Source organism: Brevundimonas sp. 374, from assembly GCF_900102995.1.
Taxonomy (GTDB): Bacteria; Pseudomonadota; Alphaproteobacteria; order Caulobacterales; family Caulobacteraceae; genus Brevundimonas; species Brevundimonas vesicularis_C.
In genome coordinates this window covers 617,849-672,912 of record NZ_FNKT01000001.1, presented here as the reverse complement: position 1 = coordinate 672,912, position 55,064 = coordinate 617,849, and the positions used below count along the sequence as shown (strand labels likewise).

Below are 55,064 nucleotides of genomic sequence, written 5' to 3'. Positions count from 1 at the left end.
GGCATGGTCGTGGTGACGCTGAACTATCGGCTGGGGCGGCTGGGCTTCTTCGATCATCCGGCGCTGGCGGCCGAGCGGCCGGCGGGCGAGGCGGCTGGCAACTACGGTCTGATGGACGTGACGGCGGCGCTGAAATGGGTGCGCGCTAATATCGCGGCCTTTGGCGGCGACCCCAAGAACGTGACCATCTTCGGCGAATCGGCGGGCGGGGCGATCGTCACGCGGCTGATGATTTCTCCGCCGGCGCGCGGTCTGTTCGATCGGGCGATCGTTCAGTCCGGCCTGGGGCGGGAGTTGCAGACGCCGCTGGACCGCAAGGGCGCCTATGGCGCGCCTTCAGCGCGGGAGCGCGGCGAAGTCTGGGCCTACGGCGCGGGACTGCGAACGGCGGCGGATTTGCGCGCGGCGCCGGCCGATCTGTTCCTGACGCCGCCTCCGGTCTTCGCCAACGGCGACCTGACGCTGATCGACGGGCGAGTCGTGCTGTCCACCGTCGAGGCGGCGTTCAAGGCGGGGCGGCAGGCCCCGGTGCCCTTCATCATCGGCAGCAACAGCGCCGAGTTCTGGTGGATGCGGCCCACGGATCGCAACGGCTATGGTCAGATCGATGACGACATGACCTGGCTCGAGCGCGCCGACGCCGTTCAGGCCTATGGCGGGCTGGAGGCGTTCGACAAGCTGGCGATCACGGATCTAGTGTTCTCCGAGCCGGCCCGGATGCTGGCGCGGCTGCATGCCAAGGCAGGCCATCCGGCCTGGCTCTATCGGTTCGATATCTCGTCGCCGCAGAACCCGGAGCCACATGGCGGCGCGACCCATGCGATCGAGCGGCCGTATGTGTTCGGCACATTGAACACCCTGCCGTATCCGGTCGAGGATCGGGACCGGAAGGCGTCGGAGGCCATGATGGGCTATTGGACCGCATTCGCGCGCTCGGGCGATCCGAACGGCGTCGGGCGGCCACGCTGGCCCACGGCGACGCTGAGAGACACCCGGCTGATGAACTTCGTGAATCCGGGACCGACCGTGACGCCCGTGCCGTTCAGCGCCCGGCTGGACCTGCTGGAACGGTTCCGCGAGCGGCCCAGGCCCTGAGGGCAAGCGTCAGCCGGCGGAGGTCGCGCCCGACTGCTTCTCCTTCAGCGTGACCAGCTCTTCGGCCATGGTGGGGTGGACGGCGCAAGTGGCGTCCCACTGCGCCTTGGTCAAGCCGGCCTTCACGGCGATCGCGGCCAGCTGGATCATCTCGGGGCTGTCGGGGCCGACGATATGGACGCCGACCACGCGCTGGCTGTCGGCATCGACCACCAGCTTCATCAGCACCCGCTCATCTGAGCCGGTGAAGGCGTATTTCATGGGCCGGAACCGAGTGACATAGACATCGACGCCGTTCGAGCAGGAGCGGCGGGCCTCCGCCTCGCTGAGGCCCACGACCCCGACCGGCGGCTGGCTGAAGACGGCGGTGGCCACGGCCTCGTAGTCGAAGTGCTGGGGATTGTCGCGATAGACGGTCTGGTGGAAGGCGACGGCCTCGCGGATGGCGACGGGCGTCAGGTTCATCCGGTCGGTGACGTCGCCAATGGCCCAGATGTTGTCCGCCGTCGTCCTGGAATAGGGATCGACCTTGATGGCGCCCGCTTCATTCAGCTCCACGCCTGCGCTCTCCAGGCCCAAATCCTTGACGTAGGGGATACGGCCGGTGGCGAACATGACGACGTCCGTCTCCAGCTTCATCCCGTTTTCGAGGTGGTTGACCAGGCCGGTATCGGTCTTCTCGATCTTCTCGTGCTGGCAGCCCAGAATGACCTTGATGCCGCGCTTTTCGATCTCTCCGGCCAGGTGCGCGCGCACATCGTCGTCGAAGCCGCGTAGGATGTTCGGGCCGCGATAGATCAGGGTCGTTTCCACGCCCAGGCCCGCGAAGATGCCGGCGAACTCCACCGCGATATAGCCGCCGCCTGCGATCAGGATGCGCTTGGGCAGTTCCGGGAGGTGGAAGGCTTCTTCGGACGTGATGGCGTGCTCGATCCCCGGTAGTTCGTCCGGCTTCCACGGGCGGCCGCCCGTGGCGATCAGGATCTTTTCGGCGTTGATGGTGCGATCCTTGCCGACGATCTCGACCGTGTGGGCGTCTTTCAGAACCGCGCGCCCGTGGACCAGTTCGACCCCGGCCTTGCCCAGGTTGGCGGCGTAGATGCCGGACAGGCGCGCGATCTCGACGTCCTTGGCTTCAAGGAAGGTGGGCCAGTCGAATTTCGCATTGTCGAACGACCAGCCGTAGCCCTCGGCGATCTCGAGCGCGTGGCTGATCTCGGACGCCATGACCATGAACTTCTTGGGCACACAGCCGCGGATCACGCAGGTGCCGCCGACCCGATATTCCTCGGCGACCGCGACCTTCTTGCCGTCCAGCGCCGTTAGCCGCGCCGCCCGCACCCCGCCCGAACCGGCGCCGATGACGAAGAGGTCGTAGTCGTAGTCGGCCATAGGTCGGATTCCGTTCAGCGGCAGGCATCGGCATTTAAGCCACGCTGCGCGAAATCCAAGAGGCTGTTGGGAAGCTAGGGAAAGACGATGGTGGGTGATGTAGGGTTCGAACCTACGACCCGCTGATTAAGAGTCAGCTGCTCTACCAACTGAGCTAATCACCCGACCGATCGTCTGCGTCTTCGGGGACCAGAGGGCTTGCCGAAGGGCGCTCCTACTACCCAGAGGTTCGGGGGTTGGCAAGCGCTTTCGCAAACTTTCTGCGACGGAGTATGGTCCCCGTGGAATCAGCCGCGGCAAGCGGCGGGGGAGCGAACAGCATGGCCTTCTGGAACCGTCGTCGATCGATCGACACCATGATGGCACCGCACGACGGACCACGGCTGAAGCCGACGTTGAGCTGGCCGCACTTGCTGGCCCTGGGCGTGGGGGCCATCGTCGGCACCGGCATCCTGACGCTGATCGGGGTGGGGGCGGGCCTGGCGGGCCCGGCCGTGTTGATCAGCTTCGGCCTTGCGGGACTGGTCTGCGCCTGCGCGGCCCTGGCCTATGCCGAGCTGTCGACCATGATGCCGACGGCGGGTAGCGCCTACACCTATTCTTATGCCGTGCTGGGTGAGTTGATCGCCTGGATCGTGGGTTGGAGCCTGATCCTGGAATATTCGCTGGTCGTCAGCGCCGTTGCGGTGGGCTGGTCCGGCTATGCGGTTGGTTTTTTGAGCGGGCTGGGGATCGATCTGCCGACGGCGCTGGTCGCCGGGCCGCATGCGGGGGGCATCATCAACCTGCCGGCCGTGGCCATCATCGGGGTGGTGACGGGCCTGCTTCTGCTGGGCACCAAGGAAAGCGCGACACTGAACGCGGTGCTGGTCCTGATCAAGATCGCGGCGCTGGTGGTGTTCGTGGCCATCGCCCTGCCGGCCTTCAAGCCCGAGCATTTCACGCCCTTCATGCCCAATGGGTTCGGCGCGCCATTCGTCCAGACGGGGGTGATGGCGGCGGCGGCGATCATCTTCTTCGCCTTCTATGGTTTCGACGCCATTTCGACGGCGGCGGAAGAGACCAAGAAGCCCGAGCGTGACCTGGCCATCGGCATTGTCGGCTCCATGCTCATCTGCACGGCGCTGTATCTGGTCGTCGCGGCCGCGGCCATCGGTGCGCGGCCGGTGGCAACCTTCGCCAGCAGTCCCGAGCCGCTGGCCCTGATCCTGCGCCAGATGGGACAGGGGACAGCGGCCCAGTGGATTGCGGCGGCGGCGGTGATCGCGCTTCCGACCGTGCTGCTGGCCTTCCTGTTCGGCCAGAGCCGCATCTTCCTGGGCATGGCGCGCGATGGCCTGTTGCCGCGCCGCCTGGCCAAGGTGTCGAGCCGGGGCGTGCCGGCGGTGGTGACGGTGTTCACCGCCATCGTCGTGGCGATCCTGGCGGGGCTGTTGCCGCTGGACGAACTGGCGTCGCTGGCCAATGCGGGGACGCTGGCGGCCTTCTGCTCGGTCGGGGTTTGCCTGATCGTGCTTCGCATCCGCGAGCCCGGTCGCAAGCGGGTGTTCAAGGCGCCGCTGTGGCCGGTGGTTGGGGCGATCAGCGTGATCGGATGTATCGTCTTCTTCCTGAGCCTGAAGCCGGTGACGCAGATCGGCTTCGTGGTCTGGAACGTGGTCGGCGTGGCGATCTATTTGCTCTGGTCCTCGCGGAACTCGCGCCTCGCCAAGGGCGAGGAAACGGCGGCCTGATGGCGTTGCGCGATCTGACGGGCGCCGTCGATTTCGCCGTGCTGAACGGCATGACGGGCGGGGACGACGCCATCAACGAGGAAGTTTTGGGCCTGTTCGTCAATCAGGCCGACCTTTGGTCCGTGATGCTTGATCCCAAGGTCGAGGGCTGGCGCGACGGGGTTCATACGATCAGAGGCGCGGCGGCGGGCATCGGCGCGCGAGACCTGGCGGCGATCTGCGCCGAGGCGGAATCGGTGGACCAGAAGCTGGCCGCGCCGGCGGTGGAACGGGTGCGCGACGCGCTGGAGGCCGCCCTGGCTGATGTTGCAGCCTATCGCCACGAACTGATGCTGCGCGGCCTTAAGGGCTGAGGCGAAGCGGATAGAATTGCACTGCACTCCGAAAACGCGTGCAAAATACAAGAAAGTGCAATTTCGGCGAGCGAGGCGCGTCGCGATGTCAAAGACCGGACGCCCATTATACGGCGCCCTGAAAGAACGGCAGAGTGATTGACGCTGCTGCGACCTAATCGGTTGAAACTAGGTCGAACTTTTCGCTCGGTTAGGATGGCTGGTGTGTGCCGTCCTAGCTGCGAGTCCGGTCATAGGTGGCGAACTCGTGGGCGATGCAGCGGTCGATCAGCAGGCGCCAGACGGGTTCGGCGATATCGGGTGACAGATCGTGGGCTTCGGCCGAGACCAGAACCTTGGCGACCACGTCGTCGATGCGGGCCTGGTCGAAGACGGCGTCGCGGTCGGGCTTGATGCGGGCGGCGGCGTCCATGTAGCGCTGGCGCTCGGCCAGCAGGGCGACCAGGGCGCGGTCCAGGGCGTCGACGCCCTGGCGGACCTCGGCCATCGACTGGCATTCGGCGGGATCGACGCGCGCATCGACGGCGACAAGAGCAGGCTTTGACATGGGCGTGGGGTTAGCGGGTCAGGCCGCGCAAGCCAAGCCGTCAGACTGTCTCAACCGACGAAGGCGCGTTCCAGAACATAGTCGGCCGGTTCGGCGTTGGAGCCTTCCTTCAGGCCATAGGTCTCCAGCAGTTCGCCGGCTTCCTTGATCATGGCCATGGAGCCGCACAGCATGGCGCGGTCGCGGGCGGGGTCGAACCCCTCGGGCAGGCCCAGGTCGCGGAAGAAGTCGCCGGACTTGATGCGGTCAGTAATCCGGCCCGGCGTCTCGAACGCTTCGCGGGTGACCGTCGGATAGTAGGTCAGCTGGGCCTTGGCCTCGTCGCCGATCAGAGGATCGTCGTGGATTTCGCGGGTGAAGAAGTCGCGGTAGGCCAGGTCGGCGACGCTGCGGACCGTGTGGATCACATAGACATGGCCGAAGCGGGAATAGGTCTCTGGATCGCGCGCGACGCTGAGCCAAGGCGCCAGCCCCGTGCCGGTGCCGATCAGAAACAGGCGTTCGCCGCCAGTCAGGGCGTCCAGAACCAGGGTGCCGGTCGGCTTCTTGCCCATCAGGACGGTGTCGCCGGGTTGGATCTTCTGCAGGCGCGAGGTCAGGGGGCCGTCAGCGACCTTGATCGAGAAGAATTCCAGTTCCTCGGCCCAGCAAGGGCTGGCGATGGAATAGGCGCGCAGGACAGGCTTTCCGCCGTCTTCGCCGGGCAGGCCGATCATCACGAACTCGCCCGAGCGGAAGCGGAAATCCTCGGGCCGCTTGACGCCGAAGCTGAACAGGCTGTCGGTCCAGTGGCGCACCCACAGAACCTCAAGCTCGTTAAACGGACTGGCTTTCACGGGGGCGGGGGAGAGGGCGGCGTCTGTCATCGTGCGTCTCTCTAATCTGAGAGTGCCTCGCAGGGAAGGACAAGCCTTTCACCCGGCGACGACATTTCCTCGTGACGGCTTGCAGAAGCGCGGCTAGCGTCCCGACCCATGCGCACCCTTCTTCTCGCCTCGACCATCCTCCTGTCCGCCAGTTCGGCGCTTGCGCAGGAGACGCCCTCCAACATCCTGACGCCCGAGCGGGTGTTTTCCAGCCCCAGCCTGAACGGGCCGGTGGCCAAGGGGGTCAGCCTGTCGCCTGACGGCCAGTTGGTCGCCTTCCTGCGCTCGCGCGAGGACAATGTGGATGTGCAGGACCTGTGGGCCGCGCCGACGGGTGAGGGTGAACCCTACAAGCTGATCGATGCACGGGCGCTGGTTCCCGACGCCGGCGAACTGTCGGAGGCCGAGAAAGCTCGGCGCGAGCGGATGCGGATCAGCGCGCGCGGCGTGGTCGAATATTCGTGGGACCAGCAGGGCCGCTACATCCTGGCGCCGCTGGAAGGCGACATCTTTCTGGCGAACCGGGCGGACGGCAAGGTGCGCCGCCTGACCGAGACGCCCGCCGACGAGATCGACGCCAAGGTGTCGCCGAAGGGCAGCTACGTCTCCTATGTCCGCGATCAGAATCTGGTCGTCTATGATCTGGCGAGCGGCAAGGAGACGCCGATCACCGACGACGGCGCGGGTCTGATCACCTGGGCCACGGCCGAGTTCATCGCCCAGGAGGAGATGGATCGCGACACCGGATACTGGTGGAGCCCCGACGAGCGCTACATCGCCATGACGCGGGTGGACGAGAGCCCGGTCGATATCGTGCCGCGCTTCGAGATCACCGGCGGCGGCGCGACGATGGTCGAGCAGCGCTATCCTCGCGCGGGGCGACCCAATGCGGTGGTCGAACTGTATGTGCGCGACCTGCAGGGCGGCGGACGGGTCAAGGTGGACCTGGGATCTAACACCGACATCTATCTGGCGCGGGTGAACTGGTCGGGCGACGGCAAGACCCTGTATGTCCAACGCCAGTCGCGCGACCAGAAGACACTGGACCTGCTGAGCGTCGATCCGACGACCGGCGCATCACGCGTGATCCTGAGCCAGAAGGCGCAGGCCTGGGTCGATCTGAACGACGACTTCCGCGTCCTGTCTGACGGCCGGTTCATCTGGTCCAATGAGGATTCGGGCTGGCGGCACCTGTATCTGTACGACCGCAACGGGCGACGCCTGCGGGCCATCACGCGCGGCGACTATCCGGTCAAACATCTGGACGGCGTCAACGAGCAGACCGGAGATGTCTATTTCACCGCCTCGATGCGGGACGGCAAGGAACTGCCGATCGAGCAGCAGATGTTCCGCGCCAATCTGAACCGCACGGTCGATCCGGTCGCGGTGACGCCGGGCGGCGGCTGGTGGACGGTGTCGGTGAACGGGCCGGCGACGGCCTATGTCGGCAACTATTCGGACCCGGCGACGCCGACGCAGTCGGCGCTGTACCGCATCGACGGCACGCGCGTGCGCTGGATCGAAGAGAACAAGCTCGACGCCAGCCATCCGTTCGCCCCTTACGTCTCGCGCCTGCGCACGCCCGAGTTCGGCACGATGCAGAGCCACGGCCAGACCCTGGTGTGGCGCATGACCACGCCGCCCGACTTCGATCCGTCCAAGAAGTATCCGGTGGTGATGCAGGTCTACGGCGGCCCCGGCACCGGGGCAGGCGTGCAGAAGAGCTGGCAGCCGCTGACCAACCAACTGCTGACCGAGGCGGGCTACATCGTCTTCCGCGTCGACAATCGCGGCGAGGGTGACCGGTCGCAGGCGTTCGAGACCAGCATCTATCGCCGTCTGGGCATTCCGGCGGTCGAGGATCAGGCCCAGGCCGCGCAATGGCTGAAGACCCTGCCTTACGTCGATGCCGACCATATCGCGGTGATGGGCTGGAGCTTCGGCGGCTTCCTCAGCCTGCTGACACTGACGGACAAGGACGCCGGCCTGGCCTCGGCTCTGGCGGGCGCGGCGCCGACGGAATGGAGCCTGTACGACACCCACTATACCGAACGGTATATGTCCACGCCCCAAGCCAATCCGGAGGGCTATGCCGCCACCGACGTCCTGCCGCGGCTGGACGACATGACGGGGCGGCTGCTGCTGCTGCACGGCATGGCTGACGACAACGTCATCTTCGGCAATGCGACGCGCGTCATCGACGCCTTGCAGGCCAAGAGCGTGCCGTTCGAGATGATGCTCTATCCCGGCCAGCGGCACGGCGTCCGCGGCGATCCGAGGCAACTGCAACAATGGCGCACCTATCTCGACTTCCTGGACCGCACGATCGGCAAGCGGGCCGAACCCAAGGCCGACTGATTCTGGCGGCTGCGGTCGCGCTGGCCCTTGCGGGCTGCGCGACCGGGCAGGGCGCCTATCCAACTGCATCCGCCGTGGTCGCGGCGGGGCGGGCGAACGACAGCGCCCATTCGGTGCTGGTCTGGACCGCAAGATCGCCCCGTCAGGGCGTGTCGGCGATTTCCGGCATGCCGATCCTGCTGAAAGACAATATCGAGACGGCCGACATGCCGACCACCGCCGGGTCATTGGCGCTGGCGAACAATGCACCGGGACGGGACGCGCCGCTGGTCGGGCGACTGCGCGCCGCCGGGGCCGTAATCGTCGGCAAGACCAACCTGTCGGAGTGGGCCAATATCCGCTCATCGGACTCGATCAGCGGCTGGAGCGCTGTCGGCGGCCAGACGCTGAATCCCTATGATCCCGCGCGCACGCCTTGTGGATCGTCGTCCGGCAGCGGGGCGGCGGTGGCGCTGGGGCTGACGCCTGTCGCCATCGGAACGGAGACGGACGGGTCGATCACCTGCCCGGCGTCGGTCAACGGCGTGGTCGGGTTCAAGCCGACCGTTGGCCTGGTCTCGCGAACCCACATCGTGCCGATCAGTCATTCGCAGGACACGGCCGGGCCGATGGCGACCACTGTCAGGGATGCGGCCAGGGTGTTGACGGTCATCGCCGGGTCCGATCCGGCCGATCCGGCGACGGTCGAGGCCGATGCGCACAAGGTCGACTACGCCGCCGAGCTGGACGCCAACGCGCTGCGCGGTGCGCGGATCGGGGTGATGCGGTTCTTGAAAGGCTACTCGCCCGAAACGCAGGCGGTGTTCGAGCAGAACCTGAAGGCCTTGCGCGACGCCGGCGCCGTGCTGGTCGATCTGCCCGAGGGACCGGACGGCCGGGTCATAGGCGCGGCCGAGTTCAAGGTGCTGCTCTATGAGCTGAAGCACGATCTGAACGCCTATCTGGCCTCGACGGACCCGGAGCAGGTCCGCACCCGCACCCTGGCCGACGTCATCGCCTTCAACGCCGCCGAACCGCGCGAGACGGTGCTGTTCGGTCAGGACATCTTCGAGCGCGCCCAGGCGATCGGCGATTTGACGGACGCTGACTATCTGGAGGCGCGCGCAACCTCGCTCAGACTGGCGGGGCCGGAGGGCATCGATCGACTGATGAGGGAGAATGGCGTGATCGCCCTGATCGCGCCCACCACGTCGCGCGCCTGGACCAACGATCCCAAGGACGACGACGATATGCAGGGATCGGCCAGCCGACTGGCCGCCGTCGCCGGCTATCCGCACCTGACCGTGCCGATGGGCTTTGATCGGGGAATGCCCGTGGGAATCAGCTTCCTTGGCGGGAAGTGGGACGATGCGCGCATCCTTTCGCTGGGTTACGCCTTCGAACAGATGACCCAGGCCAGACGGCCGCCGCCTGGCGTTTGACGCTGACATCCTTTGGGGCGGCCGCTGAGAGTGCGGCATGTGCAAATTTAGCCTCAACGTCATATCGACGATCGCAGCATGAGCGATCTGATCGCCAATATCGTCGGCTCGGCGGCTGCGATCTGCTCGATCACCAGCTTCGCGCCTCAGGCGGTCAAGATTTGGAAGGAGCGCGACGCGTCATCGGTCAGCTTGAAGACCTATTCCCTGACCGTGACCTGTTTCGTGCTTTGGGTCGTCTATGGGATCATGACGAAGGCCTGGCCTGTCACGGTCGCCAACGCATGCGCCCTGGTGATGGCGTCCGGCGTGCTGGTGATGAAGTGGCGATTCCGCGACGGCGATCCCGACAAATAAGGGTTTGATCCTGATCAAGGCGCGCTGGCGCGATAGGGCTCAGAAGGGCGGCAGAGGAGATTTCCAGTGCCGCAATCCGCTGTTCCCTTCGTCGCCGCTATCGTGACGGCGTTCGTCTTCTTCATGGTCGCGCTAGGCGCAGCCAGCCTGTATTCCAGCTCCGCTGACGAGAAGTGACCGAGCTTTCCCCGACGTGATCTTGGCGCCCCCGCCGATGCGGGCTAACCCATAGTTCACAACGTCCAACAGGGAGACGCCCCCAATGCCCGATCTCGCACAAGTCACCGAACACATCCGCGGCGCCGTCGGCGACAACTCCGGCCTCGGCAAGACCGTCAAGCTCGACCTCGGCGACGAGGGCAAGATCTACATCGATGGCGCCTCCACGCCCAATACGGTCACCAACGAAGACAAGCCCGCCGACGCCACCGTCTCGATGAAGTGGGATGACTTCATGGCCCTGTCGGAAGGCAAGCTGGACCCGATGATGGCCTTCATGCAGGGCAAGCTGAAGATCGCCGGCGACATGATGATCGCCCAGAAACTGGCTCCGCTGCTGAAACGCTGATGCCGGTCTGAACGACCAGTTATGGCGGCGCGGCTCCCGACCAGGGGCCGCGCCGTTTTCGTATCGAGCGTCCGGCAGAGGCGCGAACGGGAAAGAGGAAACGACATGGACTTCAAACACTCCGACCGCGCCCTGGATTGGCACGCCCGCGTCCGTCGCTTCCTGGACGAGCAGGTCATCCCGCGCGAAGCCGAATATTTCGCCCAGGTGCGCGAGGATTCGAACCGTCAGCCGCCGGTCATGGAGACGATGAAGGCGGCCGCGAAGGAAGCCGGACTTTGGAACATGTTCCTGCCCGGCGAACACGGGGCGGGTCTGACCAACCTGGAATACGCGCCGCTGGCCGAGATGATGGGGCGGCATCTGTGGTCGGCCGAGGTGTTCAACTGCAACGCCCCCGACACCGGCAATATGGAGGTGCTCCATATGTACGGAAACGCCGAGCAGCAGGCGCGCTGGCTGAAGCCCCTGATGGCGGGCGAAATCCGTTCGGCCTTCCTGATGACCGAGCCTGAAGTCGCCTCATCCGACGCCACCAACATCCAGACCCGGATCGAGCGGGACGGCGACCACTATGTCATCAACGGCCGCAAGTGGTGGTCGACCAATATGGGCCATCCGAATCTGGCCGTGACCATCGTCATGGGCAAGACGGATCCGGACGCCGCATCCCACGCCCAGCAGTCGCAGATCATCGTGCCGGCCGACACGCCTGGCTTCCGCGTCGAGCGGATGCTGTCGGTGTTCGGCTATGACGAAAAGCCGATCGGCCACGCCGAGGTCGTGCTGGAAAATGTCCGCGTGCCGGTCGAGAACTTGATCGCCGGCGAGGGCAGGGGCTTCGAGATAGCTCAGGGGCGGCTTGGCCCAGGCCGTATTCACCACTGCATGCGCACGATAGGCGCAGCCGAGCGGGCGCTGGAACTGATGGTGACGCGGCTGCTGAGCCGGACGGCGTTCAAGAAGCAGTTGGCGGAACACTCGGTCTGGGAACAGCGCGTCGCGGAGGCGCGCACCAACATCGAGATGTGCCGCCTGCTGGTGCTGAAGGCCGCCTGGATGATGGATCAGGCGGGAGCAAAGAACGCCCGCTCCGAAATCGCGCAGATTAAGGTCGCCGCGCCGAAGATGGCTTTGCAGATCATCGACGACGCCATTCAGGCGTTCGGCGGCGCCGGTGTTTCGGGCGACACGCCCCTGGCTGAGCTTTACGCGGGTGTCCGCACCTTGCGCATCGCCGACGGCCCGGACGAGGTCCATAATCGCACCATCGCGCGGTTGGAATACGCCAAACATGGCGGCCGCCCGATGCGCTGATGTGTGATCCCGAAAGCCAAGTGCTTGGGAACCTTGGCCTTGTTGGTGCGTTTGTTCGGCACTGACAAGGCGCTGGGGCTGGTGTCGGACGGGACAGCTGACATGAATGCGCGCTCCGAGCCCGACCCGCGGGTTGCGTCAGACGTGGCGCAGTTCAAGGCCGTTCGCGCGCGCATGATCGCTCTGGCTGAAGGTTTGTCTGCCGAGGATCTGTCAGCTCAGTCGATGGCGGATTGCAGCCCAGGGAAATGGCATCTGGCGCACACCAGCTGGTTTTTCGAGGCGATGATCCTGTCGTCCGATCCCGGATACGAGCCCGTCGATCCGCGTTTTCAGCAGCTGTTCAACTCCTACTATGAGGCTTTGGGTGAGCGGGTCAGGCGGGACCAGCGCGGGCTGATGACTCGCCCCTCCGTCGATGAGGTCCTGGCCTATCGCCGAGAGATCGACCGCCGCATGGTCGCCTGGCTGGCGCAGGGCGAGACCAGCGGCCATCAACGCTATCTGTTCGAGCTGGGTCTGCACCACGACCAGCAGCATCAGGAGCTTTTCCTGATGGATGTGCTGAACCTGATGTCGCGCTCTCCGCTCGACCCCGCCGCCTATAAGATTGAGCCCAGAACCGAGCCGCTTCAGATCAGGCGCGGCGGAACGGTAGCATTTGACGGCGGTCTGGTGACGATCGGCCACGACCAATCGGACTTCGCCTTCGACAATGAGGGGCCTGCGCACCGCGTCTGGCTGGAGCCGTTCGCTCTGGCCGCGGATCTGGTGACGAACGGCGACTGGATCGCCTTTATCCAGGATGGCGGCTATTCGCGTTCCGACCTGTGGCTGTCGGACGGCTGGGCAACGGTCAAGTCTGAGGGCTGGACCGCGCCGCTGTATTGGCGTCGCGAGGATGGCGATTGGACCGTGCTGGGTTTGACGGGGCGTACACCTGTCGATCTTGCCGCGCCGGTTCGCCACATCAGCTTTTATGAGGCTGACGCCTACGCCCGCTGGGCCGGCAAGCGACTGCCGTCCGAGGCGGAATGGGAACATGCCGCCGCCTCTTCGCCTGATGCGTTCTCGAACCTGGCTGGCGAAGTGTGGCAGTGGACGTCCAGCGCCTATGCGCCCTATCCCGGCTTCCAGCCAACGCCGGGCACCGCCGCCGAATACAACGGCAAGTTCATGGCCAACCAGATGGTGCTGCGAGGCGGATCTTTCGCCACGCCGCCGGGCCATGACCGCATCACCTATCGCAACTTCTTCTATCCCCAACAGAGGTGGGCCTTCATGGGTTTGAGACTGGCTGAAGATCGGACCGTGGCGCGAGGCGCCGCAGCGGACGACGCCCAAACCGCCGCCTTTCGAAAGGATATGATCGAAGGGCTGTCGCGTGCGCAAAAGGCCGTGCCGCCGAAGTGGTTCTATGACGCGGACGGGTCGCGCCTGTTCGAAGACATCACCGTGCTGCCCGAATACTATCCGACCCGGCAGGAAATGGCGCTGTTGCGCGATCGCGCAGCAGAGTTGACGGCCGACTTTGGCCCCGACGCGGTGCTGGTCGAATTCGGATCCGGCGCCAGCGAGAAGACGCGGATTTTGTTGGACGCCGCCACCGACCTCGGCGCCTACGTTCCGCTCGACATCAGCGAGAGTGCTCTGATGGACGCCGCCATTCGCGTCCGCGATGACTATCCGACGCTGCGCGTGCAGCCGGTTTTGGGGGACTTCGAGCATTTGGCGCCGCTGCCCGAAGACCTGCCGTCGGGACGGCGAATCGGCTTCTTCCCCGGCTCGACCATCGGTAATCTGCAACCGGACGAGGCCGAGCAGTTCCTGGCGGCGGCGCGTCGGATACTGGGCGAGGGGGCGTTGTTCATTCTGGGCGTCGATCTGGTCAAAGACCCTGCGATCCTGGTCGCCGCCTATGACGACAGCCAAGGCGTCACGGCGGCCTTCAATCGCAATGTTCTGATCCGCGCCAATCACGAGTTGGATGCTGATTTCGATGTGGACGCCTTTGTTCACCGCGCCGTGTGGAACCCGGACGCCTCGCGCATGGAAATGCATCTGCAAGCGATCGCGCCGACGACCGCGCGCATCGGAGATCGGACATTCCGCTTCGTGACCGGCGAGACGATCCACACCGAAAGCTCGCGCAAGTTCACGCCTGGATCGATCCAAGCCATGGCGGCCGCCTCCGGCTGGACGGTTGTCCGCATTGATACCTCTCCGGCGCCGAGCGTCGCCTTGGCAGTCCTGCGCGCCTGAGCCGAATGCGCGGCTGATCGCGGGCAAGAAAAAGGGCGGCGCATCGATTGATGGGCCGCCCTTGTTTGTATCGAGTTCCGCCGACTATTGCCCGTCGGCGGCGTCCGCGTCTTTCTTGGTTCCGTGCGACGCTTCTCCACCCTTGCGGCCCGCCTGTGCGGCGAGGCTGCGGTCTTGGGAGAAGCTGCGTTTTTCGCTGGGGACGCTTGCGCCCCCTTTGCGCGCGATTTCGCGCTGACGTTCGGGATCCATGGAGGCGAAACCTCGCTTGGAAACGCCGGAGGGGCGTGTGGGTTGGCTGTCCATCGTGTTCCTTTCAGTGCTGCCGTTGCGCTTGCTGAAGTGAACCCAGTGACTCGGTGACGGTTCCGTCGGGAACTCCGTTTTACTGTCACGATCCTCAAGGGCTCGTGAGTTTGACTTTACCCAGCACCGTAAGGTCGCGAATCACCTTCGCCGCCAACATCCGGTTCCATCGGCGGAACTTCATCGGGCGTGTCTGAAGGCTGTATTTCCGGCTGCTGCGCCGGCTCAGGCCGGATCTCGGGTTGCGGCGTGGTCGGAGTGGGTTCGATATAGGTCATGAGCGGCTCCTTGTGCGATCAACCAACGCACCCTGATCGCCCGCGTTCAAAAAGGAACCATGAGTCGCAACACCGGTTTGTTCAGCGAACCACGGAGATCGAGATGACCAACACCCCGATAGGCGCGACATCACCCGACGACATCGTCCTGGAGGACGATGATCTGACCCAACGTCTAGACCGACAGGCCGACGCAATTCTCGCCCAAGGCGAGGGCCGCAGCTTTGGCAAGACCACTTCAGTCCGTCAGGCCGTCAGAGAAGATGCGGGCCTGGTGCGTGAGAAGATTTCCGGACGCGTTCATCGCGTGCAGGAAGACATTCAGGACAATCCGATGAAGGCGACGCTCTATGCACTGGGCATCGGCGTCATCATCGGCATGATCCTGCGCCGATAAACCACGCGATCAGCAGGCTCAGGCAGGCCCCGACGGCTCACGCTGGATCGGGGCCTGTCGCATTGCGGCGTCAGACACGAACGGATTGGTCCGTCGCTCTTCACCAAAGGTGGAGATCGGCCCGTGGCCCGGCACAAAGGTGACGTCGTCGCCCAGCGGCCAAAGCTTTTCGATCACGGAGCGGATCAGTGCGGGCGGATCGCTCATCGGGAAGTCGGTGCGACCGACCGAACCCTTGAACAGAACGTCGCCGACCTGAGCGAATCGCGCCGCGCGATTGAAGAAGATGACGTGCCCGGGCGTATGGCCGGGGCAGTGACGCACCTCCCAGATCGTTTCCCCCAACGATACCGTGTCGCCATCCTCCAGCCAGCGGTCGGGCGTGAAGGGGCGGGCGTCGGGCAGGCCGTACATCCGGCCGCTCTCCACGATTCGGTCGATCCAGAACTGGTCGGCCTTCTGAGGGCCGGTGATCTGGGCGCCGGTCTTTTCCTGCATTTCTGCTGCGCCGCCCGCGTGATCCAGATGGCCGTGGGTGATCCAGATTTGATCCAGCGTCAGGCCGCGCCGCGTGACCTCGCCCAGGACTGCATCGACCGAACCGCCAGGATCGATCACGGCGGCCTTATTGGTGGCGGTGCACCAGACGGTCGTGCAGTTCTGTTGAAGCGGGGTGACGGGCGTGACGAAGACGCCGATGGGGGAGGCGGGTTGGCTCATTTGGTCAACATAGCCACGCAAAGGCCGCGAAACCACCGGCTCTGACTACGCCCGCGTTGACCTTTCGGGCCCTTCTCGACATAAGGGCGGGCTTCGAGGCGCCGCTCCACACGGGGCGGCCTTCTTGCTTTATCCATTCCGCGCCGGCCGTCTCGATGGCTCATGCGCCCCAGAGCGTCAGAATCCCGACCATGCAAGTCGTCGAAAAGTCGAACGAAGGCCTCAGCCGCGTGATCGCGGTCACCATTCCCGTCGCGGAGCTGAATGAAAAGCTCGAAGCCCGCGTCAAGGAAGTCGCCCCGCAGGTGAAGCTGAAGGGCTTCCGTCCGGGCAAGGTGCCGGTCGCCCACGTCAAGAAGACCTTCGGCCGTGAGTTCATGGGCGAGATCATCAACGCCGAGCTGAACGAAACCAGCCAGAAGGCGCTCGACGAGGCCAAGATCCGTCCCGCCGCGCCGGCCGAGATGAAGCTGACCTCGGACATGGACAAGGTCATCGCTGGTCAGGAAGACCTGGCCTATGAAATGTCGCTGGAAATCATGCCGGACTTCGAGCCGGTCGATCCCAAGACCCTGAAGCTGGAGCGCCCGACCTACGAAGCGTCGGACGCCGATCTGGACGAGGCCCTGACGGAACTGGCCGGTCAGGCCAAGACCTACGAAGACAAGAAGGGCAAGACCGTCAAGGCCGCCGAGGGCGACCAACTGACGATCGACTTCCTGGGCAAGCTGGACGGCGAGCCCTTCGAAGGCGGCGCCGCCGAGGACGCGGACCTGGTGATCGGCTCGGGCCGCTTCATCCCCGGTTTCGAAGAGCAACTGACGGGCGCCAAGGTCGGCGACGAGAAGACCATCGAGGTCACCTTCCCCGAGAACTATCAAGCCGCCCATCTGGCCGGCAAAAATGCCACCTTCGACATCAAGGTGAAGGCCATCAAGGCGGAAGCCGAATCCAAGATCGACGACGAGTTCGCTACCCGCATTGGTCTGGAGTCGCTGGACAAGCTGAAGGAACTGCTGAAGTCCAACCTAGACCAGCAATACGCCGGCGCCGCCCGTTTCAAGCTGAAGCGCGCCCTGCTGGACCAACTGGATGAGGCCCACGACTTCCCGCTGCCGCCGAAGATGGTGGACGCCGAGTTCGACGGCATCTGGCAGCAGGTCGAGGCTGACAAGACCGCTGGTCGTCTGCCGGAAGAAGACGCCGCCAAGTCGGACGAAGATCTGAAGGCTGAATACCGCAAGATCGCCGAACGCCGCGTTCGTCTGGGCCTGGTGCTGGCCGAAATCGGTCGCGCCAACAACGTCCAGGTCACCGACCAGGAACTGAACGCCGCCATCCTGCAGGAAGCGCGCAACTACCCCGGTCAGGAACAGGCCGTCCTGAACTTCTACCGCCAGAACCCCAACGCCGCCGCCCAGATGCGCGCGCCCATCTACGAAGAGAAGGTCGTCGACCTGATCGTGGGTGTTGCCGACGTGACCGACAAGCCGATCACGAAGGAAGAGCTGCTGAAGGAAGACGAGGACGAGGGCTGATTTTCGGCTCGATTACACGACCGTAACTGGCGGTTGTGGTGTCTGGATTGTAAGTCGAATGGGTCCGCAGTGCGGGCCCATTTTGCTTTTCAGGTATGTCTTCAATGTCTTTTTCCGCTGTCGCTCTGGCCGCCCTCGTCACCGCTAGCGCGCAGGCGCAGGATCCGGGACAGCCGCCCCCGACAGATCTGGAGGAGATCACCGTCGAGGGGCAGTCGCCGCGGCAGGCTGCGCGCCAGTTTGTTCAGCGCGTCGCGACAGCGCCCGCCGGTGCGCGGCTTGGACGATGGAATACGCCGCTGTGCGTCAGCGTCGCCGGATTGAAGGCGCCCTACGGTCAGATGCTTGCCGATCGCATCGGCCAAATCGCGCATGACCTTGAAGTTCGGGTGGGCGAGCCTGGCTGCTCGGCCAATGTGCTGATAATCGCCACAGAGGATGGTCCAAGTGTCGCATCGGCGCTGGTGGAAGGTTGGCGTCGTCGCTTCCGTCCGCCGATCGACAACACCAACATGGGTTTGGCGGCGCTGGAACGGTTCAAAACCAGTAATGCGCCAGTGCGATGGTGGCACATTTCCCTGCCAGTCTCAGCAGACACGGGCCGATTGGCGGCCCGTGTCGCCGGTGATGAGCCGCCTTCGATTGGATCGCGCAACATCAGCCGCATGAGGTCGCCGCTGCGGTATGACCTGAGCTCTGCGACCGTCGTCATTGATATGACAAAGGCCGATGGCGTGCTTTTGCCGGCTTTGATGGACTACGCCGCGATGGTCGTCTTGGCCCAGGTCGATCCTCGCGCCGACTACTCCGATCAGCCCACGGTGCTGAATCTATTTGGTGATCCTCAGAACGTAACCGGCCTCACGGACTGGGACCGCGCCTATCTGCAAGCCTTGTATGAGGCGGAGCCCGATCGCGCATCCGCCGCTGCGCAGGAGGCGGCGGTCGCGGAACGGCTGCAGAAAGGCCGTCGTGCAGCGGCGAACCAGCAAGACGCGCAGTTCGAATGAGCCGAGCGTCTTGCGAAGGGTGTCATCGAACGCGATATGCAGCATAACCGGCTGACGACGCTGAATCGTCGCCACTGCATCCGAGAAGGCTAAATGCGCGATCCGATCGAACTGATGAACATGAACCTGGTGCCGATGGTGGTGGAGCAATCCAGCCGCGGCGAGCGCTCCTTCGACATCTTCTCGCGTCTGCTGCGCGAGCGGATCATCTTCCTGACGGGACCGTTCGAGGACGGTATGGCGTCGCTGATCTGCGCCCAACTGCTGTTCCTTGAATCGGAGAACCCGAAGAAGGAAATCAGCATGTATATCAACAGCCCCGGCGGTCAGGTGACCTCCGCGCTCGCGATCTACGACACCATGCAATACATCAAGAGCCCGGTTTCGACCGTGGTGATGGGCATGGCGGCCTCGGCCGGTTCGCTGATCCTGACGGCCGGTGAGGCAGGCCAGCGCATCGCCCTGCCGAATGCGCGGGTCATGGTGCACCAGCCGTCGGGTGGTTTCCGCGGCCAGGCGTCGGACATCGAGCTGCACGCCGCCGACATCCGCTACACCAAGCGTCGTCTGAACGAGATCTACGTCCACCACACCGGCCGCACGTATGAGGAGGTCGAAAAGACGCTGGACCGCGACCACTTCATGTCGGCCGAGGAAGCCAAGGCCTGGGGCATCGTGGATCACGTCTATGATCGCCGCGAACAGGCCGACGCCGACGGCGTGAAGACGCCCGGCAACTAAGACGGCTGTCGAAAGACGTGAGGGCGCGCCCACTGCGGCGCGCCCTTTTCATTTTGTGCTATCGGAGCCGTCATGCAGTTCACACGAGATCAAAGCGGCACGGTCGATGTCGATGGCGAAAGCTACGTCTGGGAGCTTCGTCGCCAACCTCAGCCTAAAGGCGGCAACGTCTGGGAGGGCATGGCCGTTTCCCTTCGCCACGCGGACTTCAAGCGCGAAGCCATCGTCCAGTTTCCGCCGCCGCTTCGGCCCAACGGCCGGCCGGACGTGGAAAAGCAGCGCGTCAATGTCGACGCTGTCCGCACCGCCGTCGCCTCGGCGATCGAGGCGGGTTGGGACCCCACGTCACGCGGCAAGGCGATGGTGTTCGACGTGGACGCCGACGGGAACTGAACGTCAGGGCTTCTGGCGGAAGACCCGAAAACCCGGCTGCTGGGCCATCGCCAGCATTTCGGTATCGCCCGAGGTGTCGCCATAGCCGGCCGTCAGGGTCATGTCTTCGCCATAGGCCGCCTTCAGCCGCCGCGCCTTTTCCTGACCCCGACAATTCGGACCGGCGAAGTCGCCGGTTATCCGGTCATCGGCGTCGAAGACGAACTCGGTGCCCAGCAGGGCCTCGGCCCCCAGCTTTCGGGCGAATGGCGCGACGGTCGTCGTCGGCGACGCGGTCACGATGACGCGATGCGCGCCGCGTCGGCCCCAGTCGTTCCACACCTCAAGCGCATCGGGGCGCATGAAGCGGGGCCAGATCTCTTCGGCGAAGGCTGCGGCTTCCGCTTCCAGCGTCTGGCGGCTCACGCCAAGCAAAAACTCCTTTACGGAGGCCGCCTTAATCCGGCCCCGGTCGCGATCCTTGGCATAGGCGGCCAGCGCCGGAGCCAGCTTGACCAGTCCCAGCGCCCAGGCGCCCGGACCAGCGCGCCAGCGCAGGAACTCGGTAAAGCTGTCGCGAATCGTCAGCGTGCCGTCGAAATCGAAAGCGACGATGACACGTCCATTTGCCGTGGACTGGCGTAAATCGTGCACAATACCCATGTCAGACATTCGCCTTGATCCCCGTCGACACTGATCCATCCACGCACTGCAACAATCCCCTGCCGCCTTCGGGGTTGTTCCGGAACGTGTGATGGGTGATTGTCATTTTTTGAAGACCTTCGCATCCAGAGTGCTGGAATCAATGTGAGGGAAGCGCGTTTCGGGCCATTTCGGTCCGCCCCGCGGGAGTGAGATAAGGGTCTATGACCAAAGCAGCCGGCACCGACGCCAAAAGCACCCTCTACTGCTCGTTCTGCGGAAAGAGCCAGCACGAGGTCCGCAAGCTCATCGCGGGCCCGACCGTCTTCATCTGCGATGAATGCGTCGAACTGTGCATGGACATCATCCGCGAAGAGCACAAGATCGGCTTCAAGAAGACGACCGACGGCGTGCCCACGCCCAAGGAAATCCGCGACGTGCTGGACGACTATGTCATCGGCCAGGCGCACGCCAAGAAGGTGCTCTCGGTCGCCGTCCACAATCACTACAAGCGCCTGAATCACGCGACGAAGAACAACGATGTCGAACTGGCCAAGTCGAACATCATGCTGATCGGGCCGACCGGCTCGGGCAAGACGCTGCTGGCCCAGACGCTGGCGCGCATCATCGACGTGCCCTTCACCATGGCCGACGCCACGACCCTGACCGAGGCCGGTTATGTGGGCGAGGATGTCGAGAACATCATCCTGAAACTGCTCCAGGCGTCGGACTACAACGTCGAGCGGGCCCAGCGCGGCATCGTCTACATCGACGAGATCGACAAGATTTCGCGCAAGTCGGACAACCCGTCGATCACCCGCGACGTGTCGGGCGAAGGCGTCCAGCAGGCCCTGCTTAAGATCATGGAAGGCACCGTCGCCTCCGTGCCGCCGCAGGGCGGCCGCAAGCACCCGCAGCAGGAGTTCCTGCAGGTGGATACCGCCAACATCCTGTTCATCGTCGGCGGCGCCTTCGCCGGCCTGGAAAAGGTGATTTCGGCGCGTGGATCCGGTGCGTCGATCGGCTTCGGCGCCAAGGTCAAGGAGATCGACGAACGTCGCACGGGCGACATCCTGAAGGGTGTCGAGCCTGACGACCTGATGCGGTTCGGTCTGATCCCCGAGTTCATCGGCCGTCTGCCGGTGCTGGCGACGCTGGAAGACCTGGACGAGACGGCGCTGGTCACCATTCTGACCGAGCCGAAGAACGCCCTGGTCAAACAGTACAAGCGCCTGTTCGAGATGGAGAATGTCGAACTGACCTTCACCGACGACGCCCTGATCGCCGTCGCCAAGAAGGCCATCACCCGCAAGACCGGGGCGCGCGGTCTGCGCTCGATCCTGGAAGGCATCCTGCTGGAGACCATGTTTGAACTGCCGACCTTCGAAGGCGTCGAAGAGGTGGTGGTCAACGCCGAGGTCATCGACGGCAAGGCCCAGCCTCTGCTGATCTACTCGGAAGCCTCCAAGAAGAAGGCCGACGGCGCCGCCTGAACCGGCGAAGAGTCCTGAAATGACGAAGGCCGGAGCGATCTCGCTCCGGCCTTTTTCTTGACCTGGGGCGATCAGGCGGGTTCAGCCAGCATCAGGACATGGCCCGGATGGGCCTCGGCCTCCGCTCTGGCGCATCGGACGGCGCTTTTGGCGTCGGTGAAGACGCCTTCGAACAGGCCGTCGCTTGAGGTGATGCGCCAGCGATCGCCGACAGGCTGGATCGTCAGGATTTCGACGGCGGGTGGTGAGGCAAGGGGCGTTATCATTGTGTGAGGCGATGTTGGTCGCGGTTCAGGCGGTCGGCCTCGGCCTGAAGTCGGGCGGCGAGACGTTCGGCCGAGATGCGATCGGGCAGGGGGCGGGTGCAGGCGTTGTTGACCGCCACGGCCCAACCGCTGGCGCGAGGCACGACCCTGTATCGTCGGGGAGGGGCGGCGCGTGTCACGCCGCCCTCGACATGGCCCTGCATCATCGCGCGCGGCCCTTGCGGATCGGGGCGCCGAACAGGGCGCCGATGAAGGTCAGCGCCATTTGAAGGGTTGTCGGCGCTGGGGCGGGACGTTTCAGGGTCTCGGCCAGCAGGTGGGAACGGCTCATGGTCATCTCCTTGGAGCGGCAGAAGACGCCCGATCCCCGTAAAGCGGCCATGTCGAAAGCGCCGCCGGGCGTAATGCGGACCTAAAGCGACGTGATCGGAAGGGCTTGTGGCCACGCAGATGTGGGCCGTTCCGCGGTCACGCTTGAACCGCGGGTCTTTCAAACCACATACTCATCCGAACGCCGTCGGAATCGACGGGCCGTCATGCGCCGGTCGGGCCTCTTGCCCGGCGGACCCTGACGGCGGGCCGGAGATGATCAATGGCCCAGGAGTACGCATCATGACTGAACCAAAAATCCTGCCCGTCCTGCCGCTGAGAGACATCGTCGTCTTCCCGCACATGGTCGTGCCGCTCTTCGTCGGACGCGAGAAGTCGGTGAAGGCGCTGGACGAGATCATGAAGGGCGAAAAGCAGATCCTGCTGGCGACCCAGAAGAACAGCGTCGACGACGATCCGTCGCCGGACGCCATCTATCCCATCGGCGTGCTGGCCTCGGTGCTGCAACTGCTGAAACTGCCCGACGGCACGGTGAAGGTGCTGGTCGAGGGCAAGGGCCGCGCGCGCCTGACCCGCTTCACCGACCGTGAGGAGTATTTCGAGGCCGAGGCCGTCGAGATCGAAGACGAAGCCGGCGACGCCTCGCAGGCGGAAGCCATGCTGCGCGCCGTGGTCGAGCAGTTCGAAAACTATGTGAAGCTGAACAAGAAGGTTCCGCCCGAGGCCCTCAGCTCCATCCCCCAGATCACCGACGCCTCCAAGCTGGCCGACTCGGTCGCCGCACACCTGTCGGTCAAGATCGCCGACAAGCAGGGCCTGCTGGAAACCTTCGACGTGCCCAAGCGGCTGGAGAAGGTCTATGGGCTGATGGAGGGCGAGATCTCGGTCCTTCAGGTTGAGAAGAAGATCCGCTCGCGCGTGAAGCGCCAGATGGAGAAGACCCAGCGCGAATATTATCTGAACGAGCAGATGAAGGCGATCCAGCGCGAGCTGGGCGAGACCGACGACGCGCGCGACGAGATCATGGATCTGGAGAAGCGTATCCGCAAGACGCGCCTGTCCAAGGAGGCGCGCACCAAGGTCGAGGCCGAGGTCAAGAAGCTGCGCAACATGAGCCCGATGTCGGCGGAGTCGACCGTCGTGCGCAACTATCTCGACTGGCTGCTGTCCGTGCCGTGGGGCAAGGCCAAGCAGAAGCCGATCGACCTGGCCAAGGCCGAGGACATCCTGGAAGAGGATCACTTCGGCCTGGAGAAGGTCAAGGAACGGATCATCGAGTATCTGGCGGTTCAGGCCCGCACCGGCAGCCTGAAGGGTCCGATCCTGTGCCTGGTCGGCCCTCCCGGCGTCGGCAAGACCTCGCTGGCCAAGTCCATCGCCAAGGCGACAGGGCGTGAATACGTTCGCATGTCGCTGGGCGGCGTGCGCGACGAGAGCGAGATCCGCGGCCACCGGCGGACCTATATCGGCTCCATGCCCGGCAAGATCATCCAGTCGATGAAGAAGGCCAAGACCACCAACGCCTTCGTCCTGCTGGACGAGATCGACAAGCTGGGATCGGACTGGCGCGGCGATCCGTCGTCGGCCCTGCTGGAGGTGTTGGACCCGGCCCAGAACTCGACCTTCGGCGACCACTATTTGGAGGTGGACTACGACCTGTCCCAGGTGATGTTCGTGACGACCGCGAACAGCCTGAACATGCCGCAGCCGCTGATGGACCGGATGGAGATCATTCGGGTGTCGGGCTACACTGAAGACGAGAAGGTCGAGATCGCCAAGCGCCACGTCCTGCCCAAGCAGTTGGCGGACCACGGTCTGAAGGATGGCGAACTGATCGTGCCGGAAGACACGATCCGCGACCTGATCCGCTATTACACCCGCGAGGCCGGCGTGCGGTCGCTGGAACGCGCTTTGGGCGGTCTGGCGCGCAAGGCCGTTCGCGAGATGGCCAAGACGGGCGCCAAGTCGATCACGGTCGATGAGGCCAAGCTGGCCGAATATGCGGGCGTGAAGAAGTTCCGCTACGGCGAGACGGACGAGGAGGATCAGGTCGGCATCGTTACGGGTCTGGCCTGGACCGAGTTCGGCGGCGACATCTTGACCATCGAGGCGATCAAGATGCCGGGCCGCGGGCGCATGACCGTGACCGGCAATCTGAAGGACGTGATGAAGGAGTCGATCTCGGCGGCGGCGTCCTACGTCCGCTCGCGGGCCCTGGCCTTCGGGGTCAAGCCGCCGATGTTCGAGAAGACCGACATCCACGTCCACGTGCCGGACGGCGCTACGCCCAAGGACGGCCCGTCCGCCGGCGTGGCCATGACGGTGGCGATGGTCTCGGTTCTGACCGGCATCCCGATCCGTAAGGATATCGCCATGACCGGCGAGATCACTTTGCGCGGCCGGGTCACCGCCATCGGCGGTCTGAAGGAGAAGCTGCTCGCGGCCCTGCGCTCCGGCGTCAAGACGGTGCTGATCCCGCAGGAAAATGAGAAGGATCTCGCCGACGTGCCGGACAATGTGAAGTCGGCGCTGGAGATCGTGCCGATCTCGACGGCGGACGAGGCGCTGAATTGGGCCTTGGTCGGCACCTTGACGCCGGTGGAGTGGGATGAGGCGGCCGACCCCCTGCCGGCCCCCATCGCGGCTCCGGAAGGACCGGCTGCAGCCGTCAGCCACTAACGCCGAGTTGAGCGGCGAGCGCCGCCGGTGACCCCACCGGCGGCGTTTTCGTTTTTGACGCAATCGCCGATCTGTCCTTTAGTGATTCGTTCTGGAGGGGGGACGGATGACCAAAGCGGAACTGATAGGCCGGATGGCCAGCGCGGCGAACATCAGCCGCGACCAGGCCAAGACGGCGCTGGAAGCGTTTACCGACGGCGTGACCGAGTCGCTGACGCGGGGCGCGGATGTGAAGCTGATCGGTTTCGGCAGTTTCGTCGCCGTGGACCGCAAGGCCGGCGTCGCGCGCAATCCGCAGACCGGCGCGGCCGTCGCTCGCCCGGCGTCGCGCACCGCGCGCTTTCGCCCGGGCGAAGGTTTGAAAAGCGCCTTGAACGGTTGAGGCGCGACGGGCATAAGCCCGTCTCTGCCCGTTGGGGGCGGCTAGCTCAGCTGGTCAGAGCATCTCGTTTACACCGAGAGGGTCGGCGGTTCGAACCCGTCGCCGCCTACCAAACAAAAAGGCCGCCGGATCGCTCCGGCGGCCTTTCGTTTGTCTGGATCGGGCTGCGATCAGAAGCGGAAGCTGGCCCGCAGTAGCAGCGAGTAGCGGACGTAGTCTTCCAGCAGCTCGGCGTCGCCGGTCAGCGACAGCATGCCCAGTTCGTTGCCGAAGTTCAGGCGGAAGCCCAGGATCGGCCCGCCGCCTTCGATGGCGTCCGGCGACAGGATGAAGTCCGGGCCGCCGCTGGCGAAGCGCGCGATGGTTTCGCCGGCGTCGACCGAGATGTTCTGACGATAGCCGACGCGCAGTTCCGGACGGATCCAGCCGTTGCGGCCGAAGCCATAGCCGACGTTCATCGCCGCCACGGCCGAGAAGATGTGGCTGTCGCGCGAATCGATGTCGAGATCGAAGCCGTCGCCGCCGCCCTTCTCGCTGCGCGAGCCTTCCGACAGGCTGAAATATTCACCGTAGATTTCGGGGCGGATGTTCAGGCGGCCGAAGTTGCGCTCATACGAGGCGCCGCCGGCGACCGCCGCCGTCCAGCCATGCCAGTCGGACTTGTTGTTCAGATAGACGCCCGTGGCGACCAGCGAGCGATCGGCGCTGAAGGAGGCGTAGCCCCCCGCCGCACGGGCCCAGGTCGTCCAGTATTGACCCTGAGCGCGCCAGTAGAGGCCCAACTCCAGCAGATTGGCGGACAGGACCTCTTCGGCTTCGGCCTCGGGGTCCTTGATGTCGGACGAAGTGAAGGCGGCCGAGATCCCGATGGCGCCCAGGCTGGTGCCCTTTTCGACGCCGCCGGCGACGCCGAAGCCTTCGGACCGGAAACCGTAGGAGTCGGTCTTGTCCTTGTCGGCGTAGAAGTTGATCTCCTGGACCCAGGCGCTGGTTTCACCCGGCGCAGCGGCGGCGTTGCGGCCGGTCAGCGCGCGGGTGACCGCATCGACGCCGGCCGACAGCGACATCAGCGGTCCGCCGGAGTGGTCGGGCAGCATCTGCTCGTAGGCGTCAATGAAGCCGTCGCGCGACGTCTGCGACAGGAACAGGTTGCGCAGGGCCTCATTGGACCCCAGCGCGCCATAGACGGCGTCGTAGGCGGACGCCTCGACCGGGATCAACCCGGCCTCGGAGGCCGTACGGCGACGCGCATCGACATAGACGGTGTTGCCGGCCACGCCGCCCTGCACGACGTAAAGATAGGGCGAGTTGTCCGACAGCAGGGTCTGGTTGATCTGACCCACATTCAGCGTGCCTGCCGTGATGACGTTGAACCGCTCAGGCTGATCGATCAGCGACGAGAAGCGGACGCCCAGAGTGGAGCCTGTCGCCAGGGTCGCATTGCCGCTGACATTGAAGCCGCCGGCGCGGTCGTTGGCGGGGTCAAGATTGACCAGCAATGTCCCTTCGGCGCCGATGTTCAGGTTGGAGATCGCCGTGGCGCCCGTCTGGGTGGCGGCCAGGGTGCCCTTCGACACGTTGATGTCCAGCAGGCCGTCGCTGTTGGCGATGGCGCCGGTCACAACCGCGCCGCCGCTGATGTTCAGCCGGTCGGCGCCGGCGCCGAAATCGATGTCGCCGTTGACGACGCCGTTCTCGATATTGAGGGTGTCGGCGCCCGATCCCAGCTTGATCGCGCCGACAATGGCCGGTTCGTTCGCGTCCGGCACGCCGTCCTTGTCCGTATCCGTCGCCGTGCTGCCGGCAGCGGCGGGAATGCCGTACTGCCGCAGGGTGACGCCGGTCGTGTTGGCCGAGACGTCGATGGCGGTCACCTTGCCGGTGACAGGATTTGTATCGTCGGTGTTAGGGGTGAGCGAGCCGATGATCGAACCGGCGTTGTTCAGCTGGGTCAGGCTGCCGGACTGGTCACGAATAACGGTGGCCGAACCCTGATTGCCGCCGAAAGAGGCTACCAGATTGCCTGTGTTGGTCAGGGAGGCGACGTTGGCGCCTGCACCAATCAGAATGCCGGTCGCGCTCTGGGTCTGCTTGCCCGAGGCGACGGCCTGAATGGCGCCCGAGTTGTTGATTGTGGGAGCGGTCACGCCCGAGCCGATCCAGAGACCCGTGGCGTTGGCATCAACGGCCGTGGACGAGATGCCGCCCTCGTTGCGGACGCCGCCAGTAACATTCACGGCCTGGCCGCCGGTCACGCCGAGTTGCACGGCGCGCGACTCCACGCCGGAGTAAAGGCCGGATCCGATGATCGTACCGCGGTTGATCAGGCCATAGGCCGCATCGCCTGTACCGACGGCGCCGAGGGTCACCGCCTGTGTCGTCGAACCGATCAGCAGAGCAGGCGCGCCGCCCAGCGATGTGATGGAGGCGGCTGTCTCGCTGGCGTCCGGGATGCCGTCGCCGTCACGGTCCGGATCGTCGCGGTTCTTGATGCCGTCGCCGTCATCGTCCTCGTCGCCGTTCTTGACGCCGTCCTTGTCGTCATCGCCCTCGATGCCGGCCTCGGAATAGGCGAGCGCCTTGTCCAGCAGCACGCCGCCGGCGACATTGGCGCCGACGCGAACGGCCGGTCCACCTTGCAGCAGATCGTCTGCGTCGAGTTCGTCGAGGAACAGGGTCGTGGCGTTGTCGAAGGTGCCGGTTGTCGGGCGCGCGGGCGGCGGGGTGGTGTAGCGATACCCCGTGGTCACCACGGAAGAGTGAATCTTGAGTGCGCCGCCGACGTTACCTTCGATGGAAACGCCCGTCGCATTGGCGCCGAGCGCTGAGATCGAACCGGCAAGATCGACATTGCCGGAAATCGGCCCCGTGGTGCGGATGGCGGCGCTGTCGTTGCCGGTCACACGGACCGTTCCCAGGCTCTGAAGCTTGCCGTTCAGGGCGGATTCGACGGACAGACCGTAGGAATTGTTGCCCTCCACAGCGATCGCGCCCGTGCCCTCGACCAGGATGTTGCCGGTGAAGGGCGAGGCGCCGGTGACCCGCACGCCGTAGCGGCCGGTTCCGGTGGCGAACGGGCCGTCCAGGTCGCCGTCGCCGTCGGTGTCCTTGATGTCCGCTGTTTCAAGCGTGTCATTGACGGTGATGGAGCCGCCGACGATCACCGAGCCGGTGTTGCCGCCGTTGACCAACAGGCCGGTCGAGCCGTCGGCCGACTTGTCCATCGTGATGGAACCGCCGCTGTCCAGATCGACCGTGTTGTTGCTGTTCAGCGTGACCGCCGCGCCGGAGGCGACGGCGACGCTGCCGCCGCTGGCGATGCGGATGTTATCGGCGGCTGTGCCCGTCGCATTGGACGTCTGGATCGGTGTTGTCCGGGCGTTCGAGATGACGATCTCGGCCTGGGATCCTGTGGCGACCATCAAGGGGGCGATCGCCACGGCGGTCGCGAGCAAAATACGCATTCGGTAGAAACCCCTGGTGGTCACGCGTCACGTTACGGGAGACCCCTTAGCAGGGTCCGCGCCAGCGTTCCAAGTTTATCGAATTTGAGGCGAATGCAAGGCCGTGATGGTCTTGAAGCCATCCTGTAATGCGACCCGCGTTCGTTCGTCGATGCCCCATAGGCCGAATGCGGAGGAAATCGCAACACCGCGCACTTGAGCTTTGCCGCGCCCGGGTTTACGGGCGTCGAACGGTCTTAGAGGCTGCGTCCCGTGGGCGCATCCATCGAACTCCTCCGGCGTTCGACAGCCCAGACCAGGCGAGAACACTCCATGAGCATGACAGACCTCGACGTCCAGGAAAGCGAACTCCGACTGATTCCGGGGTTGGACGTGGAAGTCGCCGATACGCTGCGGGCCCTGAAGGCGGCGGCGATGGACGAGCGGCCCCGGTTGGTGGACACCACAATGCTCTATGCGCCACGCTCAGGCGGGGTGAAGCGCTATATCCTGTCCAAGAAGGCATGGATCGAGGCCAATCGGCCGGGGGTCAGCCACTCACTGATCGTGCCGGGTGCGCGGCACAAGGCGCGAGCCGACGGCATCGTGCAACTACGGGCGACCAAGCTGCCGTTCGGGGACGGCTATCGCTGGCCCAGTTCGGTGAAGCGCTGGAGCGCCTGGGTGGCGGCGATGAAGCCGTCCATCATCGAGGCCGGGGACCCTTACACGCCGGGGCAGGGGGCTTTGGAGGCCGGTCAGCGGGTCGGATGCCCGGTCGTCGGCTTCTGCCATTCCGATCCGGCTGGGCTGGCGGCGCTGCACTTCGGCGAATGGGCCAAGAAGCCGGTGGAGAAGCGCTGGGCGAAGCTGTTTTCACAGTTCGATCGGGTCGTGTCGCCCAGCCGCTTTATCGCGCGGCGCCTGGAAGAGGCCGGTGTGAACAACATCGTCATTCGGCCTCTGGGCGTGGAGATCGACACCTTCCGTCCGGAACGTCGTGACCGGCAGTGGCTGCTGAAACAGCTGGGTTTGGGCGAAGACGCGCGCCTGCTGTGCTTCGCGGGTCGTCCGGCCAAGGAAAAGAATGTCGATGTGCTGATCGAGGCGGTCCAGAAGCTGGGCGCCCCCTATCACCTGGTGCTGGTCGGCGCAGGCGCGGGAATGCCGGAAGAGGACCGCGTCATCTCCATGCCCTATGAAAGCGATCCCAAGGCGGTCGCCAAGATCATCGCCAGCTGCGATGCGTTCGTTCACGCCAATGACAAGGAGCCGTTCGGGCTGATCGTACTGGAGGCGATGGCCTGTGGCCGCCCCGTCGTTGGGGTCAATGCGGGCGGTGTCGCCGAGACGGTCGACGAGAGCGTGGGGCAACTGGCCGCCAGCGCGGATGCCGACGATTACGCCCAGGCGGTCGAGGCCCTGTTCGCTCGCGACATCGAAGCGATCGGCCGGGCGGCTCGCGAAAAGGCGGTCAGCCAGTTCGCCTGGAATCGAGTCTTCGAGGACCTCTGCATGGTCTATGGCGAGCTGACGGGCGAAACGGCGTTCCTGAACCCGGATAGTGCACTGCCGCTGCACTGAGCGGCCAAGGCCACGACGCGTTCGAATGGCGCGTTTCCGAAAACGGGAGCGCGCCACTTCTTTTATATCAATGTCTTGAAAAGAAGTGGCGCGAGTGACGGGGCTCGAACCCGCGACCTCCGGCGTGACAGGCCGGCACTCTAACCAACTGAGCTACACCCGCGTATCAGGTCGAAACTTTTGAGCTGTTTCGAAAGCTTTTTGGGAAGGCGGTGCGCGCCACTCTTCTATTTCTAGAAAGAGTGGCGCGAGTGACGGGGCTCGAACCCGCGACCTCCGGCGTGACAGGCCGGCACTCTAACCAACTGAGCTACACCCGCGTTTCCCGGCCGAAGCGGCTGTGCGCCCCGGCGAGGGGCGTCGTTTAGGCGGGCTGACACATCGCGTCAAGCGACGTTTTCGGAGAAACGCGCCCCTCAACGCGACGGGGCTGTGGACGGTGTGACCATCGCTGCCTGGGGCGGGCTGTGCGGCCCCGCTACGCCGCCGTCGGCAGGCTCATGGGCCGCCACAGCGGGAGGCGGCGGCTCGTAGTGGACGCCGACGCCCGGTCCCAGCGGCAGGTCGAAGGCGACCCAGGCCGCCACCATGGCCAGACCGGCGACCAGGAAGGCTCCGGCATACGGCAGCATGGTCGCCATCAGCGATCCCAAACCGAATCGTGGATCCCAGCGCTGTGCGAAGGTCAGGATCAGCGGGAAGTAGCTCATCAGCGGCGTGGCGATGTTGGTGACGGAATCGCCCATGCGATAAGCGGCGGTCGTCATCTCCGGCGAAATGCCCAGCAGCATGAACATCGGCACCACAATGGGCGCCAGGGCCGACCATTTGGCCGAGGCCGAGCCGATGAACAGGTCGAAGAAGCACGAGACGAAGACGACGCAGATCAGCAGCAGAGGGGCGGGCAGGGCCAGGGTCTTCAGGCCCGCCGCCGCATTGACCGCCAGGATCGGCCCCAGGCCCGACCAGTTGAACATGGCCACGAAGTGGGCGGCGAAGAAGGCCAGCACGATGTAGGGCGCCAACTGGGCGATGCCGTCGCGCATCATCGTGACCATGTCGCGGTGCGACTGGATCGTGCCGGCTCCTGCGCCATAGGCGCCGCCGGTGACGAAGAAGGTGATGGCGAAGAAGGCGACCAGGGACTTGTAGAGCGGATTGAACTTCTGCTCCGGATCCACGTCGGGATCGACGAACGGCGAGCCCGGTATGAAGGTCAGCAGGGCCCAGAGCGCGATCATGCCCAGAAGCGCCAGGCCGGCGAACTTCAGGCCTCGCTTTTCGGCGGCGGTCAGGGGCTGTTTTTCCGAAGCGTTCAGTGCGGCGACACCCTCTGACTGCTTCCAGACGCCGAGGCGCGGCTCGATCACCCGGTCGGTCAGGATCCAGACGATGGGGGTGAAGACGAAGACGACGCCGACAATGAAGAACCAGTTGCCGGCGATGTTGACCGAATAGGATGGGTCGATCAGACGGGCGGCCGGCTCAGTGATGCCCAGGATCAAGGCGTCGCTGGCGCCAGGGAACAGGTTGCCGGCGTATCCGCCCGACACGGCGGCGAAGCCTGCGGCCAGACCCGCCAGCGGATGGCGGCCCGCAGCGGCGAAGATGACGGCCGCCAGCGGGATGACCACGACATAGGAGGCGTCCGACGCGTGATGGGACACCATGCCGGTGATCACGACGACAGGCGTCAGTATGGAGCGCGGGGCGTTCAGCAGGGCGCCGCGAATGGCGGTCGCGAACATCCCGGTGCGTTCGGCGACCGAAGCGCCATAGATGATGGTTATGACGATGCCGAGGGGCGGGAAGTCCGCCAGCGTGCGCGGCATGCCGATGATCAACTGTTCCAGGTTCTCTCCGGACAGCAGGCTCTTGGCGACCAGTTGATCGCCGGTGACCGGATTGACGGCCGACCAGCCCAGGCCGGCGCCGACCATGCTGAGGACGATCAGACCGCCGATCAGCCACAGGAACAGGAAGACGGGATCGGGAAGTCGATTACCGATCCGCTCGACAGTGTTCAGGGCGCGGCTGGCTAGGCTCATTCGGATGACTTTCGGTTACGCGATCGGCTCGCCAATAGGCCTTTGCAGCCCGGCGACGCGCAAGCGTCGGCCCTGCGACATATGGCGCGCAAAGTTGCGAGCCGTTCTCAATGAAAATCCAATGGTCGCAGGGGTTTGAACGGCGGCGGTCTTGGGTCTAAGAAGCGCCGAATCCCGCCTCTCCCCGGCGGACGAGGTTCTTCGAATGAACGCATTCCTTCTCGAATATCTTCCGGTCCTGGTCTTCGCCGGCGTAGCCGCCTTCATCGGCATTCTTTTCATCGTGCTGCCGCTGCTGCTGGCGCCGAAAAGCCCCGATAGCGAGAAGCTGTCGGCCTATGAGTGCGGCTTCAACGCCTTCGACGATGCCCGGATGAAGTTCGACATCCGCTTCTATCTGGTGTCGATCCTGTTCATCATCTTCGACCTGGAAGTCGCCTTCCTGTTCCCATGGGCGGTGTCGATGTTCGATCTGTCGCACGCCGGCATGGTGTTCGCCTTCTGGTCGATGATGGTCTTCCTGGGCGTATTGACCATCGGCTTCATCTACGAATGGAAGAAGGGAGCCCTGGAATGGGAGTAGTCGCCGCTTCCAAGCCCGCAGGCCTGGTGTCCGCATCGGGCGCGCCGTTGGTTCCGGCCGGCGCCGGCGCGCGTTCGACCGTCGAGGGTTATGACCCCAAGGTCCACGACAAGTTCTTCGAGGCCGTGAACATGGAGCTCGGCGAGCGCGGCTATCTGGTCGCCGCCGCCGACGACGTCATCAACTGGGCCCGCACGGGCTCGCTGATGTGGATGACGTTCGGCCTCGCCTGCTGCGCCGTCGAGATGATCCAGATGTCGATGCCGCGCTTCGACGTCGAACGCTTCGGCATGGCGCCGCGCGCCAGCCCGCGTCAGTCGGACCTGATGATCGTCGCCGGCACCCTGACCAACAAGATGGCCCCGGCCATCCGCAAGGTCTACGATCAGATGCCCGATCCGCGCTATGTCGTGTCGATGGGCAGCTGCGCCAATGGTGGCGGCTACTACCACTATAGTTACAGCGTCGTGCGCGGTTGCGACCGCGTTGTGCCGGTCGACGTCTATGTGCCCGGCTGTCCGCCGACGGCCGAGGCGCTGCTTTACGGCCTGCTGCAACTGCAGAAGAAGATCCGTCGCACGGGGACCATCGACCGATGACCTCTCTGGCTGTTCAAGCGCAACACGAAGCCGCCCTGACGCCGCTGGGCGCCGAGATGGTCGGGGCCCTTGCCGGTGATGGGTGGAGCGTCGAGGCCCAGGTAGCGTTCGGCGAGCTGACGCTGGTCGCGCCGCGCGAGCGGATCGTCGACGTGCTGACGACGCTGCGCGATCAGTTCGGCTTCCAACAACTGCTCGACCTGTGCGGCGTGGACTATCCGGACCGCAAGGAGCGGTTCGAGGTGGTCTACCACCTGCTGTCGATGACGCGGAACGCGCGCCTGCGGGTCAAGGTCTCGACCGATGAGACCCAGCCGGTGCCGTCGGTCATCTCGGCCTATCCGGCCGCCAACTGGTTCGAGCGTGAAGCCTACGACATGTACGGCATGCTGTTCTCGGGTCACCCGGACATGCGTCGCCTGCTGACGGACTATGGCTTCGAAGGCCATCCGCTGCGCAAGGACTTCCCGATGACGGGCTATGTCGAGGTCCGCTACGACGAGGAACAGCGCCGCGTGGTCTATGAGCCGGTCAAGCTGACCCAAGAATTCCGCACCTTCGATTTCCTGTCGCCCTGGGAGGGCGCCGAATACCCCGCGCCGGTCCTGCCCGGCGACGAGAAGGCGGGAGGCCAGGCGTAATGGCTGACGGAAACCCCACCCTGCCGCCGCTAGGCGTCGATGTGTTCGAGGACGACCTCGACACCCGCACCGCCCACGCGCGCGAGATGGAAGACCGCAAGTTCACCATCAACTTCGGTCCGCAACACCCGGCCGCGCACGGCGTGCTGCGCCTGGTGCTGGAGCTGGACGGCGAGATCGTCGAGCGCGTCGATCCGCACATCGGCCTGCTGCACCGCGGCACCGAAAAGCTGATGGAGGCCCGCACATACCTTCAGAACGTGCCGTATCTGGACCGGTTGGACTACGTCTCGCCGATGAACCAGGAGCACGCCTTCTGCCTGGCGATCGAGAAGCTGCTGGGCATCGAGGTTCCGTACCGGGCGCAGCTGATCCGCGTCCTGTATTCGGAAATCGGCCGCATCCTGTCGCACATGCTGAACGTGACGACCCAGGCCATGGACGTCGGCGCCCTGACGCCGCCGCTCTGGGGCTTTGAGGAACGCGAAAAGCTGATGGTGTTCTACGAGCGCGCCTGCGGCGCCCGTCTGCACGCCAACTACTTCCGTCCCGGCGGCGTCCATCAGGACCTGCCGATGGACCTGATCGACGACATCGGCCGCTGGTGCCACGAGTTCCCGCCGGCGCTGAAGGACATCGAAAGCCTGGTCACCGAAAACCGCATCTTCAAACAGCGCAACGTCGACATCGGCGTGGTGTCCAAGCAGCAGGCCCTGGAATGGGGCTTCACCGGCGTGATGCTGCGCGGCTCGAACATCGCCTGGGACCTGCGCAAGTCGCAGCCCTATGAGTGCTATGCCGAGCTCGACTTCGATGTGGTCGTCGGCAAGAACGGCGACTGCTGGGATCGCTATCTGGTGCGCATCGAGGAGATGAAGCAGTCGGTGCGGATCATGGAGCAGTGCATCCACAAGCTGCGCAACTGCCCCGGCGAGCCGGTGATGGTCGAGGACAACAAGATCGTCCCGCCGCGCCGTGGCGAGATGAAGCGCTCGATGGAATCGCTGATCCACCACTTCAAGCTCTACACCGAAGGCTTCAAGACGCCTGAGGGCGAGGTCTATGCTTCGGTCGAGGCGCCCAAGGGCGAGTTCGGCATCTATCTGGTTTCGGACGGCACCAACAAACCCTATCGCGTGAAGATCTCGGCGCCGGGCTTCCGCTCGCTGCAGGCGATGGACTGGATGAACCGTGGCCACCAACTGGCCGACGTGTCCGCCATCCTGGGCTCGCTCGACATCGTTTTCGGAGAAGTGGACCGATGAGCGTTCGTCGTCTCGCTAAGGAACAGCCCGCCTCCTTCGCCTTCTCGGCCGATACGACCGCCAAGGCCGAATGGTGGATCAAGAAATATCCGGAAGGGCGTCGTCAATCGGCGGTGATCCCGATCCTGTGGCTGGTGCAAAAGCAGGAAGGCTGGGTGTCCGAACCCGCCATCCGCGCCATCGCCGAGCTGCTGGACATGGCCTACATCCGGGTGCTGGAGGTCGCGACCTTCTACACCATGTTCATGCTGGAGCCGGTCGGCAAGACGGCGCTGATCCAGGTGTGCGGCACCACGCCGTGCATGCTGCGCGGCGCCAATGAGCTGATGCGCGTCTGCAAGGAGAAGATCGGTCCCAAGGATCATCTGTCCGCCGACGGCCGCTTCACATGGCAGGAAGTCGAGTGCCTGGGCGCCTGCTCCAACGCGCCGATGGCCCAGATCAACGACTACTATTTTGAGGATCTGACGCCCGAGACGATCGGCCGGATCATCGACGACTTCGCCGCCGGCAAGACGCCCGAGCCGGGCTCCTACATCGGTCGCACCAATGCGGCGCCGCAAGGCGGGGCCAAGACCCTGCTCGATGCGACGCTGTATGACGGCTCGGCCGCCAAGCCGATCAAGAAGCTGCCGAACAGCGACCCGGCGCCGGTCGAGAAGGCGCCGGCCTGATGTCGCCGCCGGATCTGAACACCGAGGAGGGCCGCGCCGCCTACCGCAAGGAACTGCGAAACGTCGGGCGTCCGCTGCGCGCGGGTGGCCTTGCCATGGTCGTCGGCGCGGCCGTTTTGATCCTGATCTCGCGTCAGGGCGCAGTCGGGCCGTGGGCGGTCAATCTCTCCTACTTCATGCTGGCGGCGGGCTGGGTGATGGTCATCGCGGCCATCTGGATGCGCACGCGCCACCACAAGCGCCGTCTGGCGGAAGGACTCTGAGGGCCATGGTCGGCATTCTCGAAGACAAGGATCGCATCTTCACCAACCTGTACGGCTTCCACGACTGGACGCTGGACGGGGCGAAGAACCGCGGCGCCTGGAACGCCACCAAGGACATGCTGGACCTTGGCCGCGACTGGATCATCAACAACGTCAAGGCCTCGGGTCTGCGCGGCCGTGGCGGCGCGGGCTTCTCGACCGGCCTGAAGTGGTCGTTCATGCCCAAGGAAGTGAAGGATCGTCCTCACTACCTGGTCATCAACGCCGATGAATCCGAGCCCGCGACCTGCAAGGACCGCGAGATCATGCGCCATGATCCGCACCTGCTGATCGAAGGCGCGCTGATCGCCAGCTTCGCGATGCAGGCCCACGCCTGCTACATCTATCTTCGTGGCGAATACGTGCTGGAACGCGAGCGGATGGAAGCCGCCGTCAAGCAGGCCTATGACGCCAAGCTGATCGGCGACGGCAACGTCCACGGTTGGGACTTCCACGTCTATATCCACCACGGCGCGGGCGCCTATATCTGCGGCGAAGAGACGGCTCTGCTGGAATCGCTGGAAGGCAAGAAGGGGCAACCGCGTCTGAAGCCGCCGTTCCCGGCCGGTGCGGGCCTCTATGGCTGCCCGACCACGGTGAACAACGTCGAGTCGATCGCCGTCGTCGGTACGATCCTGCGTCGCGGCGCCGATTGGTTCGCCAGCTTCGGCCGTCCGAACAACACCGGCACCAAGCTGATGTCCCTCTCGGGTCACGTGAACACGCCCTGCGTGGTCGAAGAGGCCATGTCGATCCCGCTGCGTCAGTTGATCGAGGATCACGGCGGCGGCGTGCGTGGCGGCTGGAGCAATCTGAAGGCCATCATCCCCGGCGGCGCGTCCTGCCCGGTCATTACGCGCGAACAGGCCGAGACGGTCCTGATGGACTTCGATTCCATGCGCGAGGTTCGCTCGTCGCTGGGCACCGCCGGCGTGACGGTGATGGACGAATCCACCGACATCGTGAAGGCGATCGCTCGCATCAGCTACTTCTTCAAGCACGAGAGCTGCGGCCAGTGCACGCCATGCCGCGAAGGCACCGGCTGGATGTGGCGCGTGCTGGAGCGGATGGCCGTGGGCGAGGCCGATCCGTCGGAAATCGACCTGCTGCTGGACGTCGCCGGCCAGGTCGAGGGACACACCATCTGCGCCCTGGGCGACGCCGCCGCCTGGCCGGTTCAGGGCCTGATCCGTCACTTCCGTCACGAGATCGAAGAGCGGATCGCCAACTATCGCAGCCGCCGCGCGAATTTCGCCGGCCACGCGATCGCGGCGGAGTAGAGATGCGCCTCGCCGTCGCCCTGTTGCTGACGCTTCCGATCCTCGCCGCTTGCGGCGAGCGGGAAAAGGCTGCGCCTGAAGCGTCGACCGCGCCCGCGACGGCGGCTCTCGCTGTGGTGGCTCCCGCCGCGACGGCGGCGGCTCCGGCGAACCTCGAAGCGGCCTGCCGCGACGTGGTGAACCGCATGTATGGCCAGGAAGGCGACGCCGTCGTCTTCACCGCCACCGGCGAACGCACGGCCCAGGTGTCGTGGCGCGCGCCGGTCGATGGCGGCCGGCTGGAATTCGAATGCCGGGCCGAAGCCGACGGTGCGGGCCTGTTCCGCGACGGTCAGCCGATGTCCGTGGATGTACAAATGGCGGCTCCCGCCGCCAAGCAAGAGGCCCGCTGATGCCTATCGCCAAGGTCAACGGCGTCGAAACCGAGTTCGAGCCCGGAATGACTGTGCTCCAGGTCGCCGAACGCGCCGGACAAGAGATTCCGCGCTTCTGCTATCACGAGCGCCTGTCCATCGCCGGCAACTGCCGCATGTGCCTGGTCGAGGTGAAGCCTGGACCGCCCAAGCCGCAGGCCTCGTGCGCGCTTCCGGCCGCCGACGGCCAGGAAATCTTCACCGACACGCCGATGGTCAAGAAGGCCCGCGAAGGGGTGATGGAGTTCCTGCTCATCAACCACCCGCTGGATTGCCCGATCTGCGACCAGGGCGGCGAGTGCGACCTGCAGGACCAGTCGGTCGGCTACGGCCGCGACGGCTCGCGCTATTCGGAGAACAAGCGCGCGGTCGAAGAAAAGGCGATGGGTCCAACCATCAAGACCTTCATGACGCGCTGCATTCAGTGCACGCGCTGCGTCCGCTTCATCACCGAAGTCGCGGGCGTGCCGGATATCGGCATGATCTCGCGCGGCGAGGACGCCGAGATCACGACCTATCTGGAAAAGTCGGTCGCCTCGGAACTGTCGGGCAACGTCAACGACCTGTGCCCGGTCGGCGCCCTGACGCACCGTCCGTGGCAGTACCACTATCGTCCGTGGGAACTGAAGAAGACCGAGACCATCGACGTCATGGACGCCCTGGGCTCGAACATCCGCGCCGACTATCGCGGGTCCGAGGTCATGCGCGTGCTGCCGCGCGTCAATGAGGGCATCAACGAGGAGTGGCTGTCGGACAAGAGCCGCTACGTCGTCGACGGTCTGACCGCGCGTCGTCTGGACCGTCCGTGGATCCGTGAGAATGGCAAGCTGCGCGCCGCCTCGTGGAACGAGGCGCTGGACGCCGTCGCCGCCAAGCTGAAGGCCGCACCGGCCGACCGCATCGGCGTGATCGCCGGCGATCTGCAGGACGCCGAGTCGATGAAGGCGACGCTGGACCTGTTCCGTGCGCTCGGCTCCAACAACACCGATTGCCGCCAGGACGGGGCCGCCGTGGGTTACGGCCCGCGCGAGGGATGGCTGTTCAACTCCGGACTGGAAGGCATTGAAAAGGCTGACGCCGTTCTGATCGTCGGCGCCAATCCGCGCACCGAGGCGCCGCTGCTGAACGCCCGCCTGCGCAAGGCCTGGCTGAAGGGCGACGTGGAGATCGGTCTGATCGGCGAACAGGCTGACCTGACGTTCGACTACGCCTATCTGGGTGCAGGCACGCAGACCTTGGCCAAGCTGCCGAAGTCTGCGCTGGACTTCCTGACCAAGGCCGAGCGTCCGGCGATCATCGTCGGCTCAGGCGCGCTGGGCGGGGAGGGCGGTCCGGCCGTTCTGAACGCACTCGGCGCCCTGGCCAAGAAGGTCGGCGTGGTCGCCGACGGCTGGAACGGCTTCAACGTCCTGCACCACGCCGCGTCGCGCGTCGCCGGTCTGGACATGGGCTTCGTGCCGGCTGAGGGCGGCCTGACCGTCGCCGAAATGCTGAAGCCGGATGCGCTGGACGTGTTGTTCCTGCTGGGCGCCGACGAGGTCGATCCGACCGGTTCGAACGCCTTCCGCGTCTATCTGGGCAGCCACGGCGACCGCGGCGCGCACGGCGCCGACGTGATCCTGCCGGGCGCGGCCTACACCGAGAAGGCCGGCCTGTACGTCAACACCGAGGGCCGGGTGCAGATGGCCGAACGCGTCGTCTTCCCCAAGGGCGAGGCCAAGGAAGACTGGGCCATCATCCGCGCCCTGTCGGCGCGCGTCGATCAGACCCTGCCTTACGACACGCTGGAGCAACTGCGCGCCAGGCTGATGGGCGATCATCCGACCTTCGGCCGGATCGATTATCTGCCCGCGCCGGCGGCGTTCGACGTGGCGGCCCTGGGCGCCAAGGGCGATCTGGGCGACCGCGCCTTCGTCTCGGTCGTGACCGACCCGTATCTTTCCAATCCGATAGCGCGCGCCAGCGCGACGATGGCCGAGCTGTCCGCCCTGCGGACCCAGCCGGTCGCAATGGCGGCGGAGTAAGCCATGGACCCCGTTTCCTTCTGGGCCACGCCTTTGGGCTGGACGCTGATCACGGTCGGCCAGGTCCTGCTGATCACGGTCGGCGTGCTGATCGCCGTCGCCTTCCTGCTGCTGGCCGACCGCAAGGTCTGGGCCGGCGTGCAGATGCGCAAGGGTCCGAACGTCGTCGGTCCCTTCGGCCTGCTTCAATCCTTCGCCGACATGATCAAGTTCGTGCTGAAGGAAGTCGTGATCCCGGCTGGTGCCGACAAGGCGGTCTTCATCATCGCGCCGATCATCACCGTCATTCTGGCCTTCATGGCCTGGGCGGTCATTCCGTTCGCGCCCGGATGGGTGGTGTCGGACCTGAACGTCGGCATCCTGTACATCTTCGCGGTGTCGTCGCTGGGCGTTTACGGCATCATCATGGGCGGCTGGGCTTCGAACTCGAAGTATCCGTTCCTGGGCTCGCTGCGTTCGGCGGCGCAGATGGTGTCCTATGAAGTCTCGCTGGGCCTCATCATCATCAATGTGATCCTGCTGGCCGGCACCATGAACCTGTCGGCCATCGTCGACAGCCAGAAGGGCATGTTCTGGAACTGGTACGGCTTCGGCGGCGGCGCCGACACCTGGCCGCTGGTGGTGATCCTGTTCCCGATGTCGATCATCTTCTTCATCTCGGCCCTGGCCGAAACTAATCGCCCTCCGTTCGACCTGCCCGAGGCCGAGTCCGAACTGGTCGCCGGTTACCAGGTCGAATACAGCTCGACGCCGTATCTGCTGTTCATGATGGGCGAGTACGTCAACATCGTCTTCATGTCGGCGATGATCAGCCTGCTGTTCTTCGGCGGCTGGAACCCCGGTGTGCCGCAGGCGTGGATGGATGGGCTGCCGGCCTGGATCGCCTACACGATCTATCTGCTGACCTTCATGGCCAAGACGGTCTTCTGGTTCATCATGATCTCGATGGTGAAGGCCTTCGTGCCGCGCTATCGCTATGACCAACTGATGCGTCTGGGCTGGAAGATCTTCCTGCCGACGTCGCTGGTCGCGGTCGTGATCGTTTCCGCTTGGCGCGTCTTCGTGGTGGGGTCGTGATGCGCGGACCTATCATCGGCCTCGGCCTCGGTCTTCTGACGATGACCGCCGCCTGCGCGCCCGACCCGTCGCGCATGCCCGAGTCGAGCTATCAATGGCAGCAACGCCAGGACCGCATCGAACAGGACTGGCGCGCCAGCCAGACCGCACCCCAGACGACGCCCGCCCCCAAGGATAAGCCCTGATGTTCACCCGTATCGTCCAGGCGACCAAGGGCGCGATGATGCTGGACGTCATCGGCGCCATCGGTCTGTCGCTGAAATATATGGCCCGTCCCAAGATGACGGTGAACTATCCGTTCGAGCGCAATCCGCAGTCGCCGCGCTTCCGTGGCGAGCACGCGCTGCGTCGCTATGCGAACGGCGAGGAACGCTGCATCGCCTGCAAGCTGTGCGAGGCCATCTGCCCCGCCCAGGCCATCACCATCGAGGCCGAGCCACGCGCCGACGGCAGCCGTCGCACGACCCGCTACGACATCGACATGGTCAAATGCATCTACTGCGGCCTGTGCCAGGAGGCCTGCCCGGTGGACGCCATCGTGGAAGGGCCGAACTCGGAGTTCGCCGTCGAGACGCGCGAAGAGCTGCTCTACGACAAGCAACGCCTGCTTGATAACGGCGACCGCTGGGAACGGCAGATCGCCAAGAATCTGGAACTCGACGCGCCTTACCGCTAAGGCGCATCTCGCTAAACGGGTCGGCGATTCCTGAAACAGGGTCGCGGCCGATACGAAAGGGGCTTCGTCCCGACATGCTGCAAGGCATAGCCTTCTATCTGCTGGCGGCGGTCGCCACGGTTTCCGGCCTTCTGGTCGTGACCGCGCGCAACCCGGTGCACAGCGTGCTGTGGTTGATCCTGGCTTTCTTCTCGTCGGCGGGTCTGTTCGTCCTGCTGGGCGCCGAGTTCCTGGCGATGCTGCTGGTCGTCGTCTATGTGGGCGCGGTCGCGGTGCTGTTCCTGTTCGTCGTCATGATGCTGGACGTGGACTTCCTGAAGCTGCGCGAAGGCTACGCGCGCTATCTGCCGCTGGGCGCCATCATCGCCGCCGTGCTGCTGGTCGAGATGATCATCGTCTCGGTCGCCGTGGTTCAGGGCGGGGCCGCTGCGGGCCTGCCGGCGCCGGGCGCGCCGGACGCCAGCGTGACGAACGTCGAGGCGATCGGCCGCGTGCTCTACACGGACTATGTCTACTTCTTCCAGGCGGCAGGGATCGTGCTGCTGATCGCGATGATCGGCGCCATCACCCTGACCCTGCGCCACAAGCCGCACATCAAACGCCAGAACCCCGGCGACCAGGTGAACCGCGACCGTCGCAAGTCGGTCGAGATCAAGTCCGCCGCCACGGGCGAAGGCGTCAGCGCCGAGGAGCTTCTCTGATGATCGGTCTGACCCACTATCTGACGGTCGCTGCGATCCTGTTCACCATCGGGGTGTTCGGCATCTTCGTGAACCGCAAGAACGTCATCATCATCCTGATGTCGATCGAGCTGATCCTGTTGGCGGTGAACATCAACTTCGTCGCCTTCTCGGCCTATCTGAACGAGATCAGCGGGCAGATCATGGCGATGTTCGTCCTGACCGTTGCCGCAGCCGAGGCCGCCGTCGGCCTGGCGATCCTGGTGACCTTCTTCCGTAACCGCGGCGACATCGCCGTGGACGACGCCTCCGTGATGAAGGGCTGAGCGTGACCTTCCATACCCTCGTCATTCTCGGGATCTTCGCCCCGCTGCTGGGCGCGGCCATCGCCGGCTTCTTCGGACGCCGGATCGGCAATATCCCGTCGCAGGCCGTCACGACCGGCCTGTTGTTCTTCTCGTGCGCCGTAGCCTGGACAGTGTTCGGCCAATGGACCTGGGGGCATATGGAGCCCTTCACCATTCGCCTGGCGCCCTTCATCAATGTGGGCGACTTCCAGTCGGCCTGGTCGATCCGCATCGACGCCCTGTCGGCGACCATGCTGATCGTGGTCACCAGCGTGTCGTCGCTGGTTCACCTGTATTCCTGGGGCTACATGGCCGAGGACGACAGCCGGCCGCGCTTCTTCGCCTATCTGTCGCTATTCACCTTCATGATGCTGGCGCTGGTGACGGCGGCCGACTTCATGCAGATCTTCTTCGGCTGGGAAGGCGTGGGCCTGGCGTCCTATCTGCTGATCGGCTTCTGGTTCAAGAAGCCGACGGCCAGCGCCGCCGCCATCAAGGCCTTCGTCGTCAACCGCGTCGGCGACTTCGGTTTCGTGCTGGGGATCATGACGATCTTCTGGATGTACGGCACCATCAACTTCGCAGAGCTGTTCCCGCTGATCGCCACAAAGGCCGGCACGACGTGGGAGTTCCTGGGCGTCCAGTGGTCCGCGCTGGATCTGGCCGGCTTCCTGCTGTTCATCGGCGCCATGGGTAAGTCGGCCCAGTTCTTCCTGCACACCTGGTTGCCGGACGCGATGGAAGGCCCGACCCCGGTGTCGGCGCTGATCCACGCCGCGACCATGGTCACCGCCGGCGTCTATATGGTCTGCCTGCTGAGCCCGATCTATGAGTATGCGCCGGGCGCGTCGCAGATCATCGCCATCATCGGCGCGATCACGGCCCTGTTCGCCGCCACGGTCGGCCTGACCCAGAACGACATCAAGCGGGTCATCGCCTATTCGACCTGTTCGCAGCTGGGCTATATGTTCTTCGCGGCGGGCGTCGGCGCCTATCAGGCGGCCATGTTCCACCTGTTCACGCACGCCTTCTTCAAGGCCCTGCTGTTCCTAGGCGCCGGCTCGGTGATCCACGGCATGCACCACGAGCAGGACATGCGGAAGATGGGCGGCCTGTGGAAGCTGCTGCCGGTCACCTATGCGGTGATGACCATCGGCACCATCGCCATCACCGGCCTGGGGATCCCCGGCGTCGGCGGCTTCGCCGGCTTCTACTCCAAGGATTCGATCATCGAGAGCGCCTATGCCTCGGCGGCCTCGGATCACTCGGCCATCGGTCTGTTCGCCTTCTTCGTCGGCATCATCGCCGCCGGTCTGACGGCCTACTATTCGTGGCGCCTGGTCTTCATGACCTTCCACAACAAGCCGGTATGGAAGGATGAGGGCGACGCCCATCATGCTGACGACCACGCTTCCCACGCCCAGCTAGAAACCCATTCCGAGCCGGTCGGCGATCATCACGACGATCATGCGCATGACGACCATGGTCATCACGGCCCGCTGAAGCCGCATGAGAGCCCGCTGGTCATGCTGATCCCGCTGATCCTGCTGTCGGTCGGCGCCGTTGCGGCCGGCTTCGTCTTCGCGCCGCACTTCATCGGCCACCACGAGGGCGAGTTCTGGCGCGGCGCGATCTTCACCGGCGCGAACAACCACGTCCTGCACGAAAGCCACGACGTTCCGACCTGGGTGAAATGGTCGCCGCTGATCCTGACGCTGATCGGCACCGCCTTCGCCTATTGGATCTACGTCGCTCGCGAGGGCATGGGCCGTCGCATGGCCGAGCGGAACGGCGTCATCTACCGCTTCCTCTATAACAAGTGGTATTTCGACGAGCTGTACGACTTCGTCTTCGTGCGCGGCTTCCGCGCCATCGGGAACTTCTTCTGGAAGATCTGCGACGTGAAGATCATCGACGGTCTGGGCCCGAACGGCGCCGCCTGGGTGTCGCTGAAATCCGCCGCTCGACTGGGCAAGATCCAGTCCGGCTATGTCTATCACTACGCCTTCGTGATGCTGCTCGGGGTGGCTGGTCTGCTCACCTTCGCCATCCTCGCGTGGGGAGCCTGATCTCGTGCCCTACATCCTGAGCCTCGTTACATTCCTGCCCCTGGTCGGGGCCCTGGCGATCTTCGCCGCCCGGCTGACGTCAAAGTCGGCCGATGCGACCGCGCCGGCCGCGCGCTGGATCGCCTTGATCACCACCCTGGTGACCCTGGCGGTGTCGGTCGTGCTGGTCGCCGGCTTCGATCCGGCTGACACCGGCTATCAGTTCGTGGAGATGGTCCCGTGGTTCGCGGGCGCCAGCTATCATCTGGGTGTCGACGGGATCTCGATCCTGTTCGTGCTGCTGACGGCCTTCCTGATGCCGATCTGCATCCTGGCCAGCTGGAAGTCGGTCGAGACGCGCGTCGTCGAATATATGATCGCCTTCCTGGTGCTGGAGACGCTGGTCATCGGGGTGTTCACCTCACTGGACCTGTTCCTCTTCTACATCTTCTTCGAAGGCACCCTGGTCCCGATGTTCCTGATCATCGGCATCTGGGGCGGTCAGAACCGCATCTATGCGGCCTACAAGTTCTTCCTCTACACCCTGCTGGGGTCCGTCCTGATGCTGCTGGCCATGTTGTGGATGGCGCATGAGGCGGGCACCACCAGCATTCCCGAGCTGAAGCGTTTCGCCTTCGATCCGGCCGTCCAGCCGATCCTGTGGCTGGCCTTCTTCGCCTCGTTCGCGGTCAAGATGCCGATGTGGCCGGTCCACACCTGGCTGCCCGACGCCCACGTTCAGGCGCCGACGGCCGGTTCGGTTATCCTGGCGGGCATTCTGCTGAAGCTGGGCGGCTACGGCTTCATCCTGTTCAACGTGCCGATGTTCCCGATGGCGTCGGAAATGTTCCGGCCGCTGGTCTTCACCCTGTCGGTGATCGCCATCGTCTACACGTCGCTGGTCGCCTGGCGTCAGACGGACATCAAGAAGCTGATCGCCTATTCGTCGGTGGCGCACATGGGCTTTGTGACCCTGGGCATCTTCGCCGGCAACGACATCGGCATGCAGGGCGCCATCTTCCAGATGATCAGCCACGGCCTGATCTCGGGCGCCTTGTTCCTGTGCGTCGGCGTCGTATACGACCGGATGCACACCCGCGAGATCGCCTTCTACGGCGGCCTGACGTCGAAGATGCCTTGGTTCGCCGCCATCTTCCTGATGTTCACCATGGCCAACGTCGGCCTGCCTGGCACCTCGGGCTTCATCGGCGAAGTGCTGACAATGACCGGCGCCTACAACGCCTCGACCTGGGCGGCGCTGGTCGCGGCCTCGGGCGTCATCTTCTCGGCGGTCTATGCCTTGACCCTGTACCGCGCGGTCATGTTCGGCGAGATCACCAATCCGAAGCTTGAGACCATCACCGACATCGACAAGCGCGAACTGCTGCTGTTCGTGCCTCTGATCGTCGGCACCATCTGGCTGGGGGTCCATCCGGCCTCTGTCCTCGATTACACCGGGCCTGCCGTCGAGGCCCTGACCAGCGCGTATCGCGCCGCGATCGGCGGGTGAGACTTACAGATGCCTGATCTATCCTCCGCCCTGCATCTCGCCGCCTCGGAAGTCACCCTCGCGGTCGGCGCCCTGGTCCTGCTGATGGTCGGCGCCTTCATGGGCGACAAGAGCGCCCGTCTGGTCTCGATCCTTTCGGTCCTGCTGCTGATCTCTGCGTCGGTCATTTCGATCGTCGGACCGTGGGGCGTCGCCTTCAACGGCGCCTATGTCGCCGATCCTCTGGCCATCTACGCCAAGAGCCTGATCTATCTGTCGGCCGCCGTGGCGGTCGTGCTGGGCGACGGCTGGATGAAGCGCACGCGCATCGCCAAGTTCGAATATCCGGTCCTGATCGTGCTGGCCTCGGCCGGCATGGGGATGATGGCGTCCTCGGGTGACCTGATCTCCATGTACGTCGGGATCGAGCTGCACTCGCTGGCGCTATATGTGCTGGCGGCCTTCCACCGCAACGACGTCAAGGCGTCGGAAGCGGGTCTGAAGTATTTCGTCCTGGGCGCCCTGTCGTCGGGTCTGCTCCTGTATGGCGCAAGCCTGATCTACGGCTTCGCCGGTTCGATGCGGTTCGAGGACATCGCCGCCGTCGCCGCGGACAACCCCGGCCCGGGTCTGGTGTTCGGCCTGGTCTTCCTGATCTGCGGCCTGGCGTTCAAGGTATCGGCCGCGCCGTTCCACATGTGGACGCCTGACGTCTATGAGGGCGCGCCGACGCCTGTCGTGGCCCTGTTCGCCACGGCGCCCAAGGTTGCGGCCATGGTGCTGATCGCCCGCGCGTTGGAAAACGGTTTCGGCGACGCCCACGCTCAATGGTCGCAGGTCCTGATCGCCATCTCGCTGATCAGCTTCGTCGTCGGCGCTTTCGGCGGTCTGGCGCAAAAGGACATCCAGCGCCTGCTGGCCTATTCCTCGATCGCCAACATCGGTTACGCGCTGCTGGGCATTGCGGCGGGCACGGCCGAGGGCCTGCAGGCCATGCTGATGTTCATGACGCTGTATGTCATCGACCAGCTGGGCTTCTTCGCCATCCTGCTCAGCCTGTCCAAGTCGGGCCGTCCGATCCGCCGCATCGCCGATCTGGCCGGCCTGAAGAAGGATCGTCCGCTGACGGCCGTGGCCCTGACCATCCTGTCGCTGTCGGTCCTGGGCATGCCGCCGTTCTCGGGTTTCTGGGGCAAATACTATGTGTTCGGCGCCGCTGCCGATGCAGGACTGTGGCCCGTCGCGGCCGCCGGTCTGGTCGCCTCGGTCGTCGCCGCCTTCTACTATCTGCGCATCCTCAAGCTGATGTGGTTTGATGCGCCGGTGGATGACATCGCCACAGACGCCGCCCCGGTCGAGGCGAAGTGGATCGGCTGGGCCTGCGCCGCCTTCGCCTTCCCGTTGGTCATCGTCGGTCTGACGTGGCTGGAGCCGCTGACCAAGGCTGCGAGCGCCGGCTTCGGGAACGGGTAGGGCGTTGGCGCCCGTCCCACTGGTCATCCTCGACGAGATCGACTCGACCAACGCCGAGGCGCGCCGCCTCGCCGAGGCCGGAGAGGCGGGCCCGCGCTGGATCGTGGCGCGCCGCCAGACCGCCGGTCGCGGTCGGCGGGGTCGCAAGTGGGACACCGATCAGGGCAATCTGGCCGCCACCCTTCTGATCACCACGCCCAAGTCGGCGGCGGAGGCGGCCCAGGCCACCTTCATCGCGGCTCTGGCCGTCGCAGACCTGCTGGACGTCTTCGTCTCGCCCGCGCTCGTTTCGATCAAATGGCCCAACGACGTCCTGCTGGACGGGGTCAAGGTTTCGGGCATCCTGGTCGAATCCGGCCGGCATGCGAACGGCGACCTCTGGCTGGCGGTCGGCATCGGCGTGAACCTTGCCCATGCGCCCAAGGGCACCGAACGGGGGGCGACGTCGGTTGCCGAACGTCTGCGCGCCGACCTGGCCTATGTCCCGCCGATCGAGGCCGCCGCCGAAATCCTGGCCGAGACTTTCGCCGTCTGGTGGGGGCGCTGGCAGACGATGGGCTTCGAGCCCGTGCTCGACGCCTGGACCAGCCACCTGACGGGCCTCAACGGACCGTGCGTCGCGCGACTAGATAACGAGACGATCGAGGGACAGGCCGAGGGCGTGGAGCCGGATGGCGCCCTGCGCCTGCGTCTGGCCGACGGTTCGGTACGTTTGATTTCCGCGGGCGATGTCTTCTTCGGGAAAGCCGCCTGATGCTTCTCGCCATCGAGCAGGGCAACACCAATACGCTGTTCGCGGTCCACGACGGCACGGATTGGATCGCCCAGTGGCGCGCCGCGACCGAGGCCAGCCGGACAGCCGACGAGTACGCCGTCTGGCTGAATCAGTTGATGGTGATGAAGGGGCTGAAGTTCGACGCGCTCGGCGGCTGCATCATCTCCAGCGTCGTGCCGCAATCGATCTTCAATCTGCGCAACCTGGCGCGGCGCTATCTGAACATCGAACCCCTGGTCATCGGCGAGAACGCCGAGCTGGGCATCGAGGTGCGGATCGCCAAGCCCAGCGAGGCGGGCGCCGATCGTCTGGTGAATGCGGTGGGCGCCTCGCTGACGTATCCCGGCGACCTTCTGCTGATCGACAGCGGCACGGCGACGACCTTCGACATCGTTTCGGGCGACGGCGCATTCGAGGGCGGTCTGATCGCGCCCGGCATCAATCTGTCGCTTCAGGCCCTGCATGAAGCTGCCGCCAAACTGCCGCGCATCGCCATTCAAAAACCCGAACACGTCATCGGCAAGGGCACGGTCGAGGCCATGCAGTCCGGCGTTTTCTGGGGCTATATCTCGTTGATCGAAGGCCTGGTCGGGCGCATCAAGGCGGAGTGGGGCAAGCCCATGACGGTCGTCGGCACCGGCGGGGTCGCCAGCCTGTTCGAAGGCGCGACCGACAGCATCGATCACTTCGATCCCGACCTGACTATTCGCGGCCTCCTCGAAATCTGGCGTCGTAACGCCCATTTGACTGATTGAATGAAAAAGCAAACCCAAGACGAACTCGTTTTCCTGCCGCTCGGCGGCTCGGACGAGGTCGGTATGAACCTGAACGCCTATGGCTTCGGCCCAGAGGCGAACCGTGAATGGCTGATCGTCGATGTCGGCGTCACCTTCGGCGACCTGTCCACACCCGGCGTGGATGTGATCGTGCCGGATCCCACCTTCCTTGAGGGTGAGAACATCAAGGGCATCGTGCTGACCCACGCGCACGAAGATCACATCGGCGCCCTGGGCTGGCTGTGGCCGCGCATCAAGGCGCCGATCTACGCCACGCCCTTCACCGCCTATCTGATCCGCGACAAGCTGCGCGAGCGCGGCATTCTGGACGAGGTCGAACTGATCGAAGTGCCGCTGGGCGGGACCGTGGACATCGGCACGTTCGGCGTGACCTTCGTCAACATGACCCACTCGATCGCCGAGCCCAGCGGCCTGGCCATCGATACGCCGCTGGGAATGGTGTTCCACACCGGCGACTGGAAGATCGACGACCAGCCGGTGATCGGAACCAAGACCGACGCCCCCGTCATCCGCGCCCTGGGCGACGAAGGCGTGCTGGCCATGGTCTGCGATTCGACCAATGTCTTCGTGCCGGGCGTCGCCGGGTCCGAGGGCGATGTCGCCGTCGCCATCTCCAAACTGATCGCCAGCCTGAAGGGGCGTGTTGCGGTCGGCTGTTTCGCCTCCAACGTCGCTCGTATGGACAGCGTGATCCGTGCGGCCGAGGCCTGCGGGCGTCGCGTGGCCCTGGCCGGCCGGTCGATGCACCGGATCACGGCGGCGGCCAAGCACGTCGGCATGCTGAAGGACGTGAAGCCCTTCCTGTCGGACGAGGAGGCCCGCGTCTGGCCGGCCGATCAGATCCTGTATCTGTGCACCGGCAGCCAGGGTGAGGCGAGGGCGGCGCTGTCGCGCGTCGCTGACGGCACCCACCCGGTCGTGAAACTGGGTCTGGGCGACCACTGCATCTTCTCGTCGCGCCAGATTCCGGGCAACGAGCTGGCGATCGGCAATCTGCAGGACCGGCTCGCGGACCGCGGCGTGCGTCTCTATACCGAGAAGGATCACCCGGGCATCCACGTCTCGGGCCACCCCTGCCGTGACGAGCTGAAGCAGATGTACGAATGGGCCCGGCCGCAGATCGCGGTGCCGACCCACGGCGTGCGTCGCTTCCTCTTGGAACACGCCAATCTGGCCAAGGACATGGGCGTTCCCGAAACGGTGACGCCGCGCAACGGCGACATGGTCCGCCTGGCCCCTGGCCCAGCCAAGATCATCGACGAGGTGCCGAACGGCCGCCTCTATGTCGACGGCGGCATGCTGGTGACCGAGCAAGGCGAGGCCCTGAAGGAGCGTCGTCACGCCTCGGCAAACGGCGTGCTGATCGTCAGCTTTGCCCTGGACAAGCGCGGTCGCATCGCCAGCGACATCGACATCCGCAGTGTCGGCCTGCCCGGCGATACGGCCACGCCGCTCGGCGATGCGCTGGACAAGCTGGCCGAGCGTGTCGAACAGGTGGTCAAGGGCCTGAAGGGCGATGCGCTGGACGATGAAATGGTCATCGAACAGGCTGTCGCTCGCGTGCTGAAAAAGGCCAGCCAGCAAATCTGGGATCGTCGTCCCATCGTCGAGACGGTCGTCCTGCGCGTCTGATGCAACCTTGACCGTTTGGGCGCATTGGTCGTGCGCCTGAACGGTCGGGGAAACGCATGTCGAAAAAGCCTGCCCGTGCGCGCCGCCTGCTGGAGCGGATTCGGCACGCCCGTCATCCGCTGCGCGGTTGGCGGCGGTGGGCGGTGATTGCGGGGCAGGGGCTGGTCGGCTTCGTCGCCCTGTTCGCCGTCGTCAATCTGGTGCTCAGCCTGTCGACGTTCCGGGGCGAAGATCCCCTGGCGCGGACGGTTCACGAGCTGCGCGTGCTGTGGTTCAGCCCGCCCGACGGCCAGCCGATGTCGCCGACTGCCTTTCCGACCGTCTATGGCCGCGATCTGGGACCAGCGCCCGACACCGCCGCCATCCATGCCTATCTGGAGCGCGAGGCGGAGGACGGCGTCTTTCTGCTCGACCACGTCATGGTCGATCGCATCCTGAAGCTGAACGGCCGGATCGATGCGCGCAGCGTGCCGTCGGGCGTCTATGTCGGCGCCCATGCCCTGGGACCGGACGGTATACCTATGGTGCCGGTGACCAAGTTCATGGCGCAATATCTGTTGTTTCCGCGCCATGCCTACATTCTGGTCGTGCCTGAGAGCGGGCCGGCCATCGCCTTCTCCGCCAGTCAGAACGCCGAGTTCGGCATCGACATTCATCCCGAACGCCTGTCGGCCGAGATCGCGCCGTTCGATCCGAACGCCTATGACTTCCCGAGTTCGGGCGAGGCGCTGCACGAGATGACGCGCATCACCAACGACCCGGCGCGCGTCGCGACGGCCGTCGAAACGTTGAAGGGCGCCCAGGCTCGCCTGGCGCAGGAGGGTCTGACCTACGGCCTTCTGGCGCCCAACTCAAACACCGCTGTCGGCTGCGTGCTGCAAGGCGCCGGGGCGATCACGCAGCAGGCGCGCTCTTCGATCCTTCTGGCGTTACGGGCGCCGGGGTTTGGCGCATCGTGCGAATAGCGGTCGCGCCGACGGCCTCAACTCGGATATATCCACGCCGATGACCGAGCGACTCTTCCTGCTGAACCCTGACTGGCACGACGACCAGGGCGGTCCGTGGTTCTGCCCGCCCGGCGCCTATATCGAGGGTGTCCTGGCCTTCTATCCTCAGCTTCGCGACGCGCTGGACGTCGTCTATCTGGACCATACGCGCCCGCGCCAGCCGGTCATCGACCAAGTCGGCGAGGCGCATCAAAGCTGCCCCATCCTGATCCTGGACGGCGAGCTGGATTGGCCCGAGGCCGAGGTCAGCGAAACGACCGGCCGGCGCTTCCTTCAGGATCACGCCATCGCTCCCTATCTGGCGGCCCGCTACGGCGTCGGCCGGCCCCATCCCTAGAGGTCCGTCATGCCTATCGGCGTCTTCACCATGGTCGGCATCTACATCATCGCCTGGTGGACGGTGCTGTTCGCCGTTCTGCCGCTGGGCACGGCTAGCGAGACGCACGAGCCGCCGACCGACGGCTCACAATGGGGCGCGCCCAAGACGCCCAATCTGAAGAAGAAGTTCCTGACGACCACCTGGGTCTCGGCCCTGGTCTGGATATTCGTCATGGTCCTGATCTTCACGGGCTGGCTGCCCCTGCCGAACTTCGCCAGCGGCCCGGCTGTCTAAACGACGCATCGGCCTAGCTTTCGCCCCGTCCGAGCGGCTAAAGCCTTGTTCCGTCTCTACGCCTAGGATTCCCGACCATGCGCCTGTCGCGCTTTTTCCTGCCCACGCTGAAGGAAGCTCCTTCGGACGCCCAGATCGTCTCGCACCAGCTGATGCTGCGCGCCGGCATGATCAAGCAGGAGGCCGCCGGCATCTACGCCTGGCTGCCGCTGGGTCTGAAGGTGCTGCGCAAGATCGAGCAGATCGTGCGCGAGGAACAGATGCGGGCAGGGGCCGTCGAACTGCTGATGCCGACCCTGCAATTGGCTGATCTGTGGCGCGAGAGCGGCCGCTATGACGCCTACGGCCCCGAGATGCTGCGGATCACCGACCGGCATGAGCGCGAACTGCTGTACGGACCGACCAACGAGGAGATGATCACCGACATCTTCCGGGCCTATGTGAAGTCCTACAAGTCGCTGCCGCTGAACCTGTTTCACATCCAGTGGAAGTTCCGCGACGAGCGCCGTCCGCGCTTTGGCGTGATGCGGGGGCGCGAGTTCCTGATGAAGGACGCCTATTCCTTCGACGTGGACGAGGCCGCGGCCCGCGTCGCCTACAACCGCATGTTCGTCGCCTATCTGAACACCTTCGCCCGCATGGGCCTGAAGGCCGTGCCGATGCGTGCCGACACCGGCCCCATCGGCGGCGATCTGAGCCACGAGTTCATCGTCCTGGCCGAAACTGGCGAGAGCGAGGTCTTCTGCGACCGCAAGCTGGTCGAGATGCCCGCGCCCGGCGACGACTTCAGCCCGGAGGCCGTCCAGGCCGTCTTCGACGAACGCACCGCCCTCTACGCCGCCACCGAAGAGATGCACAATCCGGCGCAGTTCGAGGCGAAGACCGCCGAGGGCGACCGCCTGTCGGCGCGCGGCATCGAGGTCGGCCACATCTTCTACTTCGGCACGAAATACTCCGCCCCGATGAAGGCCAAGGTCGCCGGTCCGGACGGTCAGGACGCCGAGGTCCACATGGGCAGCTATGGCGTCGGCGTGTCGCGTCTGCTGGGCGCCATCATCGAGGCCAGCCACGACGCCGACGGCATCATCTGGCCCGACGCGGTCGCGCCTTTCGACGTGGTCGTGATCAATCTGCGCGCCAATGACGAGGCCGTCTCGGCCGCCTGCGAAGACGCGGTGGCCCAGCTTGAAAAGCTCGGCAAGGACGTCCTCTACGACGACACCGACGAACGTCCCGGCGGCAAGTTCGCCACCGCTGACCTGATCGGCGTGCCGTGGCAGCTGACCATCGGTCCCAAGGGGCTGGCGGACGGCGTGGTCGAACTGAAACGTCGCGCTACTGGCGAGAAGGTCTCCGTGCCGCTCGCCGAAGCTATCGAAAGGCTGACCGCTTGAGCCTGCCGTCTCGTCCGTCCGGCGCCTTCTCCTCGTGGGAGATCGGCCTGGCCCTGCGCTACCTGCGCGCCAAGCGCAAGGAAGGCGGCGTCGCCACCATCGCTGTAATCAGCTTCATCGGCATCATGCTGGCCGTCGCCGTGCTGATCAGCGTGATGAGCATCATGTCCGGCTTCCGCAGCGAACTGCTGGGCCGCATGCTGGCGTTCAACGGCCATATGTATGTGCAGGGGCAGGTCCTGACCTCGCCGGATCGCGAAGCCGCCCTTAAGCGCATCCAGGCCGTGCCGGGCGTGGCCAGCGCCAGTCCGCTGAACGAGGCCCAAAGCCTGATCCGCGTCGGCAGCTATACGACCGGCGCCATCGCCAAGGGCATCCGCCCTGAGGATCTGGCCAAGACCCAGTATGTCTTCGACAGCTTAAGCCCGCAGGAGCGCGCCAGCTTCGGCAAGGGGCCCTATGGCGGCGACCGCATTCTGGTCGGCGCGGCCTTGGCCAACTCCATGGGCCTGCGCGTCGGCGATCCTGTGACCCTGTATTCGCCGACCGGGGCCGACAGCGCCTTCGGCAACCTCGGCGGGCTCGAAAAGACCTATTTCGTCGGCGGCCTGTTCCGCTCGGGCGCCGCCGATTACGACCGGGCCTTCATCTTCATGCCGCTGGAGCAGCAGCAGCTCTTCTTCGGCAAGGAAGGGGTCTGGGACGCAATCGAGATCAAGGTCGATGATCCCGATCAGGTCGGCGCCCTGACCGCCGCCATCCGCGACGCCGCCGGTC

General features: G+C 65.0%; 55 protein-coding genes and 4 tRNA genes (2 of these 59 running past the window's edge). 44 read left to right on the top strand and 15 right to left on the bottom strand.

The genetic code is table 11. The features are described 5' to 3' along the window. Nucleotides 1-1,095, top strand: the 3' portion of a protein-coding gene (locus tag BLR19_RS03315) for a carboxylesterase/lipase family protein (RefSeq protein ID WP_091747154.1). 426 nt of this gene lie to the left of the window's left edge; only the last 1,095 of its 1,521 coding nucleotides appear in the window; its start codon lies beyond the left edge, outside the window; the stop codon is at nucleotides 1,093-1,095. Between the two features lie 9 nt (nucleotides 1,096-1,104). On the opposite strand, the gene gor is transcribed toward BLR19_RS03315, so the two are convergent. Both gor and BLR19_RS03305 read right to left on the bottom strand, forming a co-directional pair. Then, the gene (gor, locus tag BLR19_RS03310) at nucleotides 1,105-2,487 is read right to left on the bottom strand and encodes a glutathione-disulfide reductase (RefSeq protein WP_091747151.1); all 1,383 of its coding nucleotides are present in this window, start codon (nucleotides 2,485-2,487) and stop codon (nucleotides 1,105-1,107) included. Between the two features lie 88 nt (nucleotides 2,488-2,575). After that, nucleotides 2,576-2,651, bottom strand: a tRNA-Lys gene (locus BLR19_RS03305). A 156-nt stretch (nucleotides 2,652-2,807) separates the two neighbouring features. On the opposite strand from BLR19_RS03305, the gene BLR19_RS03300 reads away from it, so the two are divergent. Beyond that, nucleotides 2,808-4,220 (top strand): amino acid permease, encoded by a 1,413-nt coding sequence (locus tag BLR19_RS03300; RefSeq protein ID WP_091747147.1) that lies wholly within the window; start codon nucleotides 2,808-2,810, stop codon nucleotides 4,218-4,220. Continuing rightward, complete coding sequence (locus BLR19_RS03295) at nucleotides 4,220-4,573, top strand: Hpt domain-containing protein (RefSeq protein WP_091747144.1); 354 nt, start codon at nucleotides 4,220-4,222, stop codon at nucleotides 4,571-4,573. The genes BLR19_RS03300 and BLR19_RS03295 overlap by 1 nt, the downstream gene beginning before the upstream one ends. 214 nt (nucleotides 4,574-4,787) lie before the next feature. Here the strand turns inward: BLR19_RS03295 and BLR19_RS03290 are convergent, their stop codons facing one another. Continuing rightward, nucleotides 4,788-5,120 carry a chorismate mutase gene (locus BLR19_RS03290; RefSeq protein WP_091747140.1) on the bottom strand — a complete coding sequence of 111 codons (333 nt, stop codon included), beginning with the start codon at nucleotides 5,118-5,120 and terminating at the stop codon, nucleotides 4,788-4,790. Nucleotides 5,121-5,170: 50 nt separating this feature from the next. Then, complete coding sequence (locus BLR19_RS03285) at nucleotides 5,171-5,986, bottom strand: ferredoxin--NADP reductase (RefSeq protein ID WP_055809056.1); 816 nt, start codon at nucleotides 5,984-5,986, stop codon at nucleotides 5,171-5,173. A 108-nt stretch (nucleotides 5,987-6,094) separates the two neighbouring features. On the opposite strand from BLR19_RS03285, the gene BLR19_RS03280 reads away from it, so the two are divergent. The 6 genes from BLR19_RS03280 (at nucleotide 6,095) to egtB (ending at nucleotide 14,269) form a co-directional block, all read left to right on the top strand. Beyond that, the gene (locus BLR19_RS03280; RefSeq protein ID WP_066551642.1) at nucleotides 6,095-8,344 is read left to right on the top strand and encodes a S9 family peptidase; all 2,250 of its coding nucleotides are present in this window, start codon (nucleotides 6,095-6,097) and stop codon (nucleotides 8,342-8,344) included. Then, complete coding sequence (locus BLR19_RS03275; RefSeq protein ID WP_091747137.1) at nucleotides 8,278-9,765, top strand: amidase; 1,488 nt, start codon at nucleotides 8,278-8,280, stop codon at nucleotides 9,763-9,765. Before BLR19_RS03280 ends, BLR19_RS03275 begins: the two co-directional genes overlap by 67 nt. A gap of 78 nt (nucleotides 9,766-9,843) precedes the next feature. Continuing rightward, nucleotides 9,844-10,122 (top strand): SemiSWEET family sugar transporter, encoded by a 279-nt coding sequence (locus BLR19_RS03270; protein ID WP_017506193.1) that lies wholly within the window; start codon nucleotides 9,844-9,846, stop codon nucleotides 10,120-10,122. Between the two features lie 262 nt (nucleotides 10,123-10,384). Beyond that, nucleotides 10,385-10,690, top strand: coding sequence for an SCP2 sterol-binding domain-containing protein (locus BLR19_RS03265; protein WP_017506191.1), 306 nt, complete (start codon nucleotides 10,385-10,387; stop codon nucleotides 10,688-10,690). Between the two features lie 105 nt (nucleotides 10,691-10,795). Then, a complete protein-coding gene (locus tag BLR19_RS03260) occupies nucleotides 10,796-12,007 on the top strand; it encodes an acyl-CoA dehydrogenase family protein (RefSeq protein WP_091747134.1) in 1,212 nt (403 codons plus the stop codon). A 102-nt stretch (nucleotides 12,008-12,109) separates the two neighbouring features. Next, nucleotides 12,110-14,269, top strand: coding sequence for an ergothioneine biosynthesis protein EgtB (gene egtB, locus BLR19_RS03255; RefSeq protein WP_091749061.1), 2,160 nt, complete (start codon nucleotides 12,110-12,112; stop codon nucleotides 14,267-14,269). Nucleotides 14,270-14,353: 84 nt separating this feature from the next. On the opposite strand, the gene BLR19_RS03250 is transcribed toward egtB, so the two are convergent. Continuing rightward, a complete protein-coding gene (locus tag BLR19_RS03250) occupies nucleotides 14,354-14,575 on the bottom strand; it encodes a con-10 family general stress protein (RefSeq protein ID WP_039243609.1) in 222 nt (73 codons plus the stop codon). A gap of 116 nt (nucleotides 14,576-14,691) precedes the next feature. Then, nucleotides 14,692-14,853: a hypothetical protein gene (locus BLR19_RS14750; RefSeq protein WP_176758260.1), complete on the bottom strand. Its 162-nt coding sequence runs from the start codon at nucleotides 14,851-14,853 to the stop codon at nucleotides 14,692-14,694. A gap of 103 nt (nucleotides 14,854-14,956) precedes the next feature. Here BLR19_RS14750 and BLR19_RS03245 point away from each other — a divergent pair, with 103 nt between their 5' ends. Beyond that, nucleotides 14,957-15,250: a hypothetical protein gene (locus tag BLR19_RS03245; protein WP_091747131.1), complete on the top strand. Its 294-nt coding sequence runs from the start codon at nucleotides 14,957-14,959 to the stop codon at nucleotides 15,248-15,250. A gap of 18 nt (nucleotides 15,251-15,268) precedes the next feature. Here BLR19_RS03245 and BLR19_RS03240 read toward each other — a convergent pair whose 3' ends face one another. Then, nucleotides 15,269-15,970: an MBL fold metallo-hydrolase gene (locus BLR19_RS03240; protein ID WP_091747128.1), complete on the bottom strand. Its 702-nt coding sequence runs from the start codon at nucleotides 15,968-15,970 to the stop codon at nucleotides 15,269-15,271. A 191-nt stretch (nucleotides 15,971-16,161) separates the two neighbouring features. Here BLR19_RS03240 and tig point away from each other — a divergent pair, with 191 nt between their 5' ends. The 4 genes from tig to BLR19_RS03220 all read left to right on the top strand — a co-directional run bounded on the left by tig (nucleotide 16,162) and on the right by BLR19_RS03220 (nucleotide 19,652). Beyond that, nucleotides 16,162-17,508, top strand: coding sequence for a trigger factor (gene tig / locus BLR19_RS03235; RefSeq protein ID WP_091747125.1), 1,347 nt, complete (start codon nucleotides 16,162-16,164; stop codon nucleotides 17,506-17,508). Between the two features lie 104 nt (nucleotides 17,509-17,612). Continuing rightward, the gene (locus tag BLR19_RS03230; protein ID WP_091747122.1) at nucleotides 17,613-18,518 is read left to right on the top strand and encodes a hypothetical protein; all 906 of its coding nucleotides are present in this window, start codon (nucleotides 17,613-17,615) and stop codon (nucleotides 18,516-18,518) included. A gap of 93 nt (nucleotides 18,519-18,611) precedes the next feature. Further along, nucleotides 18,612-19,259, top strand: a complete 648-nt coding sequence (locus BLR19_RS03225; RefSeq protein WP_091747119.1) for an ATP-dependent Clp protease proteolytic subunit — start codon at nucleotides 18,612-18,614, stop codon at nucleotides 19,257-19,259. A gap of 72 nt (nucleotides 19,260-19,331) precedes the next feature. After that, entirely contained in the window at nucleotides 19,332-19,652 is a 321-nt protein-coding gene (locus BLR19_RS03220) for a hypothetical protein (RefSeq protein WP_045811236.1), read from the top strand. Nucleotides 19,653-19,655: 3 nt separating this feature from the next. Here the strand turns inward: BLR19_RS03220 and BLR19_RS03215 are convergent, their stop codons facing one another. After that, nucleotides 19,656-20,294: an HAD-IB family hydrolase gene (locus BLR19_RS03215; RefSeq protein WP_091747116.1), complete on the bottom strand. Its 639-nt coding sequence runs from the start codon at nucleotides 20,292-20,294 to the stop codon at nucleotides 19,656-19,658. A gap of 203 nt (nucleotides 20,295-20,497) precedes the next feature. Here BLR19_RS03215 and clpX point away from each other — a divergent pair, with 203 nt between their 5' ends. Beyond that, a complete protein-coding gene (clpX, locus tag BLR19_RS03210; protein ID WP_039243616.1) occupies nucleotides 20,498-21,766 on the top strand; it encodes an ATP-dependent Clp protease ATP-binding subunit ClpX in 1,269 nt (422 codons plus the stop codon). A gap of 71 nt (nucleotides 21,767-21,837) precedes the next feature. On the opposite strand, the gene BLR19_RS03205 is transcribed toward clpX, so the two are convergent. Genes BLR19_RS03205 through BLR19_RS14940 form a run of 3 tightly spaced genes read right to left on the bottom strand, consistent with a single transcriptional unit; the run spans nucleotide 21,838 to nucleotide 22,363 of the window. After that, nucleotides 21,838-22,032 (bottom strand): hypothetical protein, encoded by a 195-nt coding sequence (locus BLR19_RS03205; protein WP_091747113.1) that lies wholly within the window; start codon nucleotides 22,030-22,032, stop codon nucleotides 21,838-21,840. Further along, nucleotides 22,029-22,238: a hypothetical protein gene (locus tag BLR19_RS03200; protein ID WP_055753481.1), complete on the bottom strand. Its 210-nt coding sequence runs from the start codon at nucleotides 22,236-22,238 to the stop codon at nucleotides 22,029-22,031. The genes BLR19_RS03205 and BLR19_RS03200 overlap by 4 nt, the downstream gene beginning before the upstream one ends. Beyond that, on the bottom strand, nucleotides 22,235-22,363 hold the full coding sequence (locus tag BLR19_RS14940; RefSeq protein ID WP_255353551.1) for a hypothetical protein: 129 nt from the start codon (nucleotides 22,361-22,363) through the stop codon (nucleotides 22,235-22,237). Before BLR19_RS14940 ends, BLR19_RS03200 begins: the two co-directional genes overlap by 4 nt. A 281-nt stretch (nucleotides 22,364-22,644) precedes the next feature. On the opposite strand from BLR19_RS14940, the gene lon reads away from it, so the two are divergent. From lon to BLR19_RS03180, 3 genes are all read left to right on the top strand, one after another. After that, a complete protein-coding gene (gene lon, locus BLR19_RS03190) occupies nucleotides 22,645-25,041 on the top strand; it encodes an endopeptidase La (RefSeq protein WP_091747103.1) in 2,397 nt (798 codons plus the stop codon). A 106-nt stretch (nucleotides 25,042-25,147) separates the two neighbouring features. After that, nucleotides 25,148-25,423 (top strand): HU family DNA-binding protein, encoded by a 276-nt coding sequence (locus BLR19_RS03185; protein WP_017504003.1) that lies wholly within the window; start codon nucleotides 25,148-25,150, stop codon nucleotides 25,421-25,423. Between the two features lie 35 nt (nucleotides 25,424-25,458). Continuing rightward, nucleotides 25,459-25,535 (top strand) — tRNA-Val (locus tag BLR19_RS03180). Nucleotides 25,536-25,593: 58 nt separating this feature from the next. On the opposite strand, the gene BLR19_RS03175 is transcribed toward BLR19_RS03180, so the two are convergent. Next, complete coding sequence (locus BLR19_RS03175) at nucleotides 25,594-28,887, bottom strand: autotransporter outer membrane beta-barrel domain-containing protein (protein ID WP_091747100.1); 3,294 nt, start codon at nucleotides 28,885-28,887, stop codon at nucleotides 25,594-25,596. Nucleotides 28,888-29,199: 312 nt separating this feature from the next. On the opposite strand from BLR19_RS03175, the gene BLR19_RS03170 reads away from it, so the two are divergent. Continuing rightward, nucleotides 29,200-30,450 (top strand): glycosyltransferase, encoded by a 1,251-nt coding sequence (locus tag BLR19_RS03170; protein ID WP_091747097.1) that lies wholly within the window; start codon nucleotides 29,200-29,202, stop codon nucleotides 30,448-30,450. A gap of 86 nt (nucleotides 30,451-30,536) precedes the next feature. On the opposite strand, the gene BLR19_RS03165 is transcribed toward BLR19_RS03170, so the two are convergent. The 3 genes from BLR19_RS03165 to BLR19_RS03155 form a co-directional block, all read right to left on the bottom strand. Then, nucleotides 30,537-30,613 (bottom strand) — tRNA-Asp (locus BLR19_RS03165). Nucleotides 30,614-30,693: 80 nt separating this feature from the next. After that, nucleotides 30,694-30,770 (bottom strand) — tRNA-Asp (locus BLR19_RS03160). A 96-nt stretch (nucleotides 30,771-30,866) separates the two neighbouring features. Beyond that, nucleotides 30,867-32,498, bottom strand: a complete 1,632-nt coding sequence (locus BLR19_RS03155) for an AbgT family transporter (protein WP_091747093.1) — start codon at nucleotides 32,496-32,498, stop codon at nucleotides 30,867-30,869. 205 nt (nucleotides 32,499-32,703) lie between these two features. Between BLR19_RS03155 and BLR19_RS03150 the strand changes: the two genes are divergently transcribed. The 25 genes from BLR19_RS03150 to BLR19_RS03030 form a co-directional block, all read left to right on the top strand. Beyond that, complete coding sequence (locus BLR19_RS03150) at nucleotides 32,704-33,081, top strand: NADH-quinone oxidoreductase subunit A (protein ID WP_017503999.1); 378 nt, start codon at nucleotides 32,704-32,706, stop codon at nucleotides 33,079-33,081. Further along, the gene (locus tag BLR19_RS03145) at nucleotides 33,051-33,680 is read left to right on the top strand and encodes a NuoB/complex I 20 kDa subunit family protein (RefSeq protein WP_087119131.1); all 630 of its coding nucleotides are present in this window, start codon (nucleotides 33,051-33,053) and stop codon (nucleotides 33,678-33,680) included. Before BLR19_RS03150 ends, BLR19_RS03145 begins: the two co-directional genes overlap by 31 nt. Continuing rightward, complete coding sequence (locus BLR19_RS03140; protein ID WP_091747090.1) at nucleotides 33,677-34,321, top strand: NADH-quinone oxidoreductase subunit C; 645 nt, start codon at nucleotides 33,677-33,679, stop codon at nucleotides 34,319-34,321. The genes BLR19_RS03145 and BLR19_RS03140 overlap by 4 nt, the downstream gene beginning before the upstream one ends. Nucleotides 34,322-34,407: 86 nt before the next feature. Continuing rightward, nucleotides 34,408-35,586: an NADH-quinone oxidoreductase subunit D gene (locus tag BLR19_RS03135; protein ID WP_088582886.1), complete on the top strand. Its 1,179-nt coding sequence runs from the start codon at nucleotides 34,408-34,410 to the stop codon at nucleotides 35,584-35,586. Next, nucleotides 35,583-36,260 (top strand): NADH-quinone oxidoreductase subunit NuoE, encoded by a 678-nt coding sequence (nuoE, locus tag BLR19_RS03130; protein WP_091747087.1) that lies wholly within the window; start codon nucleotides 35,583-35,585, stop codon nucleotides 36,258-36,260. Before BLR19_RS03135 ends, nuoE begins: the two co-directional genes overlap by 4 nt. Next, a complete protein-coding gene (locus tag BLR19_RS03125) occupies nucleotides 36,260-36,523 on the top strand; it encodes a hypothetical protein (protein WP_017503994.1) in 264 nt (87 codons plus the stop codon). The genes nuoE and BLR19_RS03125 overlap by 1 nt, the downstream gene beginning before the upstream one ends. 5 nt (nucleotides 36,524-36,528) lie before the next feature. Beyond that, nucleotides 36,529-37,842, top strand: a complete 1,314-nt coding sequence (nuoF, locus tag BLR19_RS03120; protein WP_091747082.1) for an NADH-quinone oxidoreductase subunit NuoF — start codon at nucleotides 36,529-36,531, stop codon at nucleotides 37,840-37,842. 2 nt (nucleotides 37,843-37,844) lie between these two features. Beyond that, nucleotides 37,845-38,234 (top strand): hypothetical protein, encoded by a 390-nt coding sequence (locus BLR19_RS03115; RefSeq protein ID WP_091747079.1) that lies wholly within the window; start codon nucleotides 37,845-37,847, stop codon nucleotides 38,232-38,234. Then, on the top strand, nucleotides 38,234-40,279 hold the full coding sequence (nuoG, locus tag BLR19_RS03110; protein ID WP_091747075.1) for an NADH-quinone oxidoreductase subunit NuoG: 2,046 nt from the start codon (nucleotides 38,234-38,236) through the stop codon (nucleotides 40,277-40,279). The genes BLR19_RS03115 and nuoG overlap by 1 nt, the downstream gene beginning before the upstream one ends. A 3-nt stretch (nucleotides 40,280-40,282) precedes the next feature. Beyond that, on the top strand, nucleotides 40,283-41,356 hold the full coding sequence (nuoH, locus tag BLR19_RS03105; protein WP_039247406.1) for an NADH-quinone oxidoreductase subunit NuoH: 1,074 nt from the start codon (nucleotides 40,283-40,285) through the stop codon (nucleotides 41,354-41,356). Continuing rightward, nucleotides 41,356-41,541, top strand: coding sequence for a hypothetical protein (locus tag BLR19_RS03100; RefSeq protein WP_091747072.1), 186 nt, complete (start codon nucleotides 41,356-41,358; stop codon nucleotides 41,539-41,541). The genes nuoH and BLR19_RS03100 overlap by 1 nt, the downstream gene beginning before the upstream one ends. Continuing rightward, nucleotides 41,541-42,032 (top strand): NADH-quinone oxidoreductase subunit NuoI, encoded by a 492-nt coding sequence (gene nuoI / locus BLR19_RS03095; RefSeq protein ID WP_017503987.1) that lies wholly within the window; start codon nucleotides 41,541-41,543, stop codon nucleotides 42,030-42,032. The genes BLR19_RS03100 and nuoI overlap by 1 nt, the downstream gene beginning before the upstream one ends. A gap of 74 nt (nucleotides 42,033-42,106) precedes the next feature. Continuing rightward, on the top strand, nucleotides 42,107-42,733 hold the full coding sequence (locus BLR19_RS03090; protein ID WP_017503986.1) for an NADH-quinone oxidoreductase subunit J: 627 nt from the start codon (nucleotides 42,107-42,109) through the stop codon (nucleotides 42,731-42,733). After that, nucleotides 42,733-43,038, top strand: a complete 306-nt coding sequence (gene nuoK / locus BLR19_RS03085) for an NADH-quinone oxidoreductase subunit NuoK (RefSeq protein ID WP_039247409.1) — start codon at nucleotides 42,733-42,735, stop codon at nucleotides 43,036-43,038. Before BLR19_RS03090 ends, nuoK begins: the two co-directional genes overlap by 1 nt. A gap of 2 nt (nucleotides 43,039-43,040) precedes the next feature. Further along, a complete protein-coding gene (nuoL, locus tag BLR19_RS03080) occupies nucleotides 43,041-45,128 on the top strand; it encodes an NADH-quinone oxidoreductase subunit L (protein WP_091747069.1) in 2,088 nt (695 codons plus the stop codon). 4 nt (nucleotides 45,129-45,132) lie between these two features. After that, entirely contained in the window at nucleotides 45,133-46,617 is a 1,485-nt protein-coding gene (locus BLR19_RS03075; RefSeq protein WP_091747066.1) for an NADH-quinone oxidoreductase subunit M, read from the top strand. A gap of 9 nt (nucleotides 46,618-46,626) precedes the next feature. Beyond that, on the top strand, nucleotides 46,627-48,069 hold the full coding sequence (nuoN, locus tag BLR19_RS03070) for an NADH-quinone oxidoreductase subunit NuoN (protein ID WP_091747064.1): 1,443 nt from the start codon (nucleotides 46,627-46,629) through the stop codon (nucleotides 48,067-48,069). A gap of 4 nt (nucleotides 48,070-48,073) precedes the next feature. After that, nucleotides 48,074-48,823, top strand: a complete 750-nt coding sequence (locus BLR19_RS03065) for a biotin--[acetyl-CoA-carboxylase] ligase (protein WP_091747062.1) — start codon at nucleotides 48,074-48,076, stop codon at nucleotides 48,821-48,823. After that, the gene (locus tag BLR19_RS03060) at nucleotides 48,820-49,599 is read left to right on the top strand and encodes a type III pantothenate kinase (RefSeq protein ID WP_055809093.1); all 780 of its coding nucleotides are present in this window, start codon (nucleotides 48,820-48,822) and stop codon (nucleotides 49,597-49,599) included. Before BLR19_RS03065 ends, BLR19_RS03060 begins: the two co-directional genes overlap by 4 nt. Continuing rightward, nucleotides 49,600-51,273: a ribonuclease J gene (locus BLR19_RS03055; protein WP_091747059.1), complete on the top strand. Its 1,674-nt coding sequence runs from the start codon at nucleotides 49,600-49,602 to the stop codon at nucleotides 51,271-51,273. Between the two features lie 56 nt (nucleotides 51,274-51,329). After that, nucleotides 51,330-52,238, top strand: coding sequence for a hypothetical protein (locus BLR19_RS03050; protein ID WP_091747055.1), 909 nt, complete (start codon nucleotides 51,330-51,332; stop codon nucleotides 52,236-52,238). A 40-nt stretch (nucleotides 52,239-52,278) separates the two neighbouring features. Then, complete coding sequence (locus tag BLR19_RS03045; protein WP_091747052.1) at nucleotides 52,279-52,617, top strand: DUF3088 family protein; 339 nt, start codon at nucleotides 52,279-52,281, stop codon at nucleotides 52,615-52,617. A 9-nt stretch (nucleotides 52,618-52,626) separates the two neighbouring features. Beyond that, nucleotides 52,627-52,893, top strand: a complete 267-nt coding sequence (locus BLR19_RS03040; protein WP_091747049.1) for a DUF1467 family protein — start codon at nucleotides 52,627-52,629, stop codon at nucleotides 52,891-52,893. A 77-nt stretch (nucleotides 52,894-52,970) separates the two neighbouring features. Then, nucleotides 52,971-54,287, top strand: a complete 1,317-nt coding sequence (gene proS, locus BLR19_RS03035; protein WP_091747045.1) for a proline--tRNA ligase — start codon at nucleotides 52,971-52,973, stop codon at nucleotides 54,285-54,287. Next, nucleotides 54,284-55,064, top strand: partial view of a lipoprotein-releasing ABC transporter permease subunit gene (locus BLR19_RS03030; RefSeq protein WP_091747043.1) — the 5' portion only. The gene runs 506 nt beyond the window's last position; the window shows 781 of its 1,287 coding nt (coding positions 1-781); its start codon is at nucleotides 54,284-54,286; its stop codon lies off the right edge, out of view. Before proS ends, BLR19_RS03030 begins: the two co-directional genes overlap by 4 nt.

What these genes read in the sequence shown, in the direction of transcription:
- gor (WP_091747151.1), bottom strand. Translation starts at nt 2,487, where the DNA reads ATGGCCGACTACGACTACGACCTCTTCGTCATCGGCGCCGGTTCGGGC.
- BLR19_RS03300 (WP_091747147.1), top strand. Translation starts at nt 2,808, where the DNA reads ATGGCCTTCTGGAACCGTCGTCGATCGATCGACACCATGATGGCACCG.
- BLR19_RS03295 (WP_091747144.1), top strand. Translation starts at nt 4,220, where the DNA reads ATGGCGTTGCGCGATCTGACGGGCGCCGTCGATTTCGCCGTGCTGAAC.
- BLR19_RS03290 (WP_091747140.1), bottom strand. Translation starts at nt 5,120, where the DNA reads ATGTCAAAGCCTGCTCTTGTCGCCGTCGATGCGCGCGTCGATCCCGCC.
- BLR19_RS03285 (WP_055809056.1), bottom strand. Translation starts at nt 5,986, where the DNA reads ATGACAGACGCCGCCCTCTCCCCCGCCCCCGTGAAAGCCAGTCCGTTT.
- BLR19_RS03280 (WP_066551642.1), top strand. Translation starts at nt 6,095, where the DNA reads ATGCGCACCCTTCTTCTCGCCTCGACCATCCTCCTGTCCGCCAGTTCG.
- BLR19_RS03275 (WP_091747137.1), top strand. Translation starts at nt 8,278, where the DNA reads ATGGCGCACCTATCTCGACTTCCTGGACCGCACGATCGGCAAGCGGGC.
- BLR19_RS03270 (WP_017506193.1), top strand. Translation starts at nt 9,844, where the DNA reads ATGAGCGATCTGATCGCCAATATCGTCGGCTCGGCGGCTGCGATCTGC.
- BLR19_RS03265 (WP_017506191.1), top strand. Translation starts at nt 10,385, where the DNA reads ATGCCCGATCTCGCACAAGTCACCGAACACATCCGCGGCGCCGTCGGC.
- BLR19_RS03260 (WP_091747134.1), top strand. Translation starts at nt 10,796, where the DNA reads ATGGACTTCAAACACTCCGACCGCGCCCTGGATTGGCACGCCCGCGTC.
- egtB (WP_091749061.1), top strand. Translation starts at nt 12,110, where the DNA reads ATGAATGCGCGCTCCGAGCCCGACCCGCGGGTTGCGTCAGACGTGGCG.
- BLR19_RS03250 (WP_039243609.1), bottom strand. Translation starts at nt 14,575, where the DNA reads ATGGACAGCCAACCCACACGCCCCTCCGGCGTTTCCAAGCGAGGTTTC.
- BLR19_RS14750 (WP_176758260.1), bottom strand. Translation starts at nt 14,853, where the DNA reads ATGACCTATATCGAACCCACTCCGACCACGCCGCAACCCGAGATCCGG.
- BLR19_RS03245 (WP_091747131.1), top strand. Translation starts at nt 14,957, where the DNA reads ATGACCAACACCCCGATAGGCGCGACATCACCCGACGACATCGTCCTG.
- BLR19_RS03240 (WP_091747128.1), bottom strand. Translation starts at nt 15,970, where the DNA reads ATGAGCCAACCCGCCTCCCCCATCGGCGTCTTCGTCACGCCCGTCACC.
- tig (WP_091747125.1), top strand. Translation starts at nt 16,162, where the DNA reads ATGCAAGTCGTCGAAAAGTCGAACGAAGGCCTCAGCCGCGTGATCGCG.
- BLR19_RS03230 (WP_091747122.1), top strand. Translation starts at nt 17,613, where the DNA reads ATGTCTTTTTCCGCTGTCGCTCTGGCCGCCCTCGTCACCGCTAGCGCG.
- BLR19_RS03225 (WP_091747119.1), top strand. Translation starts at nt 18,612, where the DNA reads ATGCGCGATCCGATCGAACTGATGAACATGAACCTGGTGCCGATGGTG.
- BLR19_RS03220 (WP_045811236.1), top strand. Translation starts at nt 19,332, where the DNA reads ATGCAGTTCACACGAGATCAAAGCGGCACGGTCGATGTCGATGGCGAA.
- BLR19_RS03215 (WP_091747116.1), bottom strand. Translation starts at nt 20,294, where the DNA reads ATGGGTATTGTGCACGATTTACGCCAGTCCACGGCAAATGGACGTGTC.
- clpX (WP_039243616.1), top strand. Translation starts at nt 20,498, where the DNA reads ATGACCAAAGCAGCCGGCACCGACGCCAAAAGCACCCTCTACTGCTCG.
- BLR19_RS03205 (WP_091747113.1), bottom strand. Translation starts at nt 22,032, where the DNA reads ATGATAACGCCCCTTGCCTCACCACCCGCCGTCGAAATCCTGACGATC.
- BLR19_RS03200 (WP_055753481.1), bottom strand. Translation starts at nt 22,238, where the DNA reads ATGATGCAGGGCCATGTCGAGGGCGGCGTGACACGCGCCGCCCCTCCC.
- BLR19_RS14940 (WP_255353551.1), bottom strand. Translation starts at nt 22,363, where the DNA reads ATGAGCCGTTCCCACCTGCTGGCCGAGACCCTGAAACGTCCCGCCCCA.
- lon (WP_091747103.1), top strand. Translation starts at nt 22,645, where the DNA reads ATGACTGAACCAAAAATCCTGCCCGTCCTGCCGCTGAGAGACATCGTC.
- BLR19_RS03185 (WP_017504003.1), top strand. Translation starts at nt 25,148, where the DNA reads ATGACCAAAGCGGAACTGATAGGCCGGATGGCCAGCGCGGCGAACATC.
- BLR19_RS03175 (WP_091747100.1), bottom strand. Translation starts at nt 28,887, where the DNA reads ATGCGTATTTTGCTCGCGACCGCCGTGGCGATCGCCCCCTTGATGGTC.
- BLR19_RS03170 (WP_091747097.1), top strand. Translation starts at nt 29,200, where the DNA reads ATGAGCATGACAGACCTCGACGTCCAGGAAAGCGAACTCCGACTGATT.
- BLR19_RS03155 (WP_091747093.1), bottom strand. Translation starts at nt 32,498, where the DNA reads ATGAGCCTAGCCAGCCGCGCCCTGAACACTGTCGAGCGGATCGGTAAT.
- BLR19_RS03150 (WP_017503999.1), top strand. Translation starts at nt 32,704, where the DNA reads ATGAACGCATTCCTTCTCGAATATCTTCCGGTCCTGGTCTTCGCCGGC.
- BLR19_RS03145 (WP_087119131.1), top strand. Translation starts at nt 33,051, where the DNA reads ATGGAAGAAGGGAGCCCTGGAATGGGAGTAGTCGCCGCTTCCAAGCCC.
- BLR19_RS03140 (WP_091747090.1), top strand. Translation starts at nt 33,677, where the DNA reads ATGACCTCTCTGGCTGTTCAAGCGCAACACGAAGCCGCCCTGACGCCG.
- BLR19_RS03135 (WP_088582886.1), top strand. Translation starts at nt 34,408, where the DNA reads ATGGAAGACCGCAAGTTCACCATCAACTTCGGTCCGCAACACCCGGCC.
- nuoE (WP_091747087.1), top strand. Translation starts at nt 35,583, where the DNA reads ATGAGCGTTCGTCGTCTCGCTAAGGAACAGCCCGCCTCCTTCGCCTTC.
- BLR19_RS03125 (WP_017503994.1), top strand. Translation starts at nt 36,260, where the DNA reads ATGTCGCCGCCGGATCTGAACACCGAGGAGGGCCGCGCCGCCTACCGC.
- nuoF (WP_091747082.1), top strand. Translation starts at nt 36,529, where the DNA reads ATGGTCGGCATTCTCGAAGACAAGGATCGCATCTTCACCAACCTGTAC.
- BLR19_RS03115 (WP_091747079.1), top strand. Translation starts at nt 37,845, where the DNA reads ATGCGCCTCGCCGTCGCCCTGTTGCTGACGCTTCCGATCCTCGCCGCT.
- nuoG (WP_091747075.1), top strand. Translation starts at nt 38,234, where the DNA reads ATGCCTATCGCCAAGGTCAACGGCGTCGAAACCGAGTTCGAGCCCGGA.
- nuoH (WP_039247406.1), top strand. Translation starts at nt 40,283, where the DNA reads ATGGACCCCGTTTCCTTCTGGGCCACGCCTTTGGGCTGGACGCTGATC.
- BLR19_RS03100 (WP_091747072.1), top strand. Translation starts at nt 41,356, where the DNA reads ATGCGCGGACCTATCATCGGCCTCGGCCTCGGTCTTCTGACGATGACC.
- nuoI (WP_017503987.1), top strand. Translation starts at nt 41,541, where the DNA reads ATGTTCACCCGTATCGTCCAGGCGACCAAGGGCGCGATGATGCTGGAC.
- BLR19_RS03090 (WP_017503986.1), top strand. Translation starts at nt 42,107, where the DNA reads ATGCTGCAAGGCATAGCCTTCTATCTGCTGGCGGCGGTCGCCACGGTT.
- nuoK (WP_039247409.1), top strand. Translation starts at nt 42,733, where the DNA reads ATGATCGGTCTGACCCACTATCTGACGGTCGCTGCGATCCTGTTCACC.
- nuoN (WP_091747064.1), top strand. Translation starts at nt 46,627, where the DNA reads ATGCCTGATCTATCCTCCGCCCTGCATCTCGCCGCCTCGGAAGTCACC.
- BLR19_RS03055 (WP_091747059.1), top strand. Translation starts at nt 49,600, where the DNA reads ATGAAAAAGCAAACCCAAGACGAACTCGTTTTCCTGCCGCTCGGCGGC.
- BLR19_RS03050 (WP_091747055.1), top strand. Translation starts at nt 51,330, where the DNA reads ATGTCGAAAAAGCCTGCCCGTGCGCGCCGCCTGCTGGAGCGGATTCGG.
- BLR19_RS03045 (WP_091747052.1), top strand. Translation starts at nt 52,279, where the DNA reads ATGACCGAGCGACTCTTCCTGCTGAACCCTGACTGGCACGACGACCAG.
- BLR19_RS03040 (WP_091747049.1), top strand. Translation starts at nt 52,627, where the DNA reads ATGCCTATCGGCGTCTTCACCATGGTCGGCATCTACATCATCGCCTGG.
- proS (WP_091747045.1), top strand. Translation starts at nt 52,971, where the DNA reads ATGCGCCTGTCGCGCTTTTTCCTGCCCACGCTGAAGGAAGCTCCTTCG.